The following is a 44,712-nucleotide window of genomic DNA, read 5'->3' as shown; positions in this document are numbered from 1 at the left end:
CCGTCGGTGAGAATCACCGTGCTGCCCGGCTCGGCGGTGCCGCTGAGGCTGCTGCCATTGCTCAGGTTGACGGTCGGCGTGGCCGGCGCCACGCCATCGACGGTGGTGCTGCCCTGGCCGCTGGTGTTGCCCGCCGGATCGGTGGCCGTGGCGTTGACCACGGTTCCATCCGCCAGCGGCGTGGACGGGGTGAAGCTCCAGTTGCCGCTGCCGTCGGCGGTGACCTGCCCGATCGGGTTGCCGCTGCCATCGGTCAGAGTCACGCTGCTGCCCGGCTCGGCGGTGCCGCTGAGCGTGGTGCCGTTGCTCGGGTTGACCACTGGCGTGACCGGGGCTACCGAGTCCACGGTGACACTGCTGCCCGCACTGGTGTTGCCGGAGGCGTCGGTGGCCGTGGCGTTGACCACGGTGCCGTTGGGCAACGGCGTGGTCGGAGTGAAGCTCCAATTGCCGCTGCCGTCGGCGGTGACCTGGCCAATCGGGTTGCCGTTGCCGTCGGTCAGGGTCACGGTAGCGCCTGGCTCGGCGGTACCGCTGAGCGTGCTGCCGTTGCTCGGGTTGACCACTGGCGTGGCTGGCGCCACGGCATCCACGGTGATGCTGGCCGGCGAGCTGGCGTTGCCGGACGGGTCGGTAGCCGTGGCGTTGACCACCGTACCGTTGGGTAACGGCGTGCTCGGGGTGAAGGTCCAGTTGCCGCTGCCGTCGGCGGTGACCTGCCCTATCGGGTTACCGTTGCCGTCGGTCAGGGTCACGCTACTGCCCGGCTCGGCGGTGCCGCTGAGGGTCGTACCGTTGCTCGGATCGACGGTGGGCGTGGCCGGCGCGACGGCATCCACGGTAACGCTGGCCGGCGGACTGCTGTTGCCGGCGGCATCCCTGGCCACCACGTTGACCACGGTACCGTCCGGCAACGGGGTGGACGGCGTGAAAGACCAGTTGCCGTTGGCATCGGCGGTGGTCTGGCCGATCGGATTGCCATTGCCGTCGGTCAGGGTCACGCTGCTGCCCGGTTCGGCAGTCCCGCTGAGTTCGCTGCCGTTGCTCGGCTCGACCACCGGCGCGCTCGGCGCCACGCCGTCGACGGTGATGGAGGTCGCCGGGCTGCTGTTGCCGGCGGCGTCCCTGGCCACCACATTGACCACGGTGCCATCCGGCAGTTGGCTACCGGGGGTGAAGCTCCAGTTGCCGTTGGCATCGGCGCTGGTCTGGCCGATCGGATTGCCGTTGCCGTCGGTGATCACGATGGTCACGCCCGCTTCCGCCGTACCACTGAGGACGCTGCCGTTGCTGGCATTGACCTGGGGCGCGTCGGGGAAGTCGGGGGCTTCGGCGGTGACCGGGGTGCTGCTGTTGCCGGCCGGGTCGGTAACGATCACCGTCACCGTCTCGCCATTGGTCAGCGGCGGGTTCAGCGGGACCTCGAAGTTGCCGTCGGGACCGACCACCACGGTGGTGTCCGGCTGGCCGTCGCCATCGGTGTCGACACCGACGGTGGCGCCCGGCTCTGCGTTGCCGGTGACGCTGCTGCCGTCCGGCGCCACCTGCACGTCGGTGGCCGGCGCCGGGGCGGTGGTGTCCGGCGCCTCGACGGTCACCGGGGTGCTGTTGTTGCCGGCCGGGTCGGTAACGATCACCGTCACCGTCTCGCCATTGGTCAGCGGCGGGTTCAGCGGGACCTCGAAGTTGCCGTCGGGACCGACCACCACGGTGGTGTCCGGCTGGCCGTCGCCATCGGTGTCGACACCGACGGTGGCGCCCGGCTCTGCGTTGCCGGTGACGCTGCTGCCGTCCGGCGCCACCTGCACGTCGGTGGCCGGCGCCGGGGCGGTGGTGTCCGGCGCCTCGACGGTCACCGGGGTGCTGTTGTTGCCGGCCGGGTCGGTAACGATCACCGTCACCGTCTCGCCATTGGTCAGCGGCGGGTTCAGCGGGACCTCGAAGTTGCCGTCGGGACCGACCACCACGGTGGTGTCCGGCGCATCGACGGTGACCGGGGTGCTGCTGTTGCCGGCCGGGGCGGTAACGATCACCGTCACCGTCTCGCCATTGGTCCGCGGCGGGTTCAGCGGGACCTCGAAGTTGCCGGCGGGACCGACCACCACGGTGGTGTCCGGCTGGCCGTCGCCATCGGTATCGACGCCCACCGTCGAGCCGGGTTCGGCCTTGCCGATGACGCTGCTGCCGCCTGGCGTCACCTGCACGTCGGTAGCCGGCGCCGGGGCGGTAGTGTCCGGAGCGGTGACCTGGGCCGGCGGGCTGGCGTTGCCAGCCGGGTCGGTGACCACCACGGTGACCGTCTGGCCATTGGTCAGCGGCGGGTTCAGCGGAGCGGTGAAATTGCCGTTGGCATCGGCGATCACGGTGAGGTCCGGCTTGCCGTCGCCATTGGTATCGATGCCGACGCTCGCGCCGGCCTCGGCCTGGCCGCTGATGCTGCTGCCGTCAGGCGCTATCTTCAGGCCGCTGGCCGCCTTCGGCGGAGTGGTGTCCGGGGGCACCGAAGAACCGCCGCCGCCACCGCCGCCGCTGCTGTTGGAAATAGCCACCCCGGCGCCGATGGCCGCCGCACCGACCAGCAGCGCAGTCCCTGCGCTCATGCCACCGAGCACACCGGCGCCGGTCAGCGACTCGAAACCGGCCAGGCTTTCCTGCGGGATGTAGCCGGCCATCAGCGGCCCGTCGGCGGCGACCGGCGGCAGGTCTACCGCCACCAGCTTGTCCTTGTCGGCCAGGAACAGCTGGCTGGAAGGCTGGCCTTCCGCATAGAAGTTGGCGATCCGGACGCTTTCCCCGGTCTTCAGCTGGACGATCAGGTCCGAACCGCTCTTCGAGTATCCCGCCACCGACTCCGGTGCGACATCGAGCGCGATATTACTGCTCTGGGAGAGTTTGAGTATCCCGTTTTCCGGAACCTCGACGGCAGCCGCAGAAGAAATACTCTGATCGATAGGGGTAACTTTCGCCTGGATCGACATTTCCGACATTCCTCTTGTCAAGCAGCGACCGAACGGCCGCACCATGTAATCCAGAAATAGCAGCTTTTAAATAAAAGGCGAGTCTGACTTTATATATAACGACTAAGAAAACCCCCATGAAAAATTCAATTTAGATAACCCCTGGAAAACATGCAGCCATTTAGCCATCACACGCCTATCTAATTGATAAACAATATATAATCAAAAAGTTATAATACTTTATAAACAACCCCCATCACCTGGCACAGCAAATCGACTAAATAACCCAGCGGGCAAATATCAGAACTCTACGATGCGTATTTCATAAAAACCGGGAGAAATGAAATAGCACTTCCCGGCACCTCGTAGTTCGTCGGCGCGAGGCGACGGCAAGACGCCCCCGACAGTTCCAACGGAAAGCATCGCCGGGCATCCCGCGAAGCGGCCTTCATCGTCCTGCAATCAAAGCGTCATCGTCACGATGCCAAGTTATCCAACCGATCCTCTCCCGCGAGCGACCATGCATCACGGTATCTCCCCGCCCCAGGACGCCGACCTGTTCGGCCTGATCTACGGTTTCCGTTTCCGCCCCGGCGAAGCGGGGCGGGAAATCGACTCGGCCACCGCCCTCGCCTGCCTGCGGCAGGCTCGCGAGGAGGCGCCGGACGAGTTCCTCTGGCTGCACCTGAACCTCGCCCATGCCGCCTGCGAGCGCTGGATGAAGAAGCATCTGGAACTGCCGGAGTATTTCTTCGAAAGCCTGCGCGAAGGCTCGCGCTCGACGCGCATCGAACATGTCGACTCGGCGCTGCTGGCAGTGGTCAACGACGTGGTCTTCAACTTCGGCCTGGTCTCTTCGGACGTCGCCACCCTGTGGGTCTGCGCCCGTGGCCGGCTGCTGGTCAGTGCACGAGCGCAACCGCTGCGCTCGGTGGACAAGCTGCGCTCTTCGGTGAAGCACGGCGAACCTTTCCGTTCGCCCCTGCAGTTGCTGATCCACCTGTTGCGCGACCAGGGCGACGTGCTGACCCAGATCGTCCGCGAAACCAGCGTCGCAGTGGACCGCATTGAGGACCAGCTACTGGCCCTGCGCCTCTCCGCCAACCGCGCCGACCTCGGCGCCATGCGGCGCGTGCTGGTACGCCTGCAACGCCTGCTGGCGCTGGAGCCCGGTTCGCTGCTGCGCCTGCTCAACCGACCCCCGGAATGGCTACAGGATGCCGACCTGCGGGAGCTGCGCGAAGCCACCGAGGAGTTCTCCCTGGTGATCAGCGACCTGACCGCCCTGGGCGAACGGATCAAGCTGCTGCAGGAAGAGATCGCGGCCAAGCTCAACGAACAGAACAACCGCATCCTCTTCACCCTGACCATGGTCACGGTGCTGGCCCTGCCGATCAACATCGTCGCCGGCTTCTTCGGCATGAACGTCGGCGGGATTCCCTTCGCCGACGATCCTGAAGGCTTCTGGATCATGCTCGTGCTGGTCGCCAGCTTCACCTTCCTCGCCGGCCGCTGGGCCTTCCGCAAGCGCGGCGACTATTGAGCGTGGACAACGCCGGCGGACAGTGGTTAGGTTGACCGACCACCGTCAGCCGGACCTTCCATGAGCCTTTCCCCCGCCGATCTCAAGCAACTCCAGGCCGCCAAGAACCTGCTGGAGAACCCTGGACTCACCGCGCAACTCACCAGCCTGCTGGGCACGCCGATCGAATACGGCCTGAAGAAGCTGCCGCGGAAGGTCAACGAGAAGCTCGGTTCGGTGATCGAGGGAGCGCTGCTGAAAGTCGCCCGCTCGGCCACCGCCACTCTCCAGGAAAACGCCAGCGGTCAACCGGCGAACCGCCTGCATACCCTCGGCGCCGCCGTTTCCGGTGGCGTCGGCGGCTTCTTCGGGCCGCTGGCGATGCTGGTCGAGGTGCCGGTCACCACCGGCATCATCTTCCGTTCCATCGCCGACATCGCGCGCAGCGAGGGCGAGTCGATCAGGGACATGGACACCCTGATGGCCTGTATCGAAGTCTTCGCCCTCGGCGGCAAATCCGCCTCGGACGACGCGTCGGAGTCCGGCTACTACGCGGTGCGTACGGCGCTGGCCCAGCAGGTCAAGGCGGCCGCCGACTTCCTCGGCAAGGACGCCGGCAGCAAGAAGGCCGCGCCCATGCTCCTGGCCCTGGTGCGCAAGGTCGCCGAGCGCCTGGGCGTGCAGTATTCGGAAAAGCTCGCGGCGCAGATCGTGCCCATCGTCGGCGCCCTCGGCGGCGCGGCGATCAACACGGTGTTCATGAACCATTTCCAGGCCATGGCGCGCGGTCACTTCGTCGTCCGCCGCCTGGAGCGCCACTACGGCAAGGATGTGGTTCGCGACGCCTACGCCCTGCTACCACGGCGCGGCTGAGCATGCCGGCCCACGCGGTCAGCCTGGCGCCGGGCGCGGCGGCAGCGACGCGCCCGGTGTTCAGCGCCGTTTCGCTCGCGGCGGAGCCTCGCGCGGAGCCCGGCTGGAGCCGGGCCCCGCGCCGACTCAGAGCGCCAGGCCGGGGTTGTACAACGGGCGGAAAGCGCAATGGGTGGTGCCGGCGCTCTGGTTGTAGAAATAGTAGCGGCGACAATCGTTGTCGTAGTTGCTGGTGCCAACGTTGATCCGGTACGGACCGAAGCTGGCTCCCTGCAGGGAAACGAAGGCGCCGTTGTAGAGCAGCGAGAAATGCAGGTGCGGTCCGGTGGAGCTGCCACCCTCGCAGAGCGCGGTGTTGATGTTGCTGGCATAGACGCCGAGCTTGGTGTCGGCGCTGACCTGCTGGCCGTTGCTCACCTGGATCTGGTCCATGTGGTAGTAGTTGGTCGCCCAGCCGCTGGGGTGGGTCACCCGTACCTGGCAGCGCGACAACACCCGTACCGTGCCGGCGTGGGCGGCGACCACGCTGTAGGTCGCACTGCCCCAGCGCGGCCAGTCGTAGGACGCATCGAAGGACGAGTACGGATAGCCCGAGCCGGTGTTCGAATGCGCTCCGTTGGGCTGCCAGGAATAGCCCTGGCGCCAGGGCAATTGCATCAGGTTGGATGGCGGCGCCAGCGCGGCCTTCGCCTGGAGTTGCCGAGCCACGCGGTTGCGCGGCTGCAGGAGTTCCGCGGCCGGGGTGCCGAACAGGCGCTGGAAGGTCTGCGCGTAGGCGCCGAGCGGATTGCCGCCTTGCACGGCGGAGGCCTTCGCCCCCTCTCGCAACAGACCGAGCAGCGCGGCCGATGCCGCGTTCAGGCCGTCCTCGCCGACGGCCTTGCGCGCAGCCGCCTGGCGCAACTGGTATTCCTCGAAACCGTAGTAGCGCCGCGACAACTGCTGCAACACGTCGCGTACCTGGGCATCGAAGCCGCGTTTCGCCGACAGCCGCCCCAGCGGCGCCGCCAAGGCGCGCTCGTCCGGCGCACCCAACGGCCCGGACTGCATGGCCATCAGGGTCAGCAACACTTTCGGGTTGATGCTGTAATAGCCGCTCCAGTGCTCCAGGTATTCGCTTTTGTCGCGCAGCGCCGGCGCGTTCAAGGCCAGATAGGCCTCGAGGTCGAACGCCTCGGCGTCGCGACCGTAGAGGAACAGTTCGTCATTCAGCGGCAGGGCCACGCTGGGCAATTGCAACTGGCCGAGTAGCTCCGCCGAATAGCGGAAGGCCGGCAGGCCATCGTCATGGGCGTTGGCCGTGCCGCCCACGGCGAGCGCCAGCAGGGCGAAGAGGAACGGCGAGCGCGGGCTCGCCAGGGCGCGGGATCTTTTGTGCTGCATGGGTAGCTCCTGGTCATCGAAGGGAAACCTTGAAAGCCAGCAGCCCGGCGACATCGCCTCCGACGGGATAGCCTGGTCCGCTCCGCCGGTATTTCGCCCAGGCCGGGTTGCACGCCGCAGGACCGTGCAACGCCGTCACCCGGGAAGACAACTATCAGCTTTTGCAGTAAATCCGGTGCCCCGCTCCATCCGGCGGTAAAGCGTGCGGCAGCGCACCACAACCGAGCCGAATCGATCACAGAACGCCAGGCGCCGGAAATACTTCGATACAGTCTGCGGGCGCTCAGCGTTCCTCGGTGGAGGAGCCGTCGAGCGGATCGCGACGTGCCAGCTCGGCTTCGTCAAGGCCGTGGCCAGCGCCGATCTCGTTGCCATGCACAACCCTCAGGCGCTTGTCCGCGGGCGATTCGCCACCGCGCTCGGCCGGCGAGCGGGCGCCGCTTTCGTCGATCAGGGTCTCCGGCGCCAGATCGTCCATGCCGACGTTATCCTGGTAACCGTCGTCCTCGTCCGGCTGCCCGCCGGCGTGGCCCGCCTCGCGTACCCGCCGCGGGGAAAACTCGGCTTCCACCTCGGCCTCGGGCCGCTCGTCGCCGATCCGTGCCTTGCGCGCCTGGCGGCGCTCGTCGAAATCGAGTTCGCGTATCGAACCCATGCGGTCCTGAATGTCGTCGATTTCCTGGGGTGTGGTTTTCCGTCGTGTAGCCATGGCGACCTCCGTTACGAATGGCGAGCGCGCACCGCGAATGGCGCAACGCCCCTGTCCGGTCGACCGGCGAGGCGCCGGAAGATTCAGGAAATCCAACCGACGGCGGCTGCCTCGCTACCACGGTGGCGGGCAAAAAAAAGCCGGATCGGCCCGGGGCGGGCTGGACGATCCGGCGTAATCGAAGCGCGGGACGTCGCGCACCTTGCCGCCGGCACGGGCGGGAGGTGGCGCACAGCGTTTCGCAGGGAATGACCACGGCATCGGCCGGTGGTCCAGGGGGAGTCAGGTCGGCACGGCTTCCTCGAGATAGTCGATGGCCTGGCGCACGGTCTCGATCCGTTCCGTATCGTCATCGGCGATCTCGACGCCGAACTCCGCTTCCAGGGCCATGACCAGTTCGACCACCTCGAGCGACTCGGCACCGAAGTCGTTACGGAAATCGCTGTCCAGCCGGATGTCGCATTCCTCCACGCCGAGCCGGGCGGCTACCAGCTTCCTCACTCTGGTCTCGATGTCGTCCATGCATTGCGGTCCCACTGCCCGGCCCTGGAAAAAAGTGCGGCTACTAAAGCCTCCGTCCCCGCCAGCGACAACTGCCAGATCTGGCAGTGGCGCTGCGCCGGAGCGCGGCCGCCGCAGCGCGCCGGTCAATCCGGTGGACGGACCGCGACGCGAGGATTCGAAGTCCGTCACAGGGCGCTTCCCGGCGTATGCGCAACCACCCGCGCCTTCCCTCGCGGCAGGCTTTCGGGCAGTTCCGCCAGGGCCCGGCGTGCCTGCTCCGGGTCGAGGTAGTCGCCCCGCTCCACCGCGAACAGCTCCTGGCCATCGCGCAGTTCGCGGCGCAAACGCAACGACAGGCCCGGATGCCGCTCGATCAGCGCGCGCATGAAGGCTTCGCTGCTGCCCTCGACCAATCGCACGGCGTAGCGCTGGGGTGACGGCGGCTGCGGCGCGTGCGTGCCCTGGCGAACCTCCAGCACCTCGCCGCCGCGGCCGTCGCCCAGGGACGCCGGGTCCGCCAGGCGCGGCTTCTCCATCAGCACCGGGGCTGGAGCCGGATAGCTGCGCGGCGAGCCAATAGGTGCCGGTGCGACCTGGGCGGCGGGACGCAGGTCGATGGCGCCGGCATCCTCGAACAGCGGGCGTACCGGTTCGCCGGCAGCACCGCGCAGCAACTGGATGGAACGGTAACGGCCATGGCTGATGCGCTCCAGGCCGGCGGCATCGCGGACGATGCTCGGTCGCAGGAAGACCATCAGGTTGCGCTTCACCCGGGTCTCGCGGGACGAGCGGAACAGCCGGCCGACGCCGGGGATGTCGCCCAGCAGCGGTACCCGCGAATCGCTGCGCAGCAGGTCGTCCTGGATCAGTCCGCCGAGGACGATGACCTGGCCGTCGTCGGCCAGTACGGTGCTCTTGATCGAGCGCTTGTTGGTCACCAAGTCCACCGCCTTCGCCGCCAGGGTGGCGGTTGGCGCGATGGAGGATATTTCCTGCTCGATCTCCAGGCGCAGCATGCGGTCCTCGCCGATGTGCGGCGTGACCTTGAGGGTCACCCCGATATCCTTGCGCTCGACAGTGGTGAACGGATTGCTCGAACCGCTGGCGCTGGTGGTGTAGCTGCCGGTCTGGAACGGCACGTTCTGGCCGACCAGGATTTCCGCCTTCTGGTTGTCCAGGGTCAGCAGGCTCGGCGTCGACAGCAGGTTGCTGCGGCTATTGCGGCTCAGCGCGGTGACCAGTGCGCCGAAATCGCGACTGCCGAGGCCGACTATCGCACCGTCGGGCAGCTCTGCCGGCGGCTTGCCGGCCTGCAACGCGCCTAGCAGGGTGCCGATGGACAACCCGCTGTCGGCGAAGCCAGCGCCGCCGGCGACATGCCCGCTACGCAGCGCCCATTGCACCCCGAGGGCGTCGCCGATCTCGCCGGACAGCTCGACGATCGCCGCCTCCACCAACAGTTGCGCACGCGGCACGTCGAGCTGGCGGACGATGTCCTCGAGCAGACCGACATCCTCCGGGTCGGCGAGGATCACCAGGGCATTCAGCGATTCGTCGGCGCGCACCAGCAGGCCGCGCTTGCCGCTTCCCCGGCCATCCTGGCCCCGCTCGCCGTGCAGCGATTCGCCGATCTCCCCGAGGGTGGCGGCGAGGGTCTTGGCGTCGCCATGGCGCAGGCGGATCACCCGGCTGTTCGCCGACCGCGACGAGGGGACGTCGAGCGACTGCGCCAGCCGCAGCAAGCGCGCTCGCGCCTGCGGCGGCCCGAGCAGGACCAGGCGGTTGCTGCGGCTGTCGGCGAGGACCTGGACGGTGGCGGCGCTCTTCCCGGCGGCCGGGGTGACGCTGCGATCGAGCACCTCGGCGATTTCCGCGACCCAGGCATGGCGCATGTCGTAGATGCTGTAGTCATGTTCGCCGGCCCGGTCGAGGCTGCGCACGATCGCCTCGATGCGCTCGATGTTGGCGCGGCGGTCGCTGACGATCAGCGCGTTGGCCGACGGCACGGCGGCCAGATGGCCATGGGCCGGGACCAGCGGCCGGATCATCGGGATCAGTTCCGCCACCGAGGTCTGCTGCGCCTGGACCACCCGCGTCTCCAGGCTGCCCGGCCCATCGCGGACGGTCTTCTGCGCGGCGTCCTGGCGTGCCTCCATGTTCGGCACGATACGCGCCTGGTCGCCCTGCGGCAGCACCGCGTAGCCATGGGTGGCGAGCACCGAAAGGAACAGTTGGTAGACCTCCGCCAGGCTGAGCCGCGCCTGGGATACCACCGTGACCCGTCCCTTCACCCGCGGATCGACGACGAAGGTCTGGCCGCTGATGCTCGATACCTGCTCGATGAAGTCGCCGATCTCGGCATCCTTCATGTTGATCGTCCACTGCTCTTCCTCTTGCGCGGCGGCAGTCGCGGCAGGTGCCGGATGGACCGGCGGCGCCAGGCCGAGGACGGCCAGCGACAGGACCAGGAACAGCGGAGACAGGCGCTGGGCGGAACGGGTACTACAACGTGGCATGGGTGGTTTCTGCCCCTTCGGCTTTGGGGAAATACAGACGTTCTTCATAACCCTGGTCGCGCAGCACCACATGGTCGCGATGAACCGCCAGCAGCACGGTGCCGGGGCGCACTTCGGCGCCCGGTAGGAAGCGCTGCGAGCGCCCGGCCACCGCGATCAGCGCCGCCGAGCGGTCCTCGCGACGCGCCAGGAAGCAGGCCAGCAGGCGTAATTGCAGACGCTCGCCCGCCGTCGCGCCGCGCGGCGACGGAGCGCCACCGAACAAGCCGGCTAACGCCGCGCGCGGGGCCGCTGAAGGGTTAGCTGGCGGCGCCGGGGCCGCTGCGGCGGGCAATTCCGCCAGCTCGCGGCGCAGCGAGCGCGTCTGGCTGGCCAGGCTGGCGCTGAGCAACGCCAGCAGCAGCACGCAAAGCACAGCGGGCGCATGCCCGGCCAGGCTGCGCAGGGAAACGAAAGACGATGGAAGGTGACGCGACATGCAGCAGGCGGATTCCGGCAAACGGGCGCGCTGCATCGACGCGGCTCGCCCAGGGGCGGCGAGCATAAGGGATGGGGCTGCGACCTACGGCCGCGAAAGGGCAAAACTGTTAAGGCTGCCCGCTTTGATCCTTCGTGGCGGGAACTGGCCCACAAAACGCCAGGCGCGGGAAAGGCCTCAGCGCTTGCCCATCGAACGACGGGTACCGCGCGGCGCCATGCCGGGACGCTGGCCCTTGTCGTGGATCTTCCGCTGCGGATAGAGCTGGGCCTGGTTCTTCTTCGCCAGGGCGGCCTTCAGCAACGCGCTGGCGTCGCTCGGCGCGGCCTGGGCCGGAGCGTCGTCGGAGGAAAGGGCCTGGGGAAGAGCGTCGGGAGCGGAAGCCATGGCGTATCCGGATCGGGGGAAATCGTGGGGACGCGATTATACATGGCTGCCCGGCTGTCCGGCAGCACCTGCCGGCGTATCGCCACCGGTCAACGCAGTTGCCACCAGCCCGGTAGCAACCGGCGTACCCTGGCCTGAGCGAAACGGTCGTCGATCAGGTGCACCACGCCGCGATCGCTGCGGCTGCGGATCACCCTCCCGGCGGCCTGGACCACCTTCTGCAGTCCCGGATACAGGTAGGTGTAGTCGTAGCCGTCACCGAACAGGCGCTGCATGCGCAGGCGGATCTGCTCGTTCACCGGATTCACCTGGGGCAACCCGAGGGTGGCGATGAAGGCGCCGATCAGGCGCTCTCCAGGCAGGTCGATGCCTTCGCCGAAGGCACCGCCGAGCACGGCGAAGCCGATGCCCTCGCCGCCCGCGACGAAGCGTTCGAGGAAGGCCCGGCGCTCCGCCTCGTCCATCCGTCGCGTCTGGCTCCAGCACGGCACCCACGGGTATGCCTGGCGGAAGACGTCCAGCGTCTGCTGCAAGTAATCGAAGCTGCTGAAGAAGGCCAGGTAGTTGCCCGGCCGCTGGCGAAACTGCTCGCCGAGAATCGCCGCGATGGGCGCCAGGGAGGCCTGACGCTGCGCATAGCGCGTGGAAACCCGACGCTGTATGTGCACCTCCAGTTGCTCGGCGCTGAATGGCGAGTCCACTTCCAGCCAGGGCGTGCCCGCCGGCAGGCCAAGCAGGTCGGCGTAATAGTCGCGCGGCCCGAGGGTAGCGGAGAACAGCACGGTGGAGCGGCTGGCGGCGAAGCGCTCGGCGAGAAACGCCGCCGGCACCACGTTGCGCAGGCACAGCCGGGCCAGGCTGCGGCCGTTGCGGCCTGGGCGCTTCTCGATGTCGAACAGCGAATGCTCGCCGAACAGCTCGGCGAGACGGCCGAACTGCAGGATCGCGAAGTAGAACTCCTGCAACGCCGGCTCCAGCGCCTGCGGTTGCTCGGCGAGCAGGTCGTTGATCGCCGCCACCGCGTTCTGCAAGGCCAGGAGCAGCTTCTGCGGTGGCTCGTCGTAGGCCTGGTAGTCGTCCGCCTGGGTCTTGCCCAGTTCGTTCCAGGCACGCTGGATGCGCTCCAGCGGTTTCCTCAGGGCCTCCGGGGCGGTCTTGCGCACACCGAGGAAATCGCCCTGGTCGAGTTCGGCGGAATACATCCGCCGGCCGCGCTCCACCAGGTTGTGCGCCTCGTCCACCAGTACCGCCACCCGCCACTGGTTGACCTGGGCCAGGCCATGGAGCATGGCGCCGAGGTCGAAGTAGTAGTTGTAGTCGCCCACCGCCAGGTCGCACCAGCGCGCCAGTTCCTGGCCCAGGTAGTAGGGACAGACCCGGTGCGCCAGCGCCACCTCGCGCAACCGCGCCTGGTCCAGCCAGCGCGCCTCCACGGCGGCGGCGCGGGCCGCCGGCAGGCGTTCGTAGAAGCCCTGGGCCAGGGGACAGGATTCGCCGTGGCAGGCCTTGTCCGGGTGCTCGCAGGCCTTGTCCCGCGCCACCAGTTCCAGCACCCGCACCGGCAGTCCGCCGGTCTCCCCTTCCAGGCTGCGCAGGGCATGCAGCGCGAGGGCCCGGCCCGGGGTCTTGGCGGCCAGGAAGAACAGCCGGTCCAGGCGCTGCCCGGGCATCGCCTTGAGTTGCGGGAACAGCGTGCCGATGGTCTTGCCGATCCCGGTCGGCGCCTGGGCCATCAGGCAACAACCGGCGGAGGCGGCCTTGTACACCGCCTCCGCCAGTTGCCGCTGGCCGTGGCGGAATTCGGCGTGGGGAAAGCGTAACGCGGCCAGTTCGCGGTCGCGCCGCTGGCGGTGCGCCAGTTCCTGCTCGGCCCAGGCGAGAAACGCCTGGCACTGGCTCTCGAAGAACAGCCGCAGCTCGTCGGCCCGCACCCGCTCGACGAAGCGGGTCTCCTTCTGGCTGCCGACCTCCAGGTAGACCAGCGCCAGTTCGACTTCCTCCAGCTTCCGTTCGGCGCAGAGCAGCCAGCCGTAGACCCTGGCCTGGGCCCAGTGCAGGTGCCGGTGGTTGGCCGGTTGCAGGGCGAGGTCGCCGCGGTGGGTCTTGATTTCCTCCAGGCAGTTCGCCTGCGGATCGTAGCCATCCGCCCGGCCGCGCACCTGCAAGTGACGGTAGCGTCCGTCCAGCGCCACCTCGCGCTGGTAGTGAGCGGGGCGCCGGGAGGTCACCAGGGTATGTCCGGCGATGCCTTCCAGGGCGCTGGGCGACGGGGTGAAGCGCAGGTCGAGGTCGCCGCGCTTGGCGCTGAACTCGCAAAGCGCGCGCACCGCCACCTGGTACAGCGCCTCGCCGCCCTGCTCAGTCATCGACATGCCAGCGCACGTAGCAGACCGCCACCGGCATCTCCCGCTCGCGGCAGAATTGCAGCCAGCGCAACTGGTTGTCCTGCAGGCGGTCGCCCGGTCCCTTGACCTCGACCATCCGGTAGCGACGCTGCGCCGGCCAGAACTGGATCAGGTCCGGCAGGCCGGCGCGGTTGCCCGGGATATCCTCCAGCAGGCGTTCGAACCAGGCGCGCAGGTGGGCCGCCGGCAGGCAATCGAGCGCCTGTTCGAGCAGTTCCTCGCCAAGCAGCTCCCAGTAGACGAAGGGCGACTGCAGGCCGAACTTGTCGCGGTAGCGACAGCGGATCGCGTCGCGGTAGCTGCCGTCCTCCAGCCGCCCCAGGCAGGCCTCGAACAGGGCGGCGCGGCGATGGCGGAAGTCGGCGCTGTGCAGGTCCGCCGGCGCGCTGTGGAAAGGATGGAAGAACGCCCCGGGAATGGCGGCGAAGATCGCCTCCCAGCAGAGCAGCCCGAACAGCGAATTGATCAGGCCGTTCTCGACGTAGTGCACCGCGCAACCGGGCTCTTCCAGGTGCTCGCGGACCGCCCCCTCGACGCTACAGGGTTCGCTCGGGAACGCCAGGCACAGGTCCAGGCGGTCGATTTCCGGAGCCGCCGCCCGCGCCTGTCGCGGCAGGCCGAGCTTGCCTTGCAGGCGCGGCAGCAATCGGGCCAGGCCCTGGCGTTCGGCGTCGCTTTCCGGCGCACAGCTGGCCTCCCGCGCCAATGCATGGGCTTCGGCGAAGCGCTCGCCGCGTTCCAGGCTACGAATCGCCCGCAGGCGCGCGCCGGGGTGGCTGGATTGGCGATAGAGCCGCTGGGCCAGGTCGAAATCCCGCTGCTTTTCGCAGTGCTGGGCGAACTGGAACAGCAGCTTGACCCGCCGCCCTTCCAGCCAGGGATTGGCGTAGGGTTCGCCCGGCAGGCCGGCGAGCAGTTCCTCCAGCGGCTCGCCGAGGTCGAAGCGCTGTCGGCAGTCGAACAGGTGGAGATAGGCGTCGACGTCGGCGCGCAGGCGAAAGCCGCGGGAATCGGCGGAAAACTCGACGCTTTCGTAACGATAGATACCCAGGTCGGCAAGGACGAACTCCGACCAGTCCTGCCACAGGTTGCCGAAATACATCAACCGCAAGCGGTCGCAGAGCGCCATGCAGCGCAACTCGTAGACCGGTTCGGCGAAGTCGGCCTGCCACTCGGCGAGCCGCCGCGCCTCGGGGAACAACGGCTGGAGCCGTTCCAGCAGCGCATCCTTGCGCAGGTTCGCGCGCCCGAGATGGTCCCTGAACAGCTGCGACAACTCATCCTTCTTCAGCAAGCCGAACAGTTGCGCCAGTTCCAGGGCCGGCTGCGCGTCCACCCAGCCCAGTGCCAACAGCGGTTGCACGGCGGCGCGCGTGTCGCCGATCTCGGCATAGGCCAGCTTGCCTTCGCGGAACAGCGTGCCCTTGCGCATCACCATGCGCACCAGCAGGGCTTGGCTGGCCTCGGGCAATTCGGCGAACGCGGCGATGAAGGCACGTTCCTGATCGTCGAGCAGATCGGCATAGCGTTCGCCGATCCAGGCGAGCACCGCGCGGAAGTTGTGCAGGTAGTAGAAGGGTTCGGGAAGCGCTGGGGAATTCACGGGAAGCGGAGCCTGGTACTGTTCATGCATACAGATACCAGCGCCCCCACGGCTTGGCAATGCGCATCCGATCAAGCGTCGCCGGCCTGGCGACGACTATCCAGGCACAAGGCATTCGTTATATAAAAATATTAACAACGAAACCTGCCCCGTATCGGTCCCGATGAAGAAGATCCGCCAACGCAACCTGCAACTGATCCTCGACGCCGCCTGCGAAGTCTTCGCCGACTGCGGCTTCAGCGCCGCCCGGCTCAGCGACGTCGCCGAGCGCGCCGGCGTGGCGAAGGCCAACGTGCTCTATTACTACCGCTCCAAGGCGCAACTCTACGAGGCGGTGCTGGACAGCATCGTCGAGCCTCTGCTGGAAGCCTCCCGGTCATTCGCCGGTGACCAGCCGCCCGCCGAGGCGCTACGCGCCTACGTCGACAACAAGATGCGCATCGGCGCCGAGCGGCCGCACGCGGCCAGGGTCTTCTCCTGCGAGATCATGCGCGGCGCGCCGCGCATGCCGGCGGCGCTGCTGGAACGCCTCGACGCCCAGGCGGAACGCAACGCCGAGCGCATCCGCCAGTGGATCGACGAAGGCCTGCTGGCGCCGCTGGATCCGTACCACCTGCTGCTCAACCTGTGGGCGATGACCGAGTCCTATGCCCTTGGCGGCTGGCAACTGGCGCGCCTCACCGGCCAGGCCGGGCTGGACGCGAGCGACTACCGGCAGGCGGCGGAAAACATCGTCCGCCTGGTCTGCGCCGGCTGCCTGGCACTCCCCGGCGAGGCCGCGCCGCGTCGGCGTTTCCGCGCGCTGGCCGGCTGAGCGACTTGCGCCGGATCAATTTCCGCGTAGCGCTATATTCCAAAAGCCATAGCGAACCCCTAAGCTTGCGCCAGCCCCGTCCGCCAACTTCGTTCGCCCCCCACAGGAGCACTCCATGACCACCCGCCTGCCCCAGCTATTGCTCGCCCTCCTCGCCAGCGCCGTATCCCTGGCCGCCAGCGCCGACGAGGTGCAGGTCGCCGTCGCGGCCAACTTCACCGCGCCGATCCAGGCCATCGCCAAGGAATTCGAGAAAGACACCGGGCACAGGCTGGTCGCCGCCTACGGCGCCACCGGCCAGTTCTATACGCAGATCAAGAACGGCGCGCCGTTCCAGGTCTTCCTCTCCGCCGACGACAGCACTCCGGCGAAACTGGAGCAGGAAGGCGAGATCGTGCCCGGCTCGCGCTTCACCTATGCCATCGGCACCCTGGCACTCTGGTCGCCCAAGGCCGGCTACGTCGACGCCAAGGGTGAGGTGCTGAAGAGTGGCAGCTTCAGGCACCTGTCCATCGCCAACCCGAAGACCGCGCCCTACGGCCTCGCCGCCACCCAGGCGATGGACAAGCTCGGCCTCGCCGCCACGCTCGGGCCGAAGCTGGTGGAAGGCCAGAACATCAGCCAGGCCTACCAGTTCGTTTCCAGCGGCAACGCCGAACTGGGCTTCGTCGCCCTGTCGCAGATCTACAAGGATGGTAAAGTCGCAACCGGCTCGGCCTGGATCGTTCCCGCCGAGCTGCACGACCCGATCCGCCAGGACGCGGTCATCCTCAACAAAGGCAAGGACAACGCCGCCGCCAAGGCCCTGGTCGACTACCTGAAGGGCGCCAAGGCCGCCGCGCTGATCAAGTCCTACGGCTACGAACTCTAAGGCGGGACCTGCATGGCGTTGCCACTCGACAGTACGGACCTGGCGGCCATCTGGCTGACCATCGAGCTGGCTTCGCTCACCACCCTCCTCCTGCTGCTGATCGGCACGCCCATCGCCTGGTGGCTGGCGCGCACCCGCTCCTGGCTGAAGGGGCCGATCGGCGCGGTGGTGGCCCTGCCGCTGGTGCTGCCGCCGACGGTGATCGGCTTCTACCTGCTGGTCAGCATGGGTCCCAACGGTTTCATCGGCCAGCTCACCCAGAGCCTCGGTCTCGGCACCCTGCCCTTCACCTTCGCCGGCCTGGTGGTCGGCTCGGTGTTCTACTCGCTGCCCTTCGTCGTGCAACCGTTGCAGAACGCCTTCGAGGCGATCGGCGAAAAACCGCTGGAGGCTGCCGCGACCCTGCGCGCGAGCCCCGTCGACCGTTTCTTCAGCGTGGTCCTGCCGCTGGCCCGGCCGGGTTTCGTCACCGCCGCGATCCTCGGCTTCGCCCATACCGTCGGCGAGTTCGGCGTGGTGCTGATGATCGGCGGCAACATCCCGGAGAAAACCCGCGTGGTCTCGGTGCAGATATTCGATCACGTCGAAGCCATGGAATACGCCCAGGCCCACTGGCTGGCCGGCGGCATGGTGGCGTTCTCCTTCGTCGTCCTCCTCGCCCTCTATTCGGGCCGGCGCCGCCGGCCGGGCTGGGCCTGAGATGGATGGCCTGCGCCTGCGCTTCCGCCGCGCCTACCCCGGCTTCGAACTGGACATCGACCTGGCTCTTCCCGGTCGTGGCGTGACCGCTCTGTTCGGCCATTCAGGCTCCGGCAAGAGCACTTGCCTGCGCTGTATCGCCGGCCTGGAAAAGGCCGCCGAGGGCGAGGTGACGATCAACGGCGAGACCTGGCAGGACAGCCGCCGCAACCTCTTCGTCGCGCCCCACCGACGTGCCCTCGGCTACGTGTTCCAGGATGCCAACCTGTTCCGCCACCTGACGGTGCAGCGCAACCTGGCCTTCGGTCTCAAGCGCATCGCCGCCGCCGAACGCCGCGTCGAGCTGGAACAGGCCTGCGCCCTGCTGGGCATCGAGCACTTGCTGGAACGCATGCCGGAACGCCTCTCCGGCGGCGAGCAGCAACGCGTCGGCATCGCCCGGGCCCTCCTCACCAGCCCGCGCCTGCTGCTGATGGACGAGCCGCTGGCATCCCTCGACCTGAAGCGCAAGGGCGAGATCCTGCCCTATCTCGAACGCCTGCACGAGGAACTGGACATCCCGGTGCTCTATGTCAGCCACTCGCCGGACGAAGTGGCGCGCCTGGCCGATCACCTGGTGCTGCTGGAGAACGGCAAGGTCCGCGCCAGCGGGCCGATCGGCGAAACCCTGGCGCGAGTCGACCTGCCGCTGGCGCTGGACGACGATGCCGGGGTGGTGATCGAAGGCACGGTCAGCGACCACGACCCGGCCTACGGCCTGCTGACCCTGGTCCTGCCCGGCAGCGCGCTGCAAATGCGCGTCGCCCACGCCCCGCTGGCCCCCGGCAAGCGCCTGCGCTTCAAGGTACAGGCGCGCGACGTCAGCCTGAACCTGCGCGACGACGCCCAGAGCAGCATCCTCAACCGCCTGCCGGTACGGGTCCTGGAATTGGTCGATACCGACACCGCGGCCCACGTACTAGTGCGCCTGGATGCCGGCGGCAATCCGCTGCTGGCGCGGATCACCCGTTACTCGCGGGACCAGTTGCAACTACGACCCGGCCAGCTGTTGTGGGCGCAGATCAAGTCGGTGGCGGTGCTCGCCTGACCCCGGCCTCGCCTGCGGCGCCTAGACCCTGGGCCAACGGTAGCGGATCAGCCGCCCCATCCGCCGCAGGAAGGCGAAGCCGTTGTAGATCGGCAGCATCAGCCGCGACGACTGCGGCAGCTTGGCAACGTCCTGCGGGTCATAGTCGGTGACCTCCTCGATGAAGCGCAGGGCCGGATGCCACCGCTCGAGTTCGCGCGGGTCGTCGATGCTCCAGTACACCTGCGCCCCGGTCTCGCGCAGCGGCGGATACAGGCGCAGCAGCATGATGCCGAGGCGGCCGTAGCCGTCGAACAGCAGCTCGCCGCTACCCAGGTGGTCGACCAGGCGTTCCACCAGGCGTCGCACCTGGGACTCCCGCAGATAAGGCATCAGCCCCTCGGCCAGGACCAGGGCGGGCCGCTCGCGCGGCACCCCTTGCAGCCAGCCGTCGTCGTCCACCGAGTGGCGCAGCGCCCGATAGGCGCCGGCGCGCGGCGGGTAGAGCCGCTCGCGCAGGTCCATGACTTCCGGATAGTCAAGGTCGAACCAGGGCAGCTCGGCCGGCGGATCGACCCGGTAGATACGGCTGTCCAGGCCGCAACCGAGGTTGAGCACCTGCCCCTCGGGATGGCGGCCGAGGAAGTCGCGGCAGGCCTGGTCGAAGTAATGCGAGCGCATGGCCAGGGCCCGTTCGTTGCCCTTGCCGAGGGCGACCCTGGAGAAGTCGAAGTCGATCTGCCGCACCGCCTCCTCGGCGAAACGGTCATGGAGGATGGAATCGTCCAGGCGGCTATCCAGCGCCTTGGCGTAGAGGGTGATCAGGAGCGTCTGCTTTTCTCCGGTGAGGGTGATGCGGTGGCCGGGCATGAAAACCTCCTGCGGGCACGCGTGCCTCTTCAGTCCTTGCCGAAAACATCGCTATGCTTCGGCAATGATTGCCCTGGAGTCACGAATGAAAGCCAACTCCGATGAACTGCAAAGCTTCGTCAGTGTAGTCGACAGCGGTTCCATCAGCGCCGCCGCGGAACAGATGGGACTGACCGCCTCGGCCGTCAGCCGGACCCTCTCGCGCCTCGAGCACAAGCTCGGCACCACCCTGCTCAACCGCACCACCCGGCGCATGGAGCTGACCGAGGAAGGCCGCTACTTCCTCGACCAGGCACGGCAGATCCTGCAGCAGATGGAGGCGCTCGAGGAACGCCTGGCCCTGCGCCGGCAGAGCCCCGCCGGGCGCCTGCGGATCAACGCCGCCTCGCCCTTCATGCTGCACGCGGTGGTGCCGCACATCGGCGAGTTCCGCCGGCTGTACCCGAACATCCAGCTCGAACTCAACACCAACGACCTGATCATCGACCTGTTGGAGCAACGCACCGACGTGGCGATCCGCATCGGCGCGCTCAGCGACTCCACCCTGCACGCGCGGCCGCTGGGCGCCAGCCGCCTGCACATCCTCGCCAGCCCGGAGTACCTGGCCCGCCACGGCATGCCGACGAGCATCGAGGGGCTGCGAGGGCACACCCTGCTCGGCTTCACCCAGCCCGAGCACCTCAACCGCTGGCCGGTGGTGCACGCCGACGGCGATCGCCTGGAGATCCAGCCGGATATCTCTGCCTCCAGCGGCGAGACCCTCCGCCAACTGGCCCTGAGCCACCAGGGGATCGCCTGCCTGGCCAGCTTCATGACCGACCGCGATATCCAGGACGGGCGCCTGGTGCCGCTGTTCGCCGAACAGATGAGCGAATACCGGCAACCGATCCACGCCGTCTACTACCGCAACTCGCAACTGGCGCTGCGCATCCAGTGCTTCCTCGACTTCATCCAGCAGCGCCTGGGCGCCTGAGACCGACCGTGAACGAATCCCTCGACTTCTCGCCCTACCTCGAGCGCTGGGCGTTGCAACCCGACGGCGAGCCCTTCGCCACCCACAGCAGCCGCCTGCTGCCGGTGCGCCATCGCGGCGCAGCGGCGATGCTGAAGATATCCAGTGCCGAGGAAGAGCGTTTCGGCCACGTACTGCTCAACTGGTGGGACGGCCAGGGCGCGGCCAGGGTGCTGGCCTACGACCACCAGGCGCTGCTGATGGAGCGTGCCACCGGCGGGCGCTCGCTGCTGGAGATGGTCAAGCGCGGCGACGACGACGAGGCTACGCGTATCCTCTGCCAGGCCATCGAACGCATCCATGCCCCGCGCCCGGGTCCGTTGCCGGAACTGACCCCGCTGGAGCGCTGGTTCGACTCGCTGTATGCCGCCGAGCGCCGCTACGGCGGGCTCTACGTCGACTGCGCGAACGCCGCCCGCTACCTGCTGGAGACCGCTCGCGAACAGCGCCCGCTGCATGGCGACATCCACCACGGCAATGTGCTCGACTTCGGCGAGCGCGGCTGGCAAGTCATCGACCCCAAGCGGCTCTACGGCGAGCGCGGCTACGACTACGCCAACCTGTTCACCAATCCCGACGCGAAGACCGCCCAGGCGCCCGGCCGTTTCGAGCGCCAGCTGGAGATCGTCGTCGCCGCCAGCGGCCTGCAACGCCGCCGCCTGCTGCTGTGGATCCTGGCCTGGACCGGACTCTCGGCGGCCTGGTTCGACGAGGACGGCAGCCGCGAGGAGACCGACGCCGAGCTGGCCATCGCCCGCCTGGCCCTCGCCAGCCTGTCTCGCGAAGGCTGATCAGAAGCGCCAGAACGCGCGGGTGCACAGCACCAGTACGGTGAGAATCTCCAGCCGACCAAGCAGCATGCCGAGGGTCAGCAGCCACTTGGCCATGTCCGGCAGGCTGGAAAAGTTTCCCGCCGGTCCGATAATCGGCCCGAGCCCGGGCCCGACGTTGCACACGGCGGTCGCGGCACCGGTGAACGCGGAGACCCAGTCGAGGCCGAGCATGGTCAACCCCAGTGCGATCACGCCGATGGTGATGGTGAAGAAGAAGGAAAAGGTGATCAGCGAGCGGACGATTTCCTCGTCCAGCGGATGGCCGTTGTAGCTTTGCCGGATGGTCGCCCGCGGATGCACGAGGTTCTGCAGGTTGGCCCTGAGCAACACGAAGGCCACCTGGAAGCGGAAGATCTTCAACCCACCGGCGGTGGAGCCCGAGCAACCGCCGACGAAGGTGAGGTAGAAGAACAGCATGACCGCGAAGGTTCCCCAGGTGGTGTAGTCGGTCAGGGCGAAACCGGTGGTGGTCACCACCGACGTCACGTTGACCGCCACCAGGCGCAGCGCATCCCACCAGCCGTAATCGGAATTCAGCCAGAGCCAGAAGGCGAAAACCAGCCAGGTCACCGCCAGGAAGCCGATGAAGCCATGCACCTGGTGGTCCTTGAGCAAGGCCAGGCGATGGCCGCGCAGGGTCGCGACATAGAGGGTGAACGGCAGGCTGCCGAGGATCATGAACAACACGGCGACCCAGTGCACCGCCGGTTGCGGCCAGTGCGCGAGGGAAGCGTCGGAGGTGGAGAAGCCGCCCGTGGAGATGGCGGCCATCGAATGGTTAAACGCCTCGAAGGGGGTCATGCCCGCCCACCAGAAGCACAGCACGCCCAGCAACGTAAGCGCGACGTAGACGCCGAGGATGTACTTGGCCGCCATGTGCGAGCGTGGCATCACCTTCTCGCCCCAGTCGGAGGATTCGGTCTGGAACAGGCGCATGCCGCCGACACGCAGCAGCGGCAGGATCGCCACCGCCATGCCGATGAAACCGATGCCGCCGAGCCAGTGCAACAACGAGCGCCAGATGAGGATGCCCGGCGACATCTGGTCCAGCCCGCTGAACACGGTGGAGCCGGTGGTGGTGATGCCCGACATGGTCTCGAAGAACGCATCGGTGTAGCTGATGTGCCGAGCCATCACCATCGGCAGCGCGGCGAAGGCGCAGACCACCACCCAACTGGCGGTGGTCAGGAAATACATGTGCCGGGCACGAAAATGCACGTGAGCCGGCCGTCCCGGCAAGACCAGCGCGAGGCCGGCAGCCGCGGTGAGCAGGCTCGACCAGAGGAAGGCGTCGAAATCGTCGTAGCGCTGGAAGAGCGCCAGCGTCAGCATCGGGATCAGCATGCTGGCCGCCAGGGTGACCAGGAAAAGCCCGAGGATGAATCCCACCAGGCGGAGCAGGGAAAAGCTCATTCCGTAACGACCTGTTTCAGCAGAGGCGGACAGCCGCGTATTCTAGCCGCCCACGGGGCGGCTTCGGAACCATCTCAGGGGATCGCCTATCCCAGGAATCGAAGGTTCTCTGTTCGCTGACACCGTTCCATTGTCAAATAGGCGTCTCGCGCCCCCTACCAGTAAGGAAACCCAAACATGGCCGGAGCCAGCCTCCTCACCCTCCTCGACGATATCGCCGCGGTGCTCGACGACGTCTCGCTGATGACCAAGGTCGCCGCGAAGAAGACCGCCGGCGTTCTCGGCGACGACCTGGCGCTGAACGCCCAGCAGGTCACCGGGGTCAACGCCGACCGCGAACTGCCGGTGGTCTGGGCGGTGGCCAAGGGCTCGCTGCGGAACAAGGCGATCCTCGTCCCCGCCGCCCTGCTGATCAGCGCCTTCGCGCCCTGGGCGGTGATCCCGCTGCTGATGCTCGGCGGCGCCTACCTGTGCTTCGAGGGCTTCGAGAAGATCGCCCACAAGTACCTGCCCCATGACGACGAGCACGCCGACGAGGCAGCGCTGGCGGCCAATGTCGACGTGGCTGCCCTGGAAAAGCAGAAGATCGGCGGCGCGATCCGTACCGACTTCATCCTCTCCGCGGAAATCATCGCCATCACCCTCGGTACCGTCGCCGAATCCAGCTTCACCACCCAGGTGCTGGTGCTGGTCGGCATCGCCCTGGTGATGACCATCGGCGTCTACGGCCTGGTCGCCGGCATCGTCAAGCTGGACGACGCCGGCCTCTACCTGTCCAAGCGCGACAGCGGCTTCGCCCAAGGGCTCGGCGGCGCCATCCTGCGCACCGCGCCGTACCTGATGAAAGGCCTGTCGGTGGTCGGCATGGCGGCGATGTTCATGGTCGGCGGCGGCATCCTCACCCACGGTATCCCGGTGGTCCACCACGCCATCGAACAGGCCGCGCAGAGCGTCGCCGGCATCGCCACGCTGGGCCCGTTGCTGGCGGCGATCACCCCGACCCTGCTGAACTTCCTGTTCGGCATCGTCGCCGGCGCGGTGGTGCTGGCGGGGGTGCTGCTGGTCAAGCGCCTGCTGCCGAAGAAGAAAAAGACTGGCTGAGCCTGCCATCGCCGGCAGCACCATCGCGGAGGGCGGATAGCCGCCCTGGCGCACATCCCACGAAGCGGTTGTGCGCCCTGCCCCGGAAGTCCCCCTCCGTTTCAATTCAATAATTTTGCACTGTAATAGCAACATTATTCGTTGGAGACGAATAAAGCTCCCCTCCTAGAATGTCCACCAGTGCCATGAGCCGTCTGTTCCGAGCCTTCCAGACGAAGATCCGACCTCCGCACTCCATCGACCCGGCAACGGGATACCCAGAAAAATACCGATAACCCAACGAGGACCCGAGGGTCGCGCCTGCTCGCCAGCCGGCCGGACCCCGGGGCCCGGCGTGCCAGCGACCATGAACGATACGGATAGCAGAAAAGATCCGGACGGCTACAACTACGACGTCGTCCGCCAGTTCACCCTGATGACCCTGGTCTGGGGCATCCTAGGCATGGGCCTGGGGGTGTTCATCGCCGCCCAGCTGGTCTGGCCGGCGCTCAACCTCGACCTGCCCTGGACCAGCTTCGGCCGCATCCGCCCGATCCACACCAGCCTGGTGATCTTCGCCTTCGGCGGCAGCGCGTTGTTCGCCACCTCCTTCTACGTGGTGCAGCGCACCAGCGGCGTGCGGCTGATTTCCGACGTCCTGGCGCGCTTCGTGTTCTGGGGCTGGCAGGCGGCGATCGTGGGGATGATCGTCAGCTACCCGCTGGGCTACACCACCTCCAAGGAATACGCCGAGATGGAATGGCCACTGGCGCTGTGGATGGCCATCGTCTGGGTGGTCTATGCCTACCTGTTCTTCGGCACCATCGCCCGCCGCAAGGTGAAGCACATCTACGTCGGCAACTGGTTCTACGGCGCCTTCATCATCGTCACCGCGATGGTCCATATCGTGAACCACGCATTGCTGCCGGTGAGCCTGGGCAAGTCCTACTCGGCCTATTCCGGCGCCACCGACGCGATGATCCAGTGGTGGTACGGGCACAGTGTGGTCGGCTTCATCCTCTCGGTCGGCTTCCTCGGCATGATGTACTACTTCGTGCCCAAGCAGGCCGGGCGACCGATCTACTCCTATCGCCTGTCCATCGTGCATTTCTGGGCGATCATCTCGATCTACATCTGGGCCGGTCCGCACCACCTGCACTACACCGCGCTGCCGGACTGGGCGCAGTCGCTGGGCATGGTGATGTCGCTGATCCTCCTGGCACCGAGCTGGGGCGGCATGATCAACGGCATGATGACCCTCTCCGGGGCCTGGCATAAGTTGCGCGACGACCCGATCCTGCGCTTCCTGGTGGTGTCCCTGGCGTTCTACGGCATGTCCACCTTCGAAGGCCCGATGATGGCGATCAAGACGGTCAACTCGCTGTCCCACTACACCGACTGGACCATCGGCCATGTCCACGCCGGCGCCCTCGGCTGGGTGGCGATGATCTCCATCGGCACGCTCTACCACATGATCCCGAAACTCTGGGGCCGCGAGCGGATGCACAGCGTCGGCCTGATCAACGCGCACTTCTGGCTGGCCACCATCGGCACCGTGCTGTACATCGCCTCGATGTGGGTCAATGGCATCACCCAGGGCCTGATGTGGCGGGCGATCAACGAGGACGGCACGCTCACCTACTCGTTCGTCGAGGCGCTGGTGGCCAGCCATCCGGGCTACGTGGTGCGCCTGCTCGGCGGCGCCACCTTCGCCAGCGGCATGCTGCTGATGGCCTACAACACCTGGCGGACCCTGCGCAGCGCGCAGGAGCAGCGGCAGCCGGTCCTGGCGGCCGGCCAGGGGGCCTGAACATGCTGTTGTCCCTGCTGTGCCTCTCCACCCTGGTGCTCGGCCTCGCGCTCAGCCTCGCCGGCAGTACCCGCGAGGAACGCGAGCAGGCCGCCCTGCTGCCGTTCGCCGACGATCCCGAGGCCGCCCGGCGGGTCGCCCGGGATACCGGCAAGATCTGCCGGCAGGTGGTCCGCCCCCTCGAGGAATCCCGCGAGGCCGCCGGCCCGCCGTTCCTCGCCTGAACCGACTCCATCATCCAGGGATGGATGCCTCCAGCACGAAAGTGCCTTACGGGGCCGGCAACGGCCCCTTTCTTTCGCTTCGAAGAGTTCCATGAACGACTCCCCCAGCACCGCCGTACGCACCTGGCTGAAAGGCTTCCGCCCCCTGACCCTGAACGCTCGACCGCGCGACTGCCTGCGCGCCGGACTCGGTGCCTGCATCGGCGCGCTCGCCGCGGTATTCGCCTGCCAGGCGTTGTTCGGCAGCGAACTGGCGCTGCGCCTGGCAGCGCCGCTGGGCGCATCCGCCGTACTACTGTTCGCCCTCGCCTCCAGCCCCCTGGCGCAACCCTGGTCGATGCTCGGCGGCAACCTGGTCGCCGCCCTGGCCGGCGGCCTCAGCGCCTACTGGTTCGGGCACGAACTGGCCCCGGCCCTGGTCGGCATGGCCCTCGGCATGCTGCTGATGTTCGCCCTGCGCTGCCTGCATCCGCCGAGCTGCGCGCTGGCCCTGAGCGTGGCCCTCAACCCATCCCTGAGCGAACTCGGCATCGACGTGGTCTGGCCGATCCTGCTCTCCACCCTAGTGCTGATCGGCTGCGCGCTGCTCTACAACAACCTGATGCGCTCTCCCTACCCGCGCCCCTACCAGCCGCCGCGGGCCAATCTCCATGGCACCCGCGACCTGGCGCCGAGCGCGCGGACGGACTTCTCCGCCCGGGACCTGGACCAGGCGCTGCAAGACTTCGGCGAATACGTCGACATCACCCGCGACGACCTCGAGCGACTGATCCACCATACCGAGCGCTACGCCTTGCGCCGGCGCATGGGCGAGCTGACCGCGGCACGAATCATGTCCCGCGACGTGCAGACCGCCAGCACCGAGACCTTCATCGACGACGCCTGGAAGCAGTTGCAGGAACACCGCCTGAAGGCCCTGCCGGTGCTCGACGAGCATCGGCGGCTGGCCGGCATCGTCACCCAGAGCGACCTGCTCAAGCACTTCCGCCCCGACGGCAGCCCGTTCAAGCGCCTGCGCTTCCTGCGCGGGACCAAGCTGAAGACGATCATGACCACCCCGGTGGTCTGCGTACAGGCCGACACCCACGCCGTCGAGCTGGTCTCGCTGCTATCCGACGAAGGCCTGCACTGCCTGCCGGTGCTCAACGAAGCCGGCTACCTGGTCGGCATCGTCAGCCAGACCGACCTGATCGCCGCGCTCTACCGCAACTGGCTGCAGCACCTGGGCCAGGCCGATCAGATCACGTAGTCCCAGCGCTGCGACCAGTCGCTGTCCTCGCGGACCACTTCGCGCAACAACTGGAACGCATGGCGCAGGGTCGGCGACAGGCGCTCGCGGGAGTACACCAGGTAGGTCGGGTAGGCGAACTCCGGCGCCTGCTCGACCCGTTGCAGGGTGCCGCCATCCAGGTAGCTGCTCACCACCCGGGTACGAAAATAGCCGCTACCGCCGTTCTGCATGATGTACTGCAGGGCCAGCGGCCCGAGGTTGCAGGCCAGCGCGGCCTTGGCCCGGTCCGGCAGCGCGGCATCGTGCTGGCTGCGGAAATCCGGGCCCCAGTCGACATACAGATAAGGCTCCGCGGATAGCACGGAACGCACCATCACCAGCTTCTCCTCCAGCAACTGCTCGACCTGCAGCCCTGGCCAGTATTCCGGCTGGTAGACCAGCGCGGCGTCCAGCGCGCCCTGCTCCAGTTGCTTGAGCAGGTCGGCGCCCTGGCCGATCTCGACCCGCACGGCGTGGCCGGGAATCGCCTCGCGCAGGCGCCGCATCCAGTTCAGCAGCAACGGATTGCACAGACTGAGCTCGCCACCGAGGTTGAGCAGGTTGCGGAAGCCGTCCGGCAGCGGCAGGTCGCGTCGCGCCGCATCCCAGGTCTGCACCAGTTGGCTGGCGTAGCCGAGGAAGTGTTCGCCGTCGGCGGTCAGGCGCGCGCCCGCGCGGTTGCGCACGAACAGCCGGCAGCCGAGTTGCCCTTCGAGGTTCTGGATGCGCGCGGTGACGGCCGTCTGGGTCAAGTGCAGGCGTTCCGCGGCAGCGACGAAACTACCGCTGCGGGCGATCTCCAGGAAGGTACGGGCGAGGTCGATATCCATGCGAAGCGGTCCGCTGCCACAGGTGGGCCGCCATTCTAGGCTGTGCAGGCGCGGGCGGCGAGCGCAAGGCGGCCTGGCCGCCCTCTTGGAAATCTGCGACAAAACACCGCGCCTAACCGCTTCGGCACGCCTAAACCCTTCGAAAAAGCGACAACCTGTTGCACAAACGCGCCACGCCGTGACTTTTTCGCTTTCGAAAGCATCAGTTAGCGTGACCGAACACGGTGGAGCCGGGAAGCGCCACCCATGTTCCACACAGACATGAACGAGAGAGACCGACTCCCATGAACGCTACGCTCCGTTTCAACGAGGCTTTGCTGATCACCGGGCGCGCCTTCCAGCCATACCAGTGCGTTGCCTGGTCCGAGCTAGGCAGTGACGGCGGCCTGAGCCTGTCCGTAGTCGATCGCACCGGCACCCGCCTGCTGGGCCGTGCACGCATTCCGAGCTCCGCCTACTCCGATCCGGAGCAGCTTGCCGGCCTGCTGCAACAGGCACGCGAAGAACTCAGCCACAACGGCTACAACCTGCAGGACTGGAGTATGCCCAGCCAAGGCTGAGCCGCTCCATACGACGAAAGGCGCCCACGGGCGCCTTTTTTCGTTTCCTCTATTCGAGGCGGTCGTGCTGCCGGAACGCCACGCGCACCGCGTTGCGCCCTGCATCCTTGGCCTCGTAGAGCGCGCGATCGGCCTCGCGATAGAGCGCGTCCAGGCCCATGCCTGAGGTCGAATAGGCCACCCCCAGGCTGATGGTCAGGCAGGGGCCGGCGCTGGAGCCCAGGTGCTCGATGCCCAGCGCCTCCACCGCCTGCCGCAGGCGCTCGGCGATGGCCAGGGTGTTGCCCTCCTCGCTGTCGTAGAGCAACACGGCGAACTCCTCCCCGCCCAGGCGCGCGGCGATATCCAACGGCCGCCGCGCGCCCTGCCGGAGCACGACGCCAAGCTGACGCAGGGCGGCATCGCCGGCCGGATGCCCGTAGTGGTCGTTGTAGGCCTTGAAGTCGTCGACATCCACCAGGATCAGCGCCACCCCCTTTTCCTCGCGGGCGCCCTGCTCCAGGGCCCGCTGGGCGAGCAGCTCGTAGTAGCGCCGGTTGACCAGGCCGGTGAGGCTGTCCTGTTCGGCCATCATGCCCAGCAGCCGCCGGCCGAGGAACTGCTCGCGCTGGGCGTAGTCCTGCAGGTACAGGGCGAACGAACAGATCAGGACCACCAGGCCGTTGTAGAGCGTATTCAGCAGGTTGGTACGCAGGTTCTCTTCGCCGCCGAAGAGCAGGAATACCGCCAGGTTCAGGGCCAGGCACAGCAACGCCAGGCGCACGCAGGCCCAGAACGCCAGGCCGAGCGGGAAGAACACCGCGAGGATGCCCAGGGTCGCGCCCAACTGGGTGAAGCGTGGCACCCCATGCCACTCGAACAGCACGTCGCAGGCCAGCACCGCCAGGTTGATCAGCAGCAGGCAGTAGGGCGCGATGGCATCGCCGACCTTGCGCAGGCTGGGCAGGAAGGCCGCCGGCCAGACCACCAGCAGCAGGCCGATCATTCCCAGGCGCACGCCCAGCAGTTGCTCGAACAGGTTGGGATGCAGGCGGATGTCCACCATCAACCAGTCGGCCACGATGAACAGCGTCCAGATCAGGAACGCCACCCCGATGGCAGCACGCCGCTGCATCAGCGAGTTCCAACTGAGAAACTCGCGAAATTCGTTTTCCAGCTCCTTTTCGAACCGCAACCAACGAAAACCGTTGCGCAACTGGCGCGCATACGGATTATCCGGCAGACCAGCCTGTACCAGGCCGTCGCGTGCAAGCATGCTGACTCCCCTACCTCGGACCGAACGCTGGAACAGGCCTGGACGACAATACCCTGGCGCCTCTACAGCGATGAGTCAAAAAGCCATCACCCGTTACCAGACAATAGGGCATGCGGCGTGCCGAGGCGATACCAGCCATCGGCGCAGCGGGACGCCCCGGCGAGCGAATGGCAAGATCCGTGGGCCAACTGGCATTGCGGCCAGGTCCGAAGGACGCCAGACTGCCGCCATCGCCATGAGGTCATGCCATGCCCGAACCACGCCTGATTGCCTGCCTGATCTATCCCGACGTGATGAGCCTGGACGTGACCGGACCGCTGCAGGTATTCGCCTCGGCCAACGTCGAACGCCAGCGCCAGGGTCTGCCGCCTTTCTACCGGATACAGGTGCTCGGCGAGCGTAGCGAAGCGGTGCCCAGTTCCGCGGGCATCCGCATCTGCGCCGACCTCGCCTGGCGCGACTGTCCGCCGGAAAGCCTGGACACCCTGTTGGTGCCCGGCGGCCTCGGTGTCGAGGCGCAGACCCGCAACGCCGACCTGCTCGCCTGGCTGAAAGCCGCCGAACCGCGCATACGGCGGCTCGGCTCGGTGTGTTCGGGAGCGCTGATCCTGGCCGCCGCCGGGGTTCTCGACGGGCACCCGGCGACCACCCACTGGGCCGACGTGGCGACGCTGCGCCAGGGGTTTCCCGGCGTCCATGTGCAAGGCGACCGCCTGCACACCTACGACCCGCAGTGCCGCGACGGCGACGCCCACATCTTCACCTCGGCCGGCGTCACGGCGGGCATCGACCTGGCCCTGGCGCTGGTCGAGGCCGACCTCGGCCGCAGCCTGGCGCTCAGCGTCGCGCGACGCCTGGTGATGTTCCTCAAGCGTCCTGGCGGCCAGGCCCAGTTCAGCGCCTGGCTGACCCCGGAACCGAGCCGCACCCCGCGCCTGGCCGCGCTGCTGGAGTGGATTCCCGCCAACCTCGCCGGCGACCTGTCCCTGGAAGCCCTCGCCGACCGGGCCTGCATGAGCCCGCGTACGCTGTCCCGGGTATTTCTCCAGGAACTGGGCGTGGCGCCCGGTCGCTACGTCGAGCGGGTTCGCCTGGAGGCCGCGCGCGCCCTGCTGCAGGACGCCCAGGCATCGATCGCTACGGTGTCCCGGCTGTGCGGCTTCGGCCATCCGGAAAACCTCCGGCGGACGTTCCACAAGCATCTTTCGGTCAGCCCCCAGGAATACGCCGAACGCTTCGGCATGCTGGCCTGACGCTCCCACCGAGGACCTTCCCATGCTGGAACTGCGCCCCAACTGCGAGTGCTGCGACCGCGACCTGCCCGGCGACAGCGGCGACGCGCTGATCTGCACCTTCGAGTGCACCTTCTGCCGCGACTGCGCGACGGTCCGCCTGGGCGGCCAGTGCCCGAACTGCGGCGGCGAACTGCTGGCCCGGCCAAGGCGTCCGCGGGATGCGCTGGCCCGTCAGCCCGCCTCCAGCCGACGCGTCGTCAGGCCCGGCGGTTGTCCGGAGTGACGCCATGCTGCTACGCAACCCGACCCTGCTCCTGCTGTTCTGCGGCCAGGCCCTGTACTGGTCCTGTTCGCTGATCGGCATAACACTGACCGCGCTGGTCGGCGTCCAGCTGGCGCCGTTGAACAGCCTGGCCACCCTGCCCCTGGCCCTGCTGGTGCTGGGCAACCTGCTGGCGGTGCAGCCGTTGTCGCACTTCATGCAGCGCCACGGCCGACGTCCCGGGCTGATGCTCGGCGCCGGCGGCGGCGTGCTCGGCGGCCTGGTCTGCGCCGCCGGCGTCTGGACTGGCGATTTCCTCTGGTTCTGTCTCGGCGCGCTGGGCATCGGGGTCTACCAGGCCTCGGCCATGTACTACCGGTTCGCCGCGCTGGAGGCGGTGGATGCCGGGCGGAAAGGCCGCGCCAGCGCCTACGTGCTCGCCGGCGGGGTACTCGCCGCGCTGCTGGCGCCGAGCCTGGCGCTGTGGTCGCGCAACGCGCTGGCCCAGCCCTTCGTCGGCGCCTATCTGCTGATCGCCGCGCTGGCCCTCGCCGGCCTGCTGCTGATGGCCCTGCTCCGCGAAGGCCAAGCGCCGCGCCCGGCACGACTCGCGTGGCGCGACATAGGCGGCCTGTTGCGGCGGCCGGTGGTCCGCGCGGCCATCGCCTGCACCGCGACGGGACACGGGTTGATGATCCTGATCATGAACGCCACGCCGCTGGCCATGAGCTTCTGCGGCCTGCCGCTGGAACAGTCGAGTCGGGTCATCCAGTGGCACGTGCTGGGAATGTTCCTTCCGGCGTTCTTCGCCGGAGCGCTGGTCGACCGCATCGGCAACCGTCGCGTCGCCCTGCTCGGCGCGTTCCTGCTCGCCGCAAGTGCCGGCATCGCCCTGGGTGGACAGTCGGTCATGCATTTTCTGCTCAGTTCGCTGGCCCTGGGCAGCGGCTGGAACCTGATGCTCATCGCCGGCACCACCCTGCTCGGCGAGGGCCACGCCGAAAGCGAGCGCGGCGCCGCGCAAGGATTGATGGAGCAAGGCAACAGCCTGGTGGCGGCGCTGATGTCGTTCGGCTCCGGCGCCCTGATCACCAGCCTTGGCTGGAACGCGGTTAACCTGCTGGTCTGGCCGGCGCTGCTGGTGGCGCTGACACTGCTCTGGCCGGTACGGCGAACGCGGACGCTGTCGCGCTGAAACGCCGGCAACGAAAAAGGCGACCTTGCGGTCGCCTCTTCTGCTTTACGGAAACGCCTCAGTAGTAGGCGTTCTCCTTGTTGCTGTGGTCGGTCACGTCGCGCACGCCCTTCAGTTCGGGAATACGCTCGATCAGGGTCTTCTCGACGCCATCCTTGAGGGTCATGTCGACCATCCCGCAGCCCTGGCAACCACCGCCGAAACGCAACACGGCGATGTTGTCCTCGACCACGTCGACCAGGCTCACCTGTCCGCCGTGGCTGGCCAGGCCGGGATTGATCTCGGTCTGCAGGTAGTAGTTGATGCGTTCGGTGATCGGGCTGTCCTCGTTGACCATCGGCACCTTGGCGTTCGGCGCCTTGATGGTCAACTGGCCGCCCATGCGGTCGGTGGCGTAGTCCACCACCGCGTCTTCGAGGAAGGGCTCGCTGACCGCATCGATCCAGGCAGTGAAGTCCTTCAGGGCGATGGCGGTGTCCTCGACCTTTTCCTCGCCCGGCTTGCAGTAGGCGATGCAGGTTTCCGCGTACTGGGTACCCGGCTGGGTGATGAAGATACGAATGCCGATACCCGGGGTGCTCTGCTTCTCCAGCAACTCGGCCAGATACGCTTGGGCAGCTTCGGTAATGGTGATGGCGCTCATGGCAACTCCTCGCAAATATGCCGACAGTTTACGCCAATCGGTACTTGCGGATAAAGCCCTAGTAAATTAGTAGGAATAATTCGCGATAACCGACCCGCCCCTTGCGGAGCGGGTCGCGAGACTCAGAGGTTCTCGTAGCGATTCATGTCCAGCGCGCCCGCCTCGACCGGCTCGGTTTCGCGGATGTACGCCTCGAGATCGTGGAAGTAGCTCCAGAACCGCGGATTGCTGCGGCGCACGCCCCAGCGTTCGACCACCTTGTCGAAGTCCTCGCTACTCTTCGCCGCCTCCAGGGCGCCGACGAAGGCCTCGGCATCCGTCGCCGGCAGATCGAACATGAAGTTCGGGTAGCTGGACAGCACGCCCGGGTAGATCGTCAGGGTGTCCAGGCCCGGCTGGTAGCGCAGCGACTCGCCGAGCATGAAGGCGACATTGCTGTGCGCGCGGTTGCGCAGCACGGTATAGACCTCGCGCTTGCCGCTGGACGTACGTATCCGCAGCATGGTCGCCTCGGGGAAGCGCTCGATGACCTTGAGGCCGGCCGCCGGCCGGCTGACCAGGCGACTGAAGGCCTGCTCGGCGTCCTGCAGTTCGCGGTCGATGCCCGGTCGATAGCAGTTGCCGTCCAGGCAGCGGTTGATCGGGTCGGGGCGCGCATTGAGGTCGCCGTAGCGACGCAGCAGTTCTTCGGCGAAGGCCTTCTTCGGCTGCTTCTCCGGCAATCCCAGCGCGCTCGGCGTGTCATCGTCGAAGGCCTGGTAGTCCATCCACATCTTCAGCTTGCCGCTGTTCTGGTACCAGTCGTCAAGCAACGGCTGGCGCGCGTCGACCGGCATCAAGCGGAGGAAGTTCTGCTCGGCGCCGTTGCGGATCAGGTCGAAGTACAGGCGCGTCTGCGCCTGGTGCGAGACGTTGCCGAAGACATCGAAGTTCACCACCAGCCCGTAGTAGGTTCGCTCGAACAGCGGGTAGTCCATCAGCCACAGGGTCTGCGGTACCTCGCCAAGCAGGCCCTTGCGCACCGAGGCGCTGTCGAACTGGCGGAAGATGCTCAGCAGGGCGTTGTCGTTGCCGTGCCAGATCGTGTTCCAGGTCGGCGGCGGCGCGTCGGCGTAGACGTCCTGGCGCAGATCTTCGTACTCGTTGCGCTTGTCCCGGTAGGCGCTCCACAGGCCGAGCAGGTTCTTCAGCTCGTCGATCTGCCCCGGCAAGGCCAGCAGCGGCTCGCTCTGCGCGCGGAAGTTGGCGTCGGTGACGAACAGGTCCTGCTCGGGGTCCTGGAATACCACCCAGAAGTTGTCGCGGATCACGTCGGTGGCGATCTGTCCACGGCACACCGGCCCGCGGATGAAGGTACGGGTGAAGTACTCGGCGTTGTCCAGCATGAACTGGTAGCGCGCCCGTGGCGGGATCGCGGCGAAGGTGACGAACGGGTTGGCGCGGCTCTGCACGCCGTAGCCGGGAACCTTGTCGGTGTTCCACTGGGTGCCGAAGAACAGCTCCTGGACGCGTTCCAGCTTCTTCGCCGTCAGCGGATAGGTGATGTGCGTCTTGTGGACGATCACGCCCTGGATCGGCCAGAGGCGGTAATAGAAGCTGTTGCCCGGATCGTCGTTGGGACGCCGGGTCGGGATCGGGTCGATCGGCTGGCCGCTGGGCGTGCGTGAACGCACCAGCTGGAAGAAGTGGCCGGGCGCGCCCTGTTCCGGGAAATACAGGTGCGCCAGGAACAGGTGCTCGTAGAGCCAGCGCGAGACCAGGCTCTGCTTGGCCCCAGGCTGGTTGAGGAAACGCTCCCAGCTGGCCACCTGGCGCGCCTCGGCGGCGGTCGGCCGCAACGGCTGCTGGTCGACCGGGGCGCCCGCGGCCAGCCACTTCTGCAAGGTGGCGTATTCGTCGTCGCTCAGCCCGGCCACCGCGAAAGGCATGCCGGAACCCGGGTTCTTGCGGATGAACGCGTCGATGCTGGCCGGCGTCGGGCACTGGTTGGCGCGGTTGATCGAAATGTCCAGGCCTTCGGGGATCTTCGCATTCGGCTGCAACGGCTGGCTGTGGCCAAGCTCGAGCATCCGCGCCATCAGTGCGGCCTGGCCGTCCTGCGGTTCGAGCACCGACCAGAAGTCCTTGCGCCGCCAGGCGTCGGCACCGTGCGCATCGAGGTACAGGCGGGTGGTTTCCTGCGCCTTGGTCCGCGTGCCGTCGTAGACCGGCAGTTGGTTGGCGCCGCGCTGCGCGCCCTCGGCGCTGCTCAGGTTGAGCTGGCAGGGCGAATCGTAGCAGGCGTGGCAGGCGACGCACTTGGCGGTAAAGATCGGCTGGACGTCACGGCTATAGGAAATTTCAGCAGCGGAAACAGACTGGATAAAAGACGACAAAACGAAGGCCAACCCAACCAACGGTCTTGGCAACATGAACCACTCCTCACTCGGCGACGGGCGATTCTAGCAAACCGCCTCTCTGCGCCGCACTTTCACAACGGCGGGCGAACTCGCCCCGGGCCTGAGCTGCCATTTCGCCAGCATTCCACCGGCTTCGGCCGCCACGTATGCTAGCCGGGCTCCCAGGCCCGCCCTGGCGATCAAGGACGATGACTTCGAGGAAACAGGGATATGTTTCGACTCGCCGCGCCCCATCCGCGCCCGTTCGCGTGCGCCCCACGTCCCCTCTTCGCCGCTTTCCGCCTGCTGTCGCCAGGCGGCGCTTCCGTTCGCGCCCGGCGCGGCCTGGTCCATCCTTTCGCCGCCCTGGCGGCCCAACGGAGAACCCGCCCCATGAAACTGCTCGCCGGCAGCTTCGCCGCTCTCTTCCTGAGCCTTTCGGCCCAGGCGGCGGACTGTACTTTCACCCAGCTGGAAATCGTGCCCCGGTTCGGCTCGCCGAACATGTTCGGCGGCGAGGACGAGCACGTCCGCGTGATGTTCAGCAACGAGGATCCCAACGACGAAAACCCCGATGCCTTTCCCGAACCGCCGGTCTACCTGGCCGACCGCGTCAGCGGCAACGATTGCCGCATAGAGGACGGCGGCATCTGGTCGCGCGGCGGCGTGTTCCTGAGCCAGGACGGTCGGCGCGTGATGATGCATGAATTCAGCGGCTCCAGCGCCGAGCTGGTGTCCTACGACAGCGCCACCTGCAAGGTGGTGCACCGCGAGGACATCTCCGGCCAGCGCTGGGCGGTGGACAAGGACGGGCTGCGCCTGGGAGAGAAATGCTCGGGCGAATCCGTCGACAGCTGCGCGAAGATCGTGAAGCGTTCGCTCGCGCCGTTCTGCCAGACCGCAAAGAAATGATCCGGGCCGGAGCGCCCCTTATCGACACGCATAGGTGATACATGGACAGTCTCGATCAATGCATCGTCAACGCCTGCAAGAACAGCTGGGACAAGAGCTACCTGGCCGGCACCCCGAACAAGGACAACTGTTCCGGCTTCGTCCAGTCGGTGGCCGCCGAGCTGGGCGTACCGATGCCCCGCGGCAACGCCAACGCCATGGTCGACGGCCTGGAGCAGAGCTGGACCAAGCTCGCCTCCGGCGCCGAGGCCGCGCAGAAAGCGGCCCAGGGCTTCCTGGTGATCGCCGGCCTGAAGGGCCGCACCTACGGGCACGTCGCGGTGGTCATCAGCGGTCCGCTGTATCGGCAGAAGTACCCGATGTGCTGGTGCGGCAGCATCGCCGGCGCGGTCGGCCAGAGCCAGGGCCTGAAGTCGGTCGGCCAGGTATGGAATCGCACCGACCGCGACCGCCTCAACTACTACGTCTACTCCCTGGCCAGTTGCAGCCTGCCCTGGGCCAGTTGATTCAGGCCGTGATGCGAATGAGCCAGACTCATTCGCAGCACGATTCCCCACGAGCATCCCGACTCCACTCGCCCGCCCCTTCGCCGCCCGCCTGCGCACTCCGACCTCCGCATTCCGCCCGTATGCTGCGACAAAACGGCGCCAGGGGCTTTTCCGGCCCGCGGATGAACATCTTTCAACTTGAATGAAATTCATGGTCCAGCCACCCCCGGTCGGAAAGCCCCTGCCTTTGTTATGCTTTTCACCTTTCCGCCCACTGACGCCAGGTCCATCCATGTCCAGCCCGCTCACCGATCGCAGCGCCCGCCTGCAAGCCCTCCAGCACGCCCTCAGGGAACGTATCCTGATCCTCGATGGCGGCATGGGCACCATGATCCAGAGCTACAAGCTGGAAGAAGCCGACTACCGCGGCGAGCGCTTCGCCGACTGGCCGAGCGACGTGAAAGGCAACAACGACCTCTTGCTGCTCAGCCGCCCGGACGTGATCCAGGCCATCGAGAAGGCCTACCTCGACGCCGGCGCCGACATCCTCGAGACCAATACCTTCAACGCCACCCAGGTGTCCCAGGCCGACTACGGCATGCAGTCGCTGGCCTACGAACTCAACGTCGAAGGGGCGCGCCTGGCCCGCCAGGTGGCGGACGCGAAGACCGCCGAGACCCCGGACAAGCCGCGCTTCGTCGCCGGCGTGCTCGGCCCGACCAGCCGCACCTGCTCGATTTCCCCGGACGTGAACAACCCCGGCTACCGCAACGTCACCTTCGACGAACTGGTGGAGAACTACGTCGAGGCGACCCGCGGCCTGATCGAAGGCGGCGCCGACCTGATCCTGATCGAGACCATCTTCGACACCCTCAACGCCAAGGCGGCGATCTTCGCCGTCCAGGGCGTGTTCGAGGAACTCGGCGTGGAGCTGCCGATCATGATCTCCGGGACCATCACCGACGCCTCCGGCCGCACCCTGTCGGGCCAGACCACCGAGGCCTTCTGGAACTCGGTGCGGCATGCCCGGCCGATCTCGGTAGGCCTGAACTGCGCCCTCGGCGCCAAGGAATTGCGGCCGTACATCGAGGAACTGTCGACCAAGGCCGACACCCATGTCTCGGCCCACCCCAACGCCGGCCTGCCGAACGCCTTCGGCGAATACGACGAATCGCCGGCGGAAATGGCCGTGGTGGTCGAGGAATTCGCCGCCGCCGGCTTCCTCAATATCGTCGGCGGCTGCTGCGGCACCACCCCGGCGCACATCGAGGCGATCGCCAAGGCAGTGGCCAAGTACCCGCCGCGGGCCATCCCGGAGATTCCCCGGGCCTGCCGCCTGTCCGGTCTGGAGCCGTTCACCATCGACCGCAGCTCGCTGTTCGTCAACGTCGGCGAGCGCACCAACATCACCGGCTCGGCCAAGTTCGCCCGGCTGATCCGCGAGGAAAACTACGCGGAAGCTCTCGAGGTCGCCCAGCAGCAGGTGGAAGCCGGCGCCCAGGTGATCGACATCAACATGGACGAAGGCATGCTGGACTCGAAGGCGGCCATGGTCACCTTCCTCAACCTGATCGCCTCCGAGCCCGACATCTCGCGCGTGCCGATCATGATCGACTCCTCCAAGTGGGAGGTGATCGAGGCCGGCCTCAAGTGCATCCAGGGCAAGGGCATCGTCAACTCGATCTCGATGAAGGAAGGCGTCGAGGCCTTCAAGCACCACGCCCGCCTGTGCAAGCGCTACGGCGCCGCGGTGGTGGTGATGGCCTTCGACGAGGACGGCCAGGCCGACACCCAGGCGCGCAAGGAAGAAATCTGCAAGCGCTCCTACGACATCCTGGTCGACGAAGTCGGCTTCCCGCCGGAAGACATCATCTTCGACGCGAACATCTTCGCCATCGCCACCGGCATCGAGGAACACAACAACTACGCGGTCGATTTCATCAACGCCTGCGCCTACATCCGCGACCACCTGCCCTACGCCCTCAGCTCGGGCGGGGTGTCCAACGTGTCCTTCTCGTTCCGCGGCAACAACCCGGTACGCGAGGCGATCCACTCGGTGTTCCTCTACTACGCGATCCGCAACGGCCTGACCATGGGCATCGTCAACGCCGGCCAGCTGGAAATCTACGACGAGATCCCGAAGGCGCTGCGCGACCGGGTCGAGGACGTGGTGCTCAACCGCACGCCAGAGGCCACCGAGGCCCTGCTGGCGATCGCCGACGACTACAAGGGCGGCGGCGCGGTCAAGGAGGCCGAGGACGAGGAATGGCGCAGCTACAGCGTCGAGAAGCGCCTCGAGCATGCGCTGGTCAAGGGCATCACCACCTGGATCGTCGAGGACACCGAGGAATGCCGCCAGCAGTGCGCGCGCCCCATCGAGGTCATCGAAGGTCCGCTGATGTCCGGGATGAACGTGGTCGGCGACCTGTTCGGCGCCGGCAAGATGTTCCTCCCGCAGGTGGTCAAGTCCGCGCGAGTGATGAAGCAGGCGGTGGCCCACCTGATTCCCTTCATCGAGGCGGAGAAAGGCGACAAGCCGGAAGCCAAGGGCAAGATCCTGATGGCCACGGTGAAGGGCGACGTGCACGACATCGGCAAGAACATCGTCGGCGTGGTGCTCGGCTGCAACGGCTATGACGTGGTCGACCTCGGCGTGATGGTGCCGGCGGAGAAGATCCTGCAGACCGCCATCGCCGAGAAATGCGACATCATCGGCCTGTCCGGCCTGATCACGCCGTCGCTGGACGAGATGGTCCACGTCGCCAAGGAAATGCAGCGGCAGAATTTCCAGTTGCCGCTGATGATCGGCGGCGCCACCACCTCGAAGGCGCATACCGCGGTGAAGATCGATCCGCAGTACAGCAACGACGCGGTGGTCTACGTCACCGACGCCTCGCGCGCGGTAGGCGTGGCCACCAGCCTGCTGTCCAAGGAGCTGAAGGCCGACTACGTGGCCCGCACCCGCGCCGACTACGCGGTGGTCCGCGAACGCACGGCCAACCGCAGCGCCCGCACCGAGCGGCTGAGCTACGAACAGGCGATCGCCAACAAGCCAGCGTTCGACTGGGCCGGCTACCAGGCGCCGACGCCTTCCTTCACCGGCGTCAGGGTGCTCGACGAGATCGACCTCGCGGTGCTCGCCGAGTACATCGACTGGACGCCGTTCTTTATTTCCTGGGACCTGGCCGGCAAGTACCCGCGCATCCTCACCGACGAGGTGGTCGGCGAGGCCGCCACCGCGTTGTTCAACGACGCCCAGGCGATGCTGAAGAAGCTGATCGACGAGAAGCTGATCAAGGCCCGCGCGGTGTTCGGCTTCTGGCCGGCCAACCAGGTCGAGCACGACGACCTGGAGGTCTACGGCGCCGACGGCGAGACCCTCGCCACCCTGCACCACCTGCGCCAGCAGACGATCAAGCCGGACGGCAAGCCGAACCTGTCGCTGGCCGATTTCGTCGCGCCGAAGGACAGCGGCGTGCGCGATTACCTCGGCGGCTTCATCACCACCGCCGGGATCGGCGCCGAGGAAGTGGCCAAGGCGTACGAAGCCAAGGGCGACGACTACAACAGCATCATGGTCAAGGCGCTCGCCGACCGCCTCGCCGAAGCCTGCGCCGAGTGGCTGCACGAGCGGGTGCGCAAGGAGTACTGGGGCTACGCCCGCGACGAGCACCTCGACAACGAGGCCTTGATCAAGGAGCAATACGTCGGCATCCGCCCGGCACCGGGCTACCCGGCCTGCCCCGACCATACCGAGAAAGGCACCCTGTTCGAACTGCTCGATCCGCAGGGCCTGTCCGGCGTCAGCCTGACCGAGCACTACGCGATGTTCCCGGCCGCGGCGGTCAGCGGTTGGTATTTCGCCCACCCGCAGGCGCAGTACTTCGCGGTCGGCAAGATCGACAAGGACCAGGTGGAACGCTACAGCCAGCGCAAGGGCCAGGAAGTCAGCGTCAGCGAGCGCTGGCTAGCGCCGAACCTTGGCTACGACGACTGACCAGGAAGGCGACGATGAAATTCCTCACTCCCGAGCAGATGGAAAAACCGCGCAAGCGCCGCCTGCGCAAGAAACTGCGCCTGGGCGAGTTCCAGGAGTTCGGTTTCAGCTTCGAACTGACCTACGACCGTAGCGCCCTCTCCTACGACGATGCGCTGGACCATCTGATCGACTTCGTCGAGGCCCAGGGCTGGGTGTTCGGCGGTGGCGGCTCGCCGGAACAGGCGGAGATCAGCGGCTACCTGTGCCTGGCGCGGGTCGGCAGCCTGGACGAGGCGGACCGGGAAAGCGCCCGCCTGTGGCTGGAAGCCCAACCCTGGTGCAAGACCTTCGAGGTCGGCCCGTTGAGCGACTGCTGGCACAACTTCTTCGAGTGAAACCGGCGCCAGCAGGCGCGAAGCTGCGACCTACACCCGGATCAGGCGCGGTTCATGCCCCGTGTGGGCGAGAAAGGCCAGCAGGTCTGCGTAGCGAATGCACTCGGTGGCGGTATTCACCAACGGGTGGAAACCGAGCAACTGGTCCTGGCGAATGGCATCGTCGAGCAACACCTCGACCCTGTGCTGCGGATCGTTGACCAGCGCGAAAGGCGTCACGCAGCCCAGTTCGACGCCGAGGTATTCGCGCAGGCGCTCGACCGAGGCGAACGACAGGCGGCTTTCGCCGATCTGTTCGGCGATGCCCGGCAGGTCGGCCTCCTTGCGCTCGTCGAGCAGCACCAGGTAGTGGCGAGTACCCTTGCGGTTGCGCAGGAACAGGTTCTTGATGCCCTGGTCGGGCAATTCGATGCCCTGCGCGTAATATTCCTCGATGGAGGCGATCGCCGGATGCTCGACCCGCTGGCTGTCGATGGCCAGCTCGCGGAGCAACGCCAGAAGCGCCTGCTCGTCCATTTTCGCACTCATGGGACGCGCGCCCTCAGGTGAACTGCGAACCGGAACGGCGCACGAACTTGATCGACCACTTGAAGTTCGGCTTGCGCGTCACGCTGATCGGGCGCCGGGTCACGGTATCGATGGTGATGTTCCAGAACCCGGTGCTGGGCACCTTGATCTTCGCCGGGAAGCGGTCGAAGGCGCCGCCATGGTAGCTATGCCGCCCGCCATTCTTGAAACTGCGGAAATTGGCGTCGTTCATCAGGCGGATATTGCATTGCTGCGAACACTCGATGACCACGATGTCGTCTTCGTTGAGGTGTTCGCGCTGGTGGACGAATTTCATGGAACGGTTCCGTTGCTGCGGTGGAGCGGAGCGCAACGATAGCACGTCGGCGCCGGCCATACCGCCTCATGACGGGCAATGGTAGGATGCGCGCCCCATGCGTAGCCAAGACCTCCACCAGCGCCTCGCCGATCTCGGCGCCAAGCCCCTGCATTGCGGGAGGATCGTCCGCGCCTGGCTGCAAGGCCGCGCCCTCGATGCCTGCACCGCCCGCCAGCCGGCCGAGGACTTCCTGCCGCTGAGCGTACGCCACGGTCTGCCCCAGGTCGCCGCGGAACTGGAAGGCATCGCCCGCCTGCACAGCGAGCATCCGGCGAGCGACGGCTCGTCGCGCCTGCTGGTGGAACTGGCCGACCGGCAGATGGTGGAAAGCGTGCTGCTGCCGCGCGGTGGGCTGTGCGTCTCGACCCAGGTCGGCTGCGCGGTCGGCTGCGTGTTCTGCATGACCGGCCGCAGCGGCCTGCTGCGCCAGGTCGGCAGCCTGGAGATGGTCGCCCAGGTGGTCCTGGCGCGGCGTCGGCGAGCGGTGAAGAAAGTGGTGTTCATGGGCATGGGCGAGCCGGCGCACAACCTCGACAACGTCCTCGAAGCCATCGACCTGCTCGGCACCGATGGCGGCATCGGCCACAAGAACCTGGTGTTCTCCACCGTCGGCGATCCCCGCGTGTTCGAGCGCCTGCCCCGGCAACGGGTGAAGCCCGCCCTCGCCTTGTCCCTGCACAGCACCCGCGCCGAACTGCGCCGGCAACTGTTGCCCAAGGCGCCGCCGCTGAGCCCGGAAGAACTGGTGGAAGCCGGCGAGGCCTACGCCCGCCGGGTCGACTATCCGATCCAGTACCAATGGACCCTGCTCGAAGGGATCAACGACAGCCTGGAGGAAATGGACGGCATCCTGCGCCTGCTCAAAGGCCGCTTCGCGGTAATGAACCTGATCCCCTACAACAGCATGGACGGCGACGCCTACCGGCGCCCGAGCGGGGAGCGGATCGTCGAGCTGGTGCGCTACCTGCACAGCCGCGGCGTGCTGACCAAGGTGCGCAACTCGGCCGGCCAGGACATCGACGGCGGCTGCGGGCAACTGCGCGCCAGGGCCACGCAGGGCACGGCGGAACGGCGCATCCCCGCCCGCCAGGCCTGAAGCCACCCTCCTCCCGCCAAGGGTCTAGACTCTCAGGGCAGGTATGGAAAAGAGAGGACCACCGATGGGTATCGAGACGGAAGAACCGAACCAGAAGCCGCCGACCTTCTGGCAGATGCTGCATAGCGTGATGGCTGCCGCCTTCGGCGTACAGAGCGGGCGAAACCGCGCCCGCGATTTCAGCCACGGCAAGCCCGTGCACTTCATCATGCTGGGCCTGCTCTTCACCCTGGTGTTCGTGCTGTTGCTGGCCGGGATCGTGAAACTGGTGCTGAGCCTCAGCGGCCTGTGATCCCTGCGCCGCCGAGGCGGGCTTTCACTGGTGGCTGACCCAGAACACCGCGGTAGCCACCACCAGCAGGATCAGGACGAAGGCCGCGCGGGCGTCGACCACGCTGTCGCGGTTTTCCTGGGTTTTGCTCGGCTCGCTCATGACTCCCCCTGTTTCTTGTGGGTATCGGGACGAAGACATCGAAAGGCACTCTCCAGTTAAGACCAGCGCCGCCCATCGCTCAAGAAAGGCGCCGTTGCGAAGCGGTTATGCTTGCCTGGCGACTTAGTCTTTTTGGTTCTTACCATATACTCAAACATCACTTTTACGCATAAATATGAACTGGTATCGTGCGCCCACTCCGCGTGGAGCGCGTAGCCGTGCGCGCTGGTTAACGCAGTAAGCCGCATAGCCTGACAGCAGGAATATTCATGTACGTATACGACGAGTACGACCAACGGATCGTCGAGGACCGCGTCAAGCAGTTCCGCGACCAGACCCGCCGTTACCTGGCGGGTGAATTGACCGGTGAGGAGTTCCGCCCGCTGCGCCTGCAGAACGGTCTCTATATCCAGCGCTATGCCCCGATGCTGCGCATCGCCGTTCCCTATGGCCTGCTCTCCTCGCGCCAACTGCGCAAGCTGGCGCAGATCGCCCGCGACTACGACAAGGGCTACGCCCACATCAGCACCCGGCAGAACGTGCAGTTCAACTGGCCGGAGCTGGAAGACGTGCCGGAAATCCTCGCCGAGCTGGCCACCGTGCAGATGCACGCGATTCAGACCAGCGGCAACTGCATCCGCAACACCACCACCGACCAGTTCGCCGGCGTCGCCCGCGACGAACTGGTGGACCCGCGCCCCTGGTGCGAGATCATCCGCCAATGGTCGACCTTCCACCCCGAGTTCGCCCACCTGCCGCGCAAGTTCAAGATCGCGGTGAACGGCGCGGTGAGCGACCGTGCCGCCATCGAAGTGCACGACATCGGCCTGGAGGCGGTGAAGAACGAGGCCGGCGAGCTCGGCTTC

The 44,712-nt window shown here is 67.0% G+C and carries 40 protein-coding genes (1 of these 40 only partly in view); 23 read left to right on the top strand and 17 right to left on the bottom strand.

Annotation, left to right across the window (positions count from 1 at the left end):
• On the bottom strand, nucleotides 1-2,978 hold a 2,978-nt coding region (locus LT948_RS11745; protein ID WP_232197077.1), incomplete at its 3' end, for an Ig-like domain-containing protein.
• A 499-nt stretch (nucleotides 2,979-3,477) separates the two neighbouring features.
• Between LT948_RS11745 and LT948_RS11740 the strand changes: the two genes are divergently transcribed.
• Together LT948_RS11740 and LT948_RS11735 are read left to right on the top strand one after the other, a co-directional pair.
• Nucleotides 3,478-4,500, top strand: a complete 1,023-nt coding sequence (locus LT948_RS11740; protein ID WP_003088098.1) for a transporter — start codon at nucleotides 3,478-3,480, stop codon at nucleotides 4,498-4,500.
• Between the two features lie 60 nt (nucleotides 4,501-4,560).
• Entirely contained in the window at nucleotides 4,561-5,352 is a 792-nt protein-coding gene (locus LT948_RS11735; RefSeq protein WP_003106675.1) for an EcsC family protein, read from the top strand.
• A gap of 126 nt (nucleotides 5,353-5,478) precedes the next feature.
• Here the strand turns inward: LT948_RS11735 and lasA are convergent, their stop codons facing one another.
• From lasA to fan1, 8 genes are all read right to left on the bottom strand, one after another.
• Complete coding sequence (lasA, locus tag LT948_RS11730; RefSeq protein WP_009314581.1) at nucleotides 5,479-6,735, bottom strand: elastinolytic metalloprotease LasA; 1,257 nt, start codon at nucleotides 6,733-6,735, stop codon at nucleotides 5,479-5,481.
• Nucleotides 6,736-7,018: 283 nt separating this feature from the next.
• A complete protein-coding gene (locus LT948_RS11725) occupies nucleotides 7,019-7,444 on the bottom strand; it encodes a hypothetical protein (RefSeq protein ID WP_003088094.1) in 426 nt (141 codons plus the stop codon).
• A gap of 282 nt (nucleotides 7,445-7,726) precedes the next feature.
• A complete protein-coding gene (gene acpP / locus LT948_RS11720; RefSeq protein WP_073657182.1) occupies nucleotides 7,727-7,966 on the bottom strand; it encodes an acyl carrier protein in 240 nt (79 codons plus the stop codon).
• A gap of 167 nt (nucleotides 7,967-8,133) precedes the next feature.
• Nucleotides 8,134-10,464 (bottom strand): type II secretion system secretin GspD, encoded by a 2,331-nt coding sequence (gspD, locus tag LT948_RS11715; RefSeq protein ID WP_073657181.1) that lies wholly within the window; start codon nucleotides 10,462-10,464, stop codon nucleotides 8,134-8,136.
• The gene (locus LT948_RS11710) at nucleotides 10,451-10,978 is read right to left on the bottom strand and encodes a type VI pilus biosynthesis protein (RefSeq protein WP_003113617.1); all 528 of its coding nucleotides are present in this window, start codon (nucleotides 10,976-10,978) and stop codon (nucleotides 10,451-10,453) included. Before LT948_RS11710 ends, gspD begins: the two co-directional genes overlap by 14 nt.
• A 141-nt stretch (nucleotides 10,979-11,119) precedes the next feature.
• Complete coding sequence (locus LT948_RS11705; protein WP_003088087.1) at nucleotides 11,120-11,329, bottom strand: hypothetical protein; 210 nt, start codon at nucleotides 11,327-11,329, stop codon at nucleotides 11,120-11,122.
• Nucleotides 11,330-11,418: 89 nt separating this feature from the next.
• Entirely contained in the window at nucleotides 11,419-13,695 is a 2,277-nt protein-coding gene (locus tag LT948_RS11700) for an ATP-dependent DNA helicase (protein ID WP_003088085.1), read from the bottom strand.
• Complete coding sequence (fan1, locus tag LT948_RS11695) at nucleotides 13,688-15,367, bottom strand: nuclease Fan1 (protein WP_033957483.1); 1,680 nt, start codon at nucleotides 15,365-15,367, stop codon at nucleotides 13,688-13,690. The genes LT948_RS11700 and fan1 overlap by 8 nt, the downstream gene beginning before the upstream one ends.
• Before the next feature lie 133 nt (nucleotides 15,368-15,500).
• Here fan1 and LT948_RS11690 point away from each other — a divergent pair, with 133 nt between their 5' ends.
• The 4 genes from LT948_RS11690 (at nucleotide 15,501) to modC (ending at nucleotide 18,808) form a co-directional block, all read left to right on the top strand.
• Nucleotides 15,501-16,151 (top strand): TetR/AcrR family transcriptional regulator, encoded by a 651-nt coding sequence (locus tag LT948_RS11690; RefSeq protein WP_073657180.1) that lies wholly within the window; start codon nucleotides 15,501-15,503, stop codon nucleotides 16,149-16,151.
• Nucleotides 16,152-16,266: 115 nt separating this feature from the next.
• The gene (modA, locus tag LT948_RS11685; protein WP_003117674.1) at nucleotides 16,267-17,022 is read left to right on the top strand and encodes a molybdate ABC transporter substrate-binding protein; all 756 of its coding nucleotides are present in this window, start codon (nucleotides 16,267-16,269) and stop codon (nucleotides 17,020-17,022) included.
• Nucleotides 17,023-17,034: 12 nt separating this feature from the next.
• A complete protein-coding gene (gene modB / locus LT948_RS11680) occupies nucleotides 17,035-17,721 on the top strand; it encodes a molybdate ABC transporter permease subunit (RefSeq protein WP_003088068.1) in 687 nt (228 codons plus the stop codon).
• 1 nt (nucleotide 17,722) lies between these two features.
• Entirely contained in the window at nucleotides 17,723-18,808 is a 1,086-nt protein-coding gene (modC, locus tag LT948_RS11675) for a molybdenum ABC transporter ATP-binding protein (RefSeq protein ID WP_073657178.1), read from the top strand.
• Nucleotides 18,809-18,829: 21 nt separating this feature from the next.
• Here the strand turns inward: modC and LT948_RS11670 are convergent, their stop codons facing one another.
• Nucleotides 18,830-19,657 (bottom strand): class I SAM-dependent methyltransferase, encoded by an 828-nt coding sequence (locus LT948_RS11670; protein ID WP_003132742.1) that lies wholly within the window; start codon nucleotides 19,655-19,657, stop codon nucleotides 18,830-18,832.
• Between the two features lie 85 nt (nucleotides 19,658-19,742).
• Between LT948_RS11670 and LT948_RS11665 the strand changes: the two genes are divergently transcribed.
• The gene (locus LT948_RS11665; protein WP_003088060.1) at nucleotides 19,743-20,630 is read left to right on the top strand and encodes a LysR family transcriptional regulator; all 888 of its coding nucleotides are present in this window, start codon (nucleotides 19,743-19,745) and stop codon (nucleotides 20,628-20,630) included.
• Between the two features lie 8 nt (nucleotides 20,631-20,638).
• Entirely contained in the window at nucleotides 20,639-21,460 is an 822-nt protein-coding gene (locus LT948_RS11660) for an aminoglycoside phosphotransferase family protein (protein ID WP_003088058.1), read from the top strand.
• Here the strand turns inward: LT948_RS11660 and LT948_RS11655 are convergent, their stop codons facing one another.
• Nucleotides 21,461-22,915, bottom strand: coding sequence for a TrkH family potassium uptake protein (locus LT948_RS11655; RefSeq protein WP_003088056.1), 1,455 nt, complete (start codon nucleotides 22,913-22,915; stop codon nucleotides 21,461-21,463).
• Nucleotides 22,916-23,092: 177 nt separating this feature from the next.
• On the opposite strand from LT948_RS11655, the gene LT948_RS11650 reads away from it, so the two are divergent.
• The 4 genes from LT948_RS11650 to LT948_RS11635 all read left to right on the top strand — a co-directional run bounded on the left by LT948_RS11650 (nucleotide 23,093) and on the right by LT948_RS11635 (nucleotide 27,278).
• Nucleotides 23,093-24,016: a DUF808 domain-containing protein gene (locus LT948_RS11650; protein ID WP_003088054.1), complete on the top strand. Its 924-nt coding sequence runs from the start codon at nucleotides 23,093-23,095 to the stop codon at nucleotides 24,014-24,016.
• 346 nt (nucleotides 24,017-24,362) lie between these two features.
• A complete protein-coding gene (gene ccoN / locus LT948_RS11645) occupies nucleotides 24,363-25,805 on the top strand; it encodes a cytochrome-c oxidase, cbb3-type subunit I (protein WP_003139901.1) in 1,443 nt (480 codons plus the stop codon).
• Nucleotides 25,806-25,807: 2 nt separating this feature from the next.
• Nucleotides 25,808-26,029, top strand: coding sequence for a hypothetical protein (locus tag LT948_RS11640; protein WP_003108719.1), 222 nt, complete (start codon nucleotides 25,808-25,810; stop codon nucleotides 26,027-26,029).
• A 91-nt stretch (nucleotides 26,030-26,120) separates the two neighbouring features.
• Nucleotides 26,121-27,278, top strand: a complete 1,158-nt coding sequence (locus LT948_RS11635; RefSeq protein WP_003088049.1) for a CBS domain-containing protein — start codon at nucleotides 26,121-26,123, stop codon at nucleotides 27,276-27,278.
• Here the strand turns inward: LT948_RS11635 and LT948_RS11630 are convergent.
• Nucleotides 27,266-28,129 carry a LysR family transcriptional regulator gene (locus LT948_RS11630; RefSeq protein ID WP_033995774.1) on the bottom strand — a complete coding sequence of 288 codons (864 nt, stop codon included), beginning with the start codon at nucleotides 28,127-28,129 and terminating at the stop codon, nucleotides 27,266-27,268. The two genes, LT948_RS11635 and LT948_RS11630, sit on opposite strands and share 13 nt — an antisense overlap.
• 284 nt (nucleotides 28,130-28,413) lie before the next feature.
• On the opposite strand from LT948_RS11630, the gene LT948_RS11625 reads away from it, so the two are divergent.
• Complete coding sequence (locus tag LT948_RS11625) at nucleotides 28,414-28,689, top strand: hypothetical protein (RefSeq protein ID WP_003098204.1); 276 nt, start codon at nucleotides 28,414-28,416, stop codon at nucleotides 28,687-28,689.
• A gap of 49 nt (nucleotides 28,690-28,738) precedes the next feature.
• Here LT948_RS11625 and LT948_RS11620 read toward each other — a convergent pair whose 3' ends face one another.
• Nucleotides 28,739-29,944: a GGDEF domain-containing protein gene (locus LT948_RS11620; protein ID WP_003132751.1), complete on the bottom strand. Its 1,206-nt coding sequence runs from the start codon at nucleotides 29,942-29,944 to the stop codon at nucleotides 28,739-28,741.
• Between the two features lie 248 nt (nucleotides 29,945-30,192).
• Here LT948_RS11620 and LT948_RS11615 point away from each other — a divergent pair, with 248 nt between their 5' ends.
• Genes LT948_RS11615 through LT948_RS11605 form a run of 3 tightly spaced genes read left to right on the top strand, consistent with a single transcriptional unit; the run spans nucleotide 30,193 to nucleotide 32,636 of the window.
• The gene (locus LT948_RS11615) at nucleotides 30,193-31,197 is read left to right on the top strand and encodes a GlxA family transcriptional regulator (RefSeq protein ID WP_003088040.1); all 1,005 of its coding nucleotides are present in this window, start codon (nucleotides 30,193-30,195) and stop codon (nucleotides 31,195-31,197) included.
• Nucleotides 31,198-31,219: 22 nt separating this feature from the next.
• Entirely contained in the window at nucleotides 31,220-31,462 is a 243-nt protein-coding gene (locus LT948_RS11610; protein WP_016253551.1) for a DUF1272 domain-containing protein, read from the top strand.
• Nucleotides 31,463-31,466: 4 nt separating this feature from the next.
• Nucleotides 31,467-32,636: an MFS transporter gene (locus tag LT948_RS11605; protein WP_031756124.1), complete on the top strand. Its 1,170-nt coding sequence runs from the start codon at nucleotides 31,467-31,469 to the stop codon at nucleotides 32,634-32,636.
• Nucleotides 32,637-32,694: 58 nt separating this feature from the next.
• On the opposite strand, the gene nfuA is transcribed toward LT948_RS11605, so the two are convergent.
• Entirely contained in the window at nucleotides 32,695-33,279 is a 585-nt protein-coding gene (gene nfuA / locus LT948_RS11600; RefSeq protein ID WP_003088034.1) for a Fe-S biogenesis protein NfuA, read from the bottom strand.
• A 122-nt stretch (nucleotides 33,280-33,401) separates the two neighbouring features.
• Nucleotides 33,402-35,690 (bottom strand): fatty acid cis/trans isomerase, encoded by a 2,289-nt coding sequence (locus tag LT948_RS11595; protein WP_023091938.1) that lies wholly within the window; start codon nucleotides 35,688-35,690, stop codon nucleotides 33,402-33,404.
• A gap of 360 nt (nucleotides 35,691-36,050) precedes the next feature.
• Between LT948_RS11595 and tsi1 the strand changes: the two genes are divergently transcribed.
• From tsi1 to LT948_RS11575, 4 genes are all read left to right on the top strand, one after another.
• Nucleotides 36,051-36,569 carry a type IV secretion system immunity protein Tsi1 gene (tsi1, locus tag LT948_RS11590; protein WP_033995771.1) on the top strand — a complete coding sequence of 173 codons (519 nt, stop codon included), beginning with the start codon at nucleotides 36,051-36,053 and terminating at the stop codon, nucleotides 36,567-36,569.
• Nucleotides 36,570-36,610: 41 nt separating this feature from the next.
• Nucleotides 36,611-37,075: a type VI secretion system effector peptidoglycanhydrolase Tse1 gene (gene tse1 / locus LT948_RS11585; RefSeq protein WP_232197076.1), complete on the top strand. Its 465-nt coding sequence runs from the start codon at nucleotides 36,611-36,613 to the stop codon at nucleotides 37,073-37,075.
• Between the two features lie 274 nt (nucleotides 37,076-37,349).
• Nucleotides 37,350-41,054, top strand: coding sequence for a methionine synthase (gene metH, locus LT948_RS11580; protein ID WP_034036775.1), 3,705 nt, complete (start codon nucleotides 37,350-37,352; stop codon nucleotides 41,052-41,054).
• Nucleotides 41,055-41,068: 14 nt separating this feature from the next.
• Nucleotides 41,069-41,431, top strand: a complete 363-nt coding sequence (locus tag LT948_RS11575) for a YggL family protein (protein ID WP_003088023.1) — start codon at nucleotides 41,069-41,071, stop codon at nucleotides 41,429-41,431.
• A gap of 30 nt (nucleotides 41,432-41,461) precedes the next feature.
• On the opposite strand, the gene LT948_RS11570 is transcribed toward LT948_RS11575, so the two are convergent.
• Nucleotides 41,462-41,959 (bottom strand): prolyl-tRNA synthetase associated domain-containing protein, encoded by a 498-nt coding sequence (locus LT948_RS11570; protein ID WP_003122823.1) that lies wholly within the window; start codon nucleotides 41,957-41,959, stop codon nucleotides 41,462-41,464.
• A 13-nt stretch (nucleotides 41,960-41,972) separates the two neighbouring features.
• On the bottom strand, nucleotides 41,973-42,335 hold the full coding sequence (locus LT948_RS11565; protein ID WP_003122824.1) for a DUF1883 domain-containing protein: 363 nt from the start codon (nucleotides 42,333-42,335) through the stop codon (nucleotides 41,973-41,975).
• Between the two features lie 37 nt (nucleotides 42,336-42,372).
• Here LT948_RS11565 and LT948_RS11560 point away from each other — a divergent pair, with 37 nt between their 5' ends.
• The 3 genes from LT948_RS11560 to LT948_RS11550 all read left to right on the top strand — a co-directional run.
• Nucleotides 42,373-43,413 carry an RNA methyltransferase gene (locus LT948_RS11560; protein ID WP_015503100.1) on the top strand — a complete coding sequence of 347 codons (1,041 nt, stop codon included), beginning with the start codon at nucleotides 42,373-42,375 and terminating at the stop codon, nucleotides 43,411-43,413.
• Nucleotides 43,414-43,477: 64 nt separating this feature from the next.
• On the top strand, nucleotides 43,478-43,705 hold the full coding sequence (locus LT948_RS11555; RefSeq protein ID WP_003088007.1) for a DUF2970 domain-containing protein: 228 nt from the start codon (nucleotides 43,478-43,480) through the stop codon (nucleotides 43,703-43,705).
• A 410-nt stretch (nucleotides 43,706-44,115) separates the two neighbouring features.
• Nucleotides 44,116-44,712: the start of a nitrite/sulfite reductase gene (locus tag LT948_RS11550; protein ID WP_033977228.1), read on the top strand. Its footprint extends 1,062 nt past the window's final position; the window shows 597 of its 1,659 coding nt (coding positions 1-597); the start codon lies at nucleotides 44,116-44,118; its stop codon lies off the right edge, out of view.

Origin of the sequence: Pseudomonas sp. CP-1 (genome assembly GCF_021213715.1) — a bacterium.
In the GTDB taxonomy this organism is placed as follows: Bacteria; Pseudomonadota; Gammaproteobacteria; order Pseudomonadales; family Pseudomonadaceae; genus Pseudomonas; species Pseudomonas aeruginosa.
The sequence above is the reverse complement of the archived record's forward strand: the minus strand, read 5'-3'. Positions and strand labels throughout refer to the sequence as shown.

Bases quoted from the DNA above. Each gene is read 5' to 3' on its own strand.
- LT948_RS11555 (WP_003088007.1), top strand. From the start codon at position 43,478: ATGGGTATCGAGACGGAAGAACCGAACCAGAAGCCGCCGACCTTCTGG.
- LT948_RS11710 (WP_003113617.1), bottom strand. From the start codon at position 10,978: ATGCAGCGCGCCCGTTTGCCGGAATCCGCCTGCTGCATGTCGCGTCAC.
- LT948_RS11610 (WP_016253551.1), top strand. From the start codon at position 31,220: ATGCTGGAACTGCGCCCCAACTGCGAGTGCTGCGACCGCGACCTGCCC.
- modA (WP_003117674.1), top strand. From the start codon at position 16,267: ATGACCACCCGCCTGCCCCAGCTATTGCTCGCCCTCCTCGCCAGCGCC.
- LT948_RS11595 (WP_023091938.1), bottom strand. From the start codon at position 35,690: ATGTTGCCAAGACCGTTGGTTGGGTTGGCCTTCGTTTTGTCGTCTTTT.
- LT948_RS11605 (WP_031756124.1), top strand. From the start codon at position 31,467: ATGCTGCTACGCAACCCGACCCTGCTCCTGCTGTTCTGCGGCCAGGCC.
- LT948_RS11700 (WP_003088085.1), bottom strand. From the start codon at position 13,695: ATGACTGAGCAGGGCGGCGAGGCGCTGTACCAGGTGGCGGTGCGCGCG.
- ccoN (WP_003139901.1), top strand. From the start codon at position 24,363: ATGAACGATACGGATAGCAGAAAAGATCCGGACGGCTACAACTACGAC.
- LT948_RS11740 (WP_003088098.1), top strand. From the start codon at position 3,478: ATGCATCACGGTATCTCCCCGCCCCAGGACGCCGACCTGTTCGGCCTG.
- LT948_RS11640 (WP_003108719.1), top strand. From the start codon at position 25,808: ATGCTGTTGTCCCTGCTGTGCCTCTCCACCCTGGTGCTCGGCCTCGCG.
- LT948_RS11565 (WP_003122824.1), bottom strand. From the start codon at position 42,335: ATGGCCGGCGCCGACGTGCTATCGTTGCGCTCCGCTCCACCGCAGCAA.
- LT948_RS11575 (WP_003088023.1), top strand. From the start codon at position 41,069: ATGAAATTCCTCACTCCCGAGCAGATGGAAAAACCGCGCAAGCGCCGC.
- acpP (WP_073657182.1), bottom strand. From the start codon at position 7,966: ATGGACGACATCGAGACCAGAGTGAGGAAGCTGGTAGCCGCCCGGCTC.
- LT948_RS11625 (WP_003098204.1), top strand. From the start codon at position 28,414: ATGAACGCTACGCTCCGTTTCAACGAGGCTTTGCTGATCACCGGGCGC.
- tse1 (WP_232197076.1), top strand. From the start codon at position 36,611: ATGGACAGTCTCGATCAATGCATCGTCAACGCCTGCAAGAACAGCTGG.
- LT948_RS11725 (WP_003088094.1), bottom strand. From the start codon at position 7,444: ATGGCTACACGACGGAAAACCACACCCCAGGAAATCGACGACATTCAG.
- LT948_RS11620 (WP_003132751.1), bottom strand. From the start codon at position 29,944: ATGCTTGCACGCGACGGCCTGGTACAGGCTGGTCTGCCGGATAATCCG.
- LT948_RS11615 (WP_003088040.1), top strand. From the start codon at position 30,193: ATGCCCGAACCACGCCTGATTGCCTGCCTGATCTATCCCGACGTGATG.
- LT948_RS11630 (WP_033995774.1), bottom strand. From the start codon at position 28,129: ATGGATATCGACCTCGCCCGTACCTTCCTGGAGATCGCCCGCAGCGGT.
- LT948_RS11560 (WP_015503100.1), top strand. From the start codon at position 42,373: ATGCGTAGCCAAGACCTCCACCAGCGCCTCGCCGATCTCGGCGCCAAG.
- LT948_RS11570 (WP_003122823.1), bottom strand. From the start codon at position 41,959: ATGAGTGCGAAAATGGACGAGCAGGCGCTTCTGGCGTTGCTCCGCGAG.
- LT948_RS11735 (WP_003106675.1), top strand. From the start codon at position 4,561: ATGAGCCTTTCCCCCGCCGATCTCAAGCAACTCCAGGCCGCCAAGAAC.
- metH (WP_034036775.1), top strand. From the start codon at position 37,350: ATGTCCAGCCCGCTCACCGATCGCAGCGCCCGCCTGCAAGCCCTCCAG.
- LT948_RS11655 (WP_003088056.1), bottom strand. From the start codon at position 22,915: ATGAGCTTTTCCCTGCTCCGCCTGGTGGGATTCATCCTCGGGCTTTTC.
- LT948_RS11670 (WP_003132742.1), bottom strand. From the start codon at position 19,657: ATGCCCGGCCACCGCATCACCCTCACCGGAGAAAAGCAGACGCTCCTG.
- LT948_RS11665 (WP_003088060.1), top strand. From the start codon at position 19,743: ATGAAAGCCAACTCCGATGAACTGCAAAGCTTCGTCAGTGTAGTCGAC.
- gspD (WP_073657181.1), bottom strand. From the start codon at position 10,464: ATGCCACGTTGTAGTACCCGTTCCGCCCAGCGCCTGTCTCCGCTGTTC.
- fan1 (WP_033957483.1), bottom strand. From the start codon at position 15,367: ATGCATGAACAGTACCAGGCTCCGCTTCCCGTGAATTCCCCAGCGCTT.
- LT948_RS11705 (WP_003088087.1), bottom strand. From the start codon at position 11,329: ATGGCTTCCGCTCCCGACGCTCTTCCCCAGGCCCTTTCCTCCGACGAC.
- LT948_RS11690 (WP_073657180.1), top strand. From the start codon at position 15,501: ATGAAGAAGATCCGCCAACGCAACCTGCAACTGATCCTCGACGCCGCC.
- lasA (WP_009314581.1), bottom strand. From the start codon at position 6,735: ATGCAGCACAAAAGATCCCGCGCCCTGGCGAGCCCGCGCTCGCCGTTC.
- tsi1 (WP_033995771.1), top strand. From the start codon at position 36,051: ATGAAACTGCTCGCCGGCAGCTTCGCCGCTCTCTTCCTGAGCCTTTCG.
- modB (WP_003088068.1), top strand. From the start codon at position 17,035: ATGGCGTTGCCACTCGACAGTACGGACCTGGCGGCCATCTGGCTGACC.
- nfuA (WP_003088034.1), bottom strand. From the start codon at position 33,279: ATGAGCGCCATCACCATTACCGAAGCTGCCCAAGCGTATCTGGCCGAG.
- modC (WP_073657178.1), top strand. From the start codon at position 17,723: ATGGATGGCCTGCGCCTGCGCTTCCGCCGCGCCTACCCCGGCTTCGAA.
- LT948_RS11650 (WP_003088054.1), top strand. From the start codon at position 23,093: ATGGCCGGAGCCAGCCTCCTCACCCTCCTCGACGATATCGCCGCGGTG.
- LT948_RS11635 (WP_003088049.1), top strand. From the start codon at position 26,121: ATGAACGACTCCCCCAGCACCGCCGTACGCACCTGGCTGAAAGGCTTC.